Annotated in this window: 50 protein-coding genes and 3 tRNA genes (1 of these 53 running past the window's edge); 23 read left to right on the top strand and 30 right to left on the bottom strand. The window is 69.3% G+C overall.

What is annotated here, in order from left to right:
- The first annotated feature begins 30 nt into the window (after positions 1-30).
- Positions 31-447 (top strand): YciI family protein, encoded by a 417-nt coding sequence (locus ACLBXX_RS09375; RefSeq protein WP_387142479.1) that lies wholly within the window; start codon positions 31-33, stop codon positions 445-447.
- Positions 448-464: 17 nt separating this feature from the next.
- Here the strand turns inward: ACLBXX_RS09375 and ACLBXX_RS09370 are convergent, their stop codons facing one another.
- Positions 465-812 carry a tryptophan synthase subunit alpha gene (locus tag ACLBXX_RS09370; RefSeq protein WP_447657802.1) on the bottom strand — a complete coding sequence of 116 codons (348 nt, stop codon included), beginning with the start codon at positions 810-812 and terminating at the stop codon, positions 465-467.
- Between the two features lie 56 nt (positions 813-868).
- Between ACLBXX_RS09370 and ACLBXX_RS09365 the strand changes: the two genes are divergently transcribed.
- On the top strand, positions 869-2197 hold the full coding sequence (locus ACLBXX_RS09365) for an RNA polymerase sigma factor (protein WP_447657801.1): 1329 nt from the start codon (positions 869-871) through the stop codon (positions 2195-2197).
- On the opposite strand, the gene ACLBXX_RS09360 is transcribed toward ACLBXX_RS09365, so the two are convergent.
- The 8 genes from ACLBXX_RS09360 to rpmH all read right to left on the bottom strand — a co-directional run bounded on the left by ACLBXX_RS09360 (position 2192) and on the right by rpmH (position 13897).
- Positions 2192-3181: a ParB/RepB/Spo0J family partition protein gene (locus ACLBXX_RS09360; RefSeq protein ID WP_447657800.1), complete on the bottom strand. Its 990-nt coding sequence runs from the start codon at positions 3179-3181 to the stop codon at positions 2192-2194. The genes ACLBXX_RS09365 and ACLBXX_RS09360 overlap by 6 nt on opposite strands.
- Entirely contained in the window at positions 3181-4104 is a 924-nt protein-coding gene (locus ACLBXX_RS09355) for a ParA family protein (RefSeq protein ID WP_447657810.1), read from the bottom strand. The genes ACLBXX_RS09360 and ACLBXX_RS09355 overlap by 1 nt, the downstream gene beginning before the upstream one ends.
- Positions 4105-10676: 6572 nt before the next feature.
- The gene (gene rsmG / locus ACLBXX_RS09350) at positions 10677-11300 is read right to left on the bottom strand and encodes a 16S rRNA (guanine(527)-N(7))-methyltransferase RsmG (RefSeq protein WP_447657799.1); all 624 of its coding nucleotides are present in this window, start codon (positions 11298-11300) and stop codon (positions 10677-10679) included.
- A 48-nt stretch (positions 11301-11348) separates the two neighbouring features.
- Positions 11349-11867, bottom strand: a complete 519-nt coding sequence (locus tag ACLBXX_RS09345) for a Jag family protein (protein WP_447657798.1) — start codon at positions 11865-11867, stop codon at positions 11349-11351.
- 35 nt (positions 11868-11902) lie between these two features.
- Complete coding sequence (gene yidC / locus ACLBXX_RS09340) at positions 11903-13054, bottom strand: membrane protein insertase YidC (RefSeq protein ID WP_447657797.1); 1152 nt, start codon at positions 13052-13054, stop codon at positions 11903-11905.
- Between the two features lie 8 nt (positions 13055-13062).
- Positions 13063-13419 (bottom strand): membrane protein insertion efficiency factor YidD, encoded by a 357-nt coding sequence (gene yidD / locus ACLBXX_RS09335; protein ID WP_045301961.1) that lies wholly within the window; start codon positions 13417-13419, stop codon positions 13063-13065.
- The gene (rnpA, locus tag ACLBXX_RS09330) at positions 13416-13751 is read right to left on the bottom strand and encodes a ribonuclease P protein component (RefSeq protein ID WP_056365562.1); all 336 of its coding nucleotides are present in this window, start codon (positions 13749-13751) and stop codon (positions 13416-13418) included. The genes yidD and rnpA overlap by 4 nt, the downstream gene beginning before the upstream one ends.
- An 8-nt stretch (positions 13752-13759) precedes the next feature.
- A complete protein-coding gene (gene rpmH, locus ACLBXX_RS09325; protein WP_005054680.1) occupies positions 13760-13897 on the bottom strand; it encodes a 50S ribosomal protein L34 in 138 nt (45 codons plus the stop codon).
- Positions 13898-14206: 309 nt separating this feature from the next.
- Between rpmH and dnaA the strand changes: the two genes are divergently transcribed.
- From dnaA to ACLBXX_RS09290, 7 genes are all read left to right on the top strand, one after another.
- Positions 14207-15658 (top strand): chromosomal replication initiator protein DnaA, encoded by a 1452-nt coding sequence (dnaA, locus tag ACLBXX_RS09320; RefSeq protein WP_447657796.1) that lies wholly within the window; start codon positions 14207-14209, stop codon positions 15656-15658.
- A gap of 481 nt (positions 15659-16139) precedes the next feature.
- Positions 16140-17294: a DNA polymerase III subunit beta gene (gene dnaN / locus ACLBXX_RS09315; RefSeq protein ID WP_387142503.1), complete on the top strand. Its 1155-nt coding sequence runs from the start codon at positions 16140-16142 to the stop codon at positions 17292-17294.
- A 37-nt stretch (positions 17295-17331) separates the two neighbouring features.
- Positions 17332-18546, top strand: coding sequence for a DNA replication/repair protein RecF (recF, locus tag ACLBXX_RS09310; protein WP_447657795.1), 1215 nt, complete (start codon positions 17332-17334; stop codon positions 18544-18546).
- Entirely contained in the window at positions 18539-19099 is a 561-nt protein-coding gene (locus ACLBXX_RS09305; protein WP_447657794.1) for a DUF721 domain-containing protein, read from the top strand. The genes recF and ACLBXX_RS09305 overlap by 8 nt, the downstream gene beginning before the upstream one ends.
- 121 nt (positions 19100-19220) lie before the next feature.
- Positions 19221-21263, top strand: a complete 2043-nt coding sequence (gyrB, locus tag ACLBXX_RS09300; protein WP_387142512.1) for a DNA topoisomerase (ATP-hydrolyzing) subunit B — start codon at positions 19221-19223, stop codon at positions 21261-21263.
- Positions 21264-21315: 52 nt separating this feature from the next.
- Positions 21316-23961, top strand: coding sequence for a DNA gyrase subunit A (gene gyrA / locus ACLBXX_RS09295; protein WP_447657793.1), 2646 nt, complete (start codon positions 21316-21318; stop codon positions 23959-23961).
- Positions 23958-24362 (top strand): DUF3566 domain-containing protein, encoded by a 405-nt coding sequence (locus ACLBXX_RS09290; RefSeq protein ID WP_045301979.1) that lies wholly within the window; start codon positions 23958-23960, stop codon positions 24360-24362. The genes gyrA and ACLBXX_RS09290 overlap by 4 nt, the downstream gene beginning before the upstream one ends.
- 66 nt (positions 24363-24428) lie before the next feature.
- Here ACLBXX_RS09290 and ACLBXX_RS09285 read toward each other — a convergent pair whose 3' ends face one another.
- Positions 24429-25142 carry a VIT1/CCC1 transporter family protein gene (locus ACLBXX_RS09285; protein ID WP_447657792.1) on the bottom strand — a complete coding sequence of 238 codons (714 nt, stop codon included), beginning with the start codon at positions 25140-25142 and terminating at the stop codon, positions 24429-24431.
- A gap of 87 nt (positions 25143-25229) precedes the next feature.
- Between ACLBXX_RS09285 and ACLBXX_RS09280 the strand changes: the two genes are divergently transcribed.
- From ACLBXX_RS09280 to ACLBXX_RS09270, 3 genes are all read left to right on the top strand, one after another.
- Positions 25230-25303, top strand: a tRNA-Ile gene (locus ACLBXX_RS09280).
- A gap of 11 nt (positions 25304-25314) precedes the next feature.
- Positions 25315-25387 (top strand) — tRNA-Ala (locus ACLBXX_RS09275).
- A gap of 74 nt (positions 25388-25461) precedes the next feature.
- The gene (locus tag ACLBXX_RS09270) at positions 25462-25902 is read left to right on the top strand and encodes an NUDIX hydrolase (protein WP_447657791.1); all 441 of its coding nucleotides are present in this window, start codon (positions 25462-25464) and stop codon (positions 25900-25902) included.
- A gap of 16 nt (positions 25903-25918) precedes the next feature.
- Here ACLBXX_RS09270 and ACLBXX_RS09265 read toward each other — a convergent pair whose 3' ends face one another.
- Together ACLBXX_RS09265 and ACLBXX_RS09260 are read right to left on the bottom strand one after the other, a co-directional pair.
- The gene (locus ACLBXX_RS09265; protein ID WP_310286861.1) at positions 25919-26416 is read right to left on the bottom strand and encodes an aminoacyl-tRNA deacylase; all 498 of its coding nucleotides are present in this window, start codon (positions 26414-26416) and stop codon (positions 25919-25921) included.
- Positions 26409-26924 carry a DNA helicase gene (locus ACLBXX_RS09260; protein ID WP_447657790.1) on the bottom strand — a complete coding sequence of 172 codons (516 nt, stop codon included), beginning with the start codon at positions 26922-26924 and terminating at the stop codon, positions 26409-26411. The genes ACLBXX_RS09265 and ACLBXX_RS09260 overlap by 8 nt, the downstream gene beginning before the upstream one ends.
- A gap of 99 nt (positions 26925-27023) precedes the next feature.
- On the opposite strand from ACLBXX_RS09260, the gene ACLBXX_RS09255 reads away from it, so the two are divergent.
- Positions 27024-27596 carry a peptidylprolyl isomerase gene (locus tag ACLBXX_RS09255; RefSeq protein ID WP_447657789.1) on the top strand — a complete coding sequence of 191 codons (573 nt, stop codon included), beginning with the start codon at positions 27024-27026 and terminating at the stop codon, positions 27594-27596.
- A gap of 87 nt (positions 27597-27683) precedes the next feature.
- Positions 27684-28574 carry a rhomboid family intramembrane serine protease gene (locus ACLBXX_RS09250; protein ID WP_447657788.1) on the top strand — a complete coding sequence of 297 codons (891 nt, stop codon included), beginning with the start codon at positions 27684-27686 and terminating at the stop codon, positions 28572-28574.
- Positions 28575-28739: 165 nt separating this feature from the next.
- Here the strand turns inward: ACLBXX_RS09250 and ACLBXX_RS09245 are convergent, their stop codons facing one another.
- Positions 28740-28979, bottom strand: a complete 240-nt coding sequence (locus ACLBXX_RS09245; protein ID WP_045301992.1) for a cell division protein CrgA — start codon at positions 28977-28979, stop codon at positions 28740-28742.
- Between the two features lie 55 nt (positions 28980-29034).
- Here ACLBXX_RS09245 and ACLBXX_RS09240 point away from each other — a divergent pair, with 55 nt between their 5' ends.
- From ACLBXX_RS09240 to ACLBXX_RS09230, 3 genes are read left to right on the top strand one after another with little or no spacing between them, the layout of a single operon-like run.
- Complete coding sequence (locus ACLBXX_RS09240) at positions 29035-29844, top strand: class E sortase (RefSeq protein WP_447657787.1); 810 nt, start codon at positions 29035-29037, stop codon at positions 29842-29844.
- Positions 29844-30035, top strand: coding sequence for a hypothetical protein (locus ACLBXX_RS09235; protein ID WP_447657786.1), 192 nt, complete (start codon positions 29844-29846; stop codon positions 30033-30035). The genes ACLBXX_RS09240 and ACLBXX_RS09235 overlap by 1 nt, the downstream gene beginning before the upstream one ends.
- Positions 30032-30673 carry an anthranilate synthase component II gene (locus ACLBXX_RS09230; RefSeq protein ID WP_447657785.1) on the top strand — a complete coding sequence of 214 codons (642 nt, stop codon included), beginning with the start codon at positions 30032-30034 and terminating at the stop codon, positions 30671-30673. The genes ACLBXX_RS09235 and ACLBXX_RS09230 overlap by 4 nt, the downstream gene beginning before the upstream one ends.
- A gap of 38 nt (positions 30674-30711) precedes the next feature.
- Here ACLBXX_RS09230 and pknB read toward each other — a convergent pair whose 3' ends face one another.
- The 7 genes from pknB to ACLBXX_RS09195 all read right to left on the bottom strand — a co-directional run bounded on the left by pknB (position 30712) and on the right by ACLBXX_RS09195 (position 39657).
- A complete protein-coding gene (gene pknB, locus ACLBXX_RS09225) occupies positions 30712-32406 on the bottom strand; it encodes a Stk1 family PASTA domain-containing Ser/Thr kinase (RefSeq protein ID WP_447657784.1) in 1695 nt (564 codons plus the stop codon).
- Positions 32407-32500: 94 nt separating this feature from the next.
- Positions 32501-34210: a serine/threonine-protein kinase gene (locus ACLBXX_RS09220; RefSeq protein ID WP_447657783.1), complete on the bottom strand. Its 1710-nt coding sequence runs from the start codon at positions 34208-34210 to the stop codon at positions 32501-32503.
- Positions 34207-35667 carry a peptidoglycan D,D-transpeptidase FtsI family protein gene (locus ACLBXX_RS09215; RefSeq protein WP_310286875.1) on the bottom strand — a complete coding sequence of 487 codons (1461 nt, stop codon included), beginning with the start codon at positions 35665-35667 and terminating at the stop codon, positions 34207-34209. The genes ACLBXX_RS09220 and ACLBXX_RS09215 overlap by 4 nt, the downstream gene beginning before the upstream one ends.
- Before the next feature lie 65 nt (positions 35668-35732).
- Positions 35733-37127: an FtsW/RodA/SpoVE family cell cycle protein gene (locus ACLBXX_RS09210; RefSeq protein ID WP_310286877.1), complete on the bottom strand. Its 1395-nt coding sequence runs from the start codon at positions 37125-37127 to the stop codon at positions 35733-35735.
- Entirely contained in the window at positions 37124-38362 is a 1239-nt protein-coding gene (locus tag ACLBXX_RS09205; RefSeq protein WP_447657782.1) for a PP2C family protein-serine/threonine phosphatase, read from the bottom strand. Before ACLBXX_RS09205 ends, ACLBXX_RS09210 begins: the two co-directional genes overlap by 4 nt.
- A gap of 18 nt (positions 38363-38380) precedes the next feature.
- A complete protein-coding gene (locus tag ACLBXX_RS09200; RefSeq protein WP_447657781.1) occupies positions 38381-38917 on the bottom strand; it encodes an FHA domain-containing protein FhaB/FipA in 537 nt (178 codons plus the stop codon).
- Entirely contained in the window at positions 38914-39657 is a 744-nt protein-coding gene (locus ACLBXX_RS09195; protein ID WP_447657780.1) for an FhaA domain-containing protein, read from the bottom strand. The genes ACLBXX_RS09200 and ACLBXX_RS09195 overlap by 4 nt, the downstream gene beginning before the upstream one ends.
- A gap of 157 nt (positions 39658-39814) precedes the next feature.
- Between ACLBXX_RS09195 and ACLBXX_RS09190 the strand changes: the two genes are divergently transcribed.
- A tRNA-Leu gene (locus ACLBXX_RS09190) sits at positions 39815-39898 on the top strand.
- A 61-nt stretch (positions 39899-39959) separates the two neighbouring features.
- On the opposite strand, the gene ACLBXX_RS09185 is transcribed toward ACLBXX_RS09190, so the two are convergent.
- Entirely contained in the window at positions 39960-40451 is a 492-nt protein-coding gene (locus ACLBXX_RS09185) for a GNAT family N-acetyltransferase (protein WP_447657779.1), read from the bottom strand.
- Positions 40452-40497: 46 nt separating this feature from the next.
- Positions 40498-41130, bottom strand: coding sequence for a GntR family transcriptional regulator (locus ACLBXX_RS09180; protein WP_447657778.1), 633 nt, complete (start codon positions 41128-41130; stop codon positions 40498-40500).
- A gap of 375 nt (positions 41131-41505) precedes the next feature.
- Here ACLBXX_RS09180 and ACLBXX_RS09175 point away from each other — a divergent pair, with 375 nt between their 5' ends.
- Positions 41506-41712: a cold-shock protein gene (locus ACLBXX_RS09175; RefSeq protein ID WP_137845695.1), complete on the top strand. Its 207-nt coding sequence runs from the start codon at positions 41506-41508 to the stop codon at positions 41710-41712.
- A 91-nt stretch (positions 41713-41803) separates the two neighbouring features.
- On the opposite strand, the gene ACLBXX_RS09170 is transcribed toward ACLBXX_RS09175, so the two are convergent.
- The 6 genes from ACLBXX_RS09170 to nucS all read right to left on the bottom strand — a co-directional run bounded on the left by ACLBXX_RS09170 (position 41804) and on the right by nucS (position 50398).
- Positions 41804-43882: a bifunctional lysylphosphatidylglycerol flippase/synthetase MprF gene (locus ACLBXX_RS09170; RefSeq protein WP_447657777.1), complete on the bottom strand. Its 2079-nt coding sequence runs from the start codon at positions 43880-43882 to the stop codon at positions 41804-41806.
- A 35-nt stretch (positions 43883-43917) separates the two neighbouring features.
- Positions 43918-45189, bottom strand: coding sequence for a hypothetical protein (locus ACLBXX_RS09165; protein WP_447657776.1), 1272 nt, complete (start codon positions 45187-45189; stop codon positions 43918-43920).
- Entirely contained in the window at positions 45182-45901 is a 720-nt protein-coding gene (locus ACLBXX_RS09160) for an HAD hydrolase-like protein (RefSeq protein WP_387142574.1), read from the bottom strand. The genes ACLBXX_RS09165 and ACLBXX_RS09160 overlap by 8 nt, the downstream gene beginning before the upstream one ends.
- A gap of 10 nt (positions 45902-45911) precedes the next feature.
- Positions 45912-46430 (bottom strand): MarR family winged helix-turn-helix transcriptional regulator, encoded by a 519-nt coding sequence (locus ACLBXX_RS09155; protein WP_447657775.1) that lies wholly within the window; start codon positions 46428-46430, stop codon positions 45912-45914.
- A 33-nt stretch (positions 46431-46463) separates the two neighbouring features.
- A complete protein-coding gene (locus ACLBXX_RS09150) occupies positions 46464-49400 on the bottom strand; it encodes a glycosyl hydrolase (protein ID WP_447657774.1) in 2937 nt (978 codons plus the stop codon).
- A gap of 302 nt (positions 49401-49702) precedes the next feature.
- Positions 49703-50398, bottom strand: a complete 696-nt coding sequence (gene nucS / locus ACLBXX_RS09145; RefSeq protein ID WP_045302045.1) for an endonuclease NucS — start codon at positions 50396-50398, stop codon at positions 49703-49705.
- A 134-nt stretch (positions 50399-50532) separates the two neighbouring features.
- Between nucS and ACLBXX_RS09140 the strand changes: the two genes are divergently transcribed.
- Entirely contained in the window at positions 50533-51849 is a 1317-nt protein-coding gene (locus ACLBXX_RS09140; protein ID WP_447657773.1) for a MinD/ParA family ATP-binding protein, read from the top strand.
- Between the two features lie 30 nt (positions 51850-51879).
- On the opposite strand, the gene ACLBXX_RS09135 is transcribed toward ACLBXX_RS09140, so the two are convergent.
- Complete coding sequence (locus tag ACLBXX_RS09135) at positions 51880-52728, bottom strand: GAP family protein (RefSeq protein ID WP_447657772.1); 849 nt, start codon at positions 52726-52728, stop codon at positions 51880-51882.
- A gap of 117 nt (positions 52729-52845) precedes the next feature.
- Between ACLBXX_RS09135 and ACLBXX_RS09130 the strand changes: the two genes are divergently transcribed.
- Both ACLBXX_RS09130 and ACLBXX_RS09125 read left to right on the top strand, forming a co-directional pair.
- Positions 52846-54045, top strand: a complete 1200-nt coding sequence (locus ACLBXX_RS09130) for a sensor histidine kinase (protein WP_447657771.1) — start codon at positions 52846-52848, stop codon at positions 54043-54045.
- Positions 54046-54110: 65 nt separating this feature from the next.
- A complete protein-coding gene (locus tag ACLBXX_RS09125) occupies positions 54111-54683 on the top strand; it encodes a response regulator (protein ID WP_447657809.1) in 573 nt (190 codons plus the stop codon).
- 17 nt (positions 54684-54700) lie between these two features.
- On the opposite strand, the gene ACLBXX_RS09120 is transcribed toward ACLBXX_RS09125, so the two are convergent.
- Positions 54701-55930, bottom strand: a complete 1230-nt coding sequence (locus tag ACLBXX_RS09120; RefSeq protein WP_447657770.1) for an MFS transporter — start codon at positions 55928-55930, stop codon at positions 54701-54703.
- Between the two features lie 82 nt (positions 55931-56012).
- Here ACLBXX_RS09120 and ACLBXX_RS09115 point away from each other — a divergent pair, with 82 nt between their 5' ends.
- Positions 56013-56713, top strand: the 5' portion of a protein-coding gene (locus ACLBXX_RS09115; RefSeq protein ID WP_310286905.1) for a LacI family DNA-binding transcriptional regulator. Its footprint extends 367 nt past the window's final position; the window shows 701 of its 1068 coding nt (coding positions 1-701); the start codon lies at positions 56013-56015; its stop codon lies off the right edge, out of view.

Here is a 56713-nt window from a genome sequence, read left to right as displayed (position 1 = left end):
GCAATCATCGCCCCAACGAAAGGGATTCCCATGCGTTACATGCTCATCATGCAGGTCGGTGCCGAGGCTGCTGCGGCGTTCGACCCCGAGACCTTCGACATGGCGGAGGCGTACGCCGCCATGGGCGCGTACAACGAGGAGCTGCAGAAGGCCGGCGTGTTCCTGAGCGCCGAGGGGCTGTCCGATGCCTCCGAGGGCTTCCGCGTCGACTTCGACTCGGTTCCACCCGCGGTCACCGACGGACCGTTCGCCGAAGCGCGCGAGGTCTTCACCGGCTACTGGATCCTCGAGGTCGCCTCCCGCGAGGAGGCCGAGCACTGGGCGCGCAAGTGCCCGCTGGGCCCCGGCACCGCACTGGAAGTGCGTCGCGTCAACGAGCTCAGCGATTTCGACCAGAACGACGACTGGGTCGCCAAGGAGAAGGAGTGGCGTGCCGCCAACTCGTGACTCGTGAGCTGTCGGTTTCAGCTCGCTTCGGCACGCACCGTCGGGTCCCACCGGCGGTGCGTGTTCGCGTCACCCAGCAACGCCCACACGGCACGGGTGAGCGGGGGATAGTCGATGGCGATCTGCCTCAGCACCCGGTAGTGGCGGCTGGCGTTCGGTCGCGCCCCGCCGTCGGCGGCGATGTTCTCGGCGCGGAGCAGATAGACGACGAGCTCGTCGACGGACGGCAGATCGTCCATGAACTCCCACGGGTCCTCGCCGGCACGGAGGCGCTCATGCACCAGCACCGAGAGCTCGTCGGAGGCTTCGGCACGGAGCAGCTCGAGGCTCGCACGTCGCCGCGGGGTCTGCTCGTCGTTCGCCATCAATCCAGGGTACGTGTCGATCCCGACACCGTGGGCCACGCGCTTACGCTGACAGCATGACCTCCGACGACGATGCCCATGCGCGCCGCGCGGTCGAAGCCGTGTGGCGCGACGAGTCGGCTCGCATCGTCTCGGCGCTGACGAGGCACACCGGCGACTTCGCATGGGCCGAGGATCTCGCTCAGGAGGCACTCGTCGAAGCCCTCGCCGCGTGGCCGGGCAGCGGCATCCCTGACAATCCAGGAGCCTGGCTCATGTCGGTCGCCAAGCGGCGCGCGATCGACGGGTGGCGACGACGCGAGCGGATGTCGCAGCGCGAGCCCCTGTTCGTCTCAGAGGCTCTCGTGGCCGAGGCGATGGACTCGGTGCCCGACGACGCCGACCCCGACCGCATCGACGACGACGTGCTGCGTCTCGTCTTCGTCGCCTGTCACCCGGTGCTTCCGGCGCAGGCCCGTCTCGCCCTCACGCTGCGCACGGTGGCCGGTCTCACGACCGAGCAGATCGCGCGTGCGCTGCTGATGACCGTGCCGACCGTGCAGCAGCGCATCGTCCGCGCCAAGCGGACTCTCACCGCAGAGGGCGTGCCGTTCGAGGTGCCCGACCGTGCGGAGCGCCCGGCGCGGCTGGCGAGCGTGCTCCAGGTGATCTACCTCCTCTTCACCGAGGGGTACTCGGCGGCCGAGGGGGAGGGACTCATCCGTCCCGACGTCGCGCGTGAAGCGGTGCGGCTGGGTCGACAACTGGCTGCGCTGCAGCCGGGAGAGCCCGAGATCTGGTCGCTCATCGCGCTCATGGAGTTCCAGTCATCGCGCTTCGCCGCGCGCATCGACGCCGCCGGCCTTCCCGTGACCCTGGAAGACCAGGACCGCCGCCGATGGGATCGTTCGGCGATCGCCCGCGGCCTGGAAGCGATGGGACGAGCGGTCCCCACGGCCCCTCCACGCGCCGCTGGCGCGTCTCGCGGAGGCTCTGGCCGCGTGGGCCCAGCCTCGCCGTCCCGCGGTCTGGGCTACTACGGCCTGCAGGCCGCCATCGCGCAGTGCCACGCGGTCGCCCCGTCGTTCGGCGAGACGGACTGGGAGCAGATCCTCCGGCTCTACGACGCGCTGGAGTCGCTCGCGCCGTCGGCCGTCGTCCGACTCAACCGCGCCGTGGCGCTCTCGATGGCGAGGGGCCCCGAGCCCGCTCTCGCCGTGGTGGACGCGCTCGGGCCCGAGCTGTCGGGATTCCGCCCGCTCCCCGCCGTGCGCGCGGAGCTGCTGGAGCGACTCGGACGAACGGATGCCGCAGCCGCGGCGTTCCTCGCAGCGGCAGAGCTGCCGGGCAACACCGCTGAAGCTGAGGCGCTGCGCCGGCGTGCCCGGGCGCTCGGACGCTTATGAGGCCTCGAGGGCCCCGTACTCCGTCTCACCGAGCTGCGCGAGGATGCGGTTGAGGTCCTGAATCGTCGCGAAGTCGATGCTGATCTGGCCTTTTCGCGCCGTCAGGGCGATCTTCACGCGGGTGTTGAGCCGATCGCCCAGTCGTCCGGCGACCTCATCCAGGTGGGCGCGGCGAGAGCCGGCCTGCGGCTTGACGGAACGGGTGGGGGAGGCATCCGGAAGCTTCGCCGCAGCCTCCGCCGCACGGACCGAGAGATCCTCGTTGACGATCTTGTCGGCGAAACGCTGCATGGCCGTCGGGTCTTCGAGTGACAGGATCGCGCGTGCGTGACCGGCGGTGAGCACTCCTGCGGCGACCCGCTGCTGCACCGGCACGGGGAGCTTGAGAAGGCGGATCGTGTTGCTGATCTGCGGACGCGAGCGGCCGATGCGGGTGGCGAGCTCTTCCTGCGTGATGCCGAAGTCCTCGAGCAGCTGCTGGTATGCCGACGCCTCTTCGAGGGGATTCAGCTCCGAGCGGTGCAGGTTCTCGAGCAGGGCGTCGCGGAGCAGGTGCTCGTCGGCGGTGTCGCGCACGATCGCGGGGATCGAAGTGAGTCCGGCCTCACGGGCGGCGCGCGTACGACGCTCACCCATGATGAGCTCGTAGTCGCCCTTCTCGTTGAGCCGGACGACCACGGGCTGCAGCACCCCGAACTCGCGCACGCTGTGCACGAGCTCCGCGAAGTGCTCCGGGTCGAAGTTCGTCCGCGGCTGACGCGGGTTGGGCACGATGTCGTGCGGGTCGATATGCGCCAGGCGGGCGCCGGGCACCGCGACGAGATCCTCCTGCCCGTCGGACTCGACGATCTCCGCGGGCGGCTCCGCCTCGGCCACGGCCACGGCGCGGGGGAAGAAGACATCTGCGGGACGCTCGTCGGCCTGCTCGCTGGTCGGGATCAGTGCGCCGATTCCGCGGCCGAGTCCTGTGCGCTTCGCTGCCATCACGCGCCCCTTTCATTCGAGGCGCTGTCGCGCCGGATCATCTCGACAGCCGCCTCGCGATACGCGATGGCGCCGGCCGACTGTCCATCGTAAGCGAGAACCGACTGCCCGAAACTCGGCGCCTCTGAGACGCGCACCGAACGCGGGATGATCGTGTCGAGCACTTCGGTGGGGAAGTGGGCGCGCACCTCGTCGGCAACCTGCTGCGCGAGCCTCGTGCGCCCGTCGTACATCGTCAGCATGATGGTCGACAGCTCCAGGCGGGGGTTGAGGTGCTTTTGGATCATCCGCACCGTACCGAGCAGCTGGCTCAGGCCCTCGAGTGCGTAGTACTCGCACTGGATCGGAATGAGGAGCTCGCTCGCCGCGGTGAAGGCGTTGATCGTGAGGAGTCCGAGCGAGGGCGGGCAGTCGATGAGGATGAAGTCGAGCTCGCCCGGGTTGTTCGCGAGATAGTCGTCGACAGCGACGCGCAGTCGGTGCTCGCGTGCGACCTGCGACACGAGCTCGATCTCGGCGCCCGCAAGGTGGATGGTGCTCGGCGCGCAGAGCAGGTTGGGCGACTCCGGGCTCACCTGGATGATGTCGGCGAGCGGGAACTCGTCGATGAGCACGTCGTACACGCTCGGCGTATCGGCGGTGTGCGGCACGCCCAGCGCCGTCGAAGCGTTGCCCTGCGGGTCGAGGTCGACCACGAGCACCTTCGCCCCGCGCTCGGCCATGGCGGCGGCCAGGTTGACCGTGGTCGTCGTCTTGCCGACGCCGCCCTTCTGGTTCGAGACGGTGAGGACTCGCGTGCGGCCGGTGAGTTGGACGTCGGCTTCTTCGAGCGCCTTGCGACGTGCGGTGAGATCTGCGAGCTCCCGCGCGATGGGGGAGTCGTCTTCTTCCTGCGCGAGAGCGGCGCCGTCCTGCTGCACGATGGGGGATTCCTCTTCCTGCGTGACGGTGGAGCCCTCGGGGGATGCGATGACTTCGGGTGCGTAGTCAGCGTACTCAGCCGATGCGACATCGCCGTCGGAGTCTGCGCGCTCAACCTCGTCGTCGTGCGAGGTGATCTCATCAGGCACGTCGGCCTGGCGGGAGTTGGCGATCTCATCGGGAACGGCGTCTCCGACGGGAACGATGTCTTCTTCCGGGACGGCGGCTTCTTCCGGGACGGCGGCTTCCTCGGAGACGGCGGCTCCGTGGGACACGGCGCTCTCACTGTGCGAGTGGATCTCGCTGTCGGCGGCAACCGGCGTGGAGGCGTCCGGCGACTCCGCAGACTGCGGTGTCCAGACGGTCGGCGACTCATCGGACGAGAAGGATGCCTGAGCCTCGCTCTCGTCGGGTTGTTTCACGTGAAACTCTCCCCCGTGCCCGAGCCGCTCAACATCGTCTTCCACCCTATCCCGCCTTCCCCCCATCCCCAGCCGTCGGAGCCACTTATTCATTCGTCCCTTACCGTTCCGCGTGGATCATCCACCCTCCCTAGTCAACCCCGCGCGAGCCGTTCGGGCACGCCAACCCGCCGCTCGGATTCGACTGAGAAATCCCTCATCTGACCGAGTGCGGGTCAAGGAGCCGGCTGCGTCTTACCCCGCGCCCGAAGGGCGCCGCGGCCCGCTCATCAGTCAAGAATTCACGTGTGACGGGTGCGGCAACGGGCTGGTTCTCCCACGCCACCCCGCTCCGGATGCGCACTTGAGACGTCCGAGTTCGGGCGCCAAAGCCCAGTCTCCGGGCGCCGCATACGGCATTGAATGCGGGGCGCGAGCGCGGCGCGGCGGTGTGGTCCGTTTCACGTGAAACGCGGGCGCTATCCGCGAAAGCGGGCGCATGTTCGGCGGTTCGGTGCTCTCTACTTCGTGTGAAACGCGGGAGCTCGCGTGCGAGTGCGGGCACGCACGCGCGGCGCCTCGGTGCGCCGTTTCACGTGAAACACGGGATTACCCAAGAGAGCGGGCACGCACGCGTGGCGCGCCTCGCCGGGTTCGTGTCACGTCGAACGCGGGAGCTCACGTGAAAGAAGGGCGCGAATGTGAGAGTCGTCGCTCAATTCGGCATCAGGACGCATAGGCCGGCGGCAACCCCGATCGGCACAGATCGCGGGCCACCGTAAAGCCCTCTTGCTGTTCTTGTCGGAACCAACCCGCCCCGAGCGCTTCGCACGATCAACCCCGACGCCTGGATGGGATGGCGCGACGACACGGCGAACGCGGCGAACCGCCCTTGCGACGGCTTCGGCGACGTTCCCAGTCCTGATGGTCGGTTCGGCGGTGCACACGGCATTTCACGTGACACTCTCTGCGGCGTTGCCGCACAGCCCAGCCTTCGCTGCAAGGACCGACGCGGGGAACAGTCACGATCTTCAGACGCTGGCGACCGGGTCACGACCTGGTCGCGAGCCCAGCTTGCGCCAATCGCGACTTTCTCTCAGTCGACGGCGACGTCGCGAGCACCACTTCTTGGCGAGGAGACGCTCATCCAGACATGCAAGCCATCAGTCGCGCCGGCTCGTCGATGGCACCGATTCGATGAGCGAGCCGAGATGAGGCGCGGAGAGCGGCCCGACTCCAGACGCTCATCACCCGTCGTGGCTACCCTCCTTCCGGACGGTCACGCTTGAAGCCCCACCCGCAGTTTTGAGCCAGAGTCCCATGGCAGTGCGCCTCGATCGCAAAGCTGCATCGTTGAGCGCGCTGACTTCATCGGGCATCGACGGCTGACGTCGACGCCCTTCGCCACACCCGCTCGACTCCAAGGTCCCGGCCGAGCTTGGCATGCGTGGCTCAGGGAGTGGATTAGTTTGGCGCGGGGCCATTGAGCTGCGACGGGTCGACGCGCTGACGACACCATCCCTGCTCGCGATGATTGCGCCGGCGCGCGGGGCTGTGGCTGCGGGTCGCCCAAAGCGATCCGATCTCCTCCGCTCAGGGGAGCACTGCACTGATCTGGACGTGCCCTTCATTCACGGGCAACGCGGGACGGATAGAGCGAGCGGAACCGCCTGGTCTCGCCAGCCGGCACCGTGCGGTGCCCACTCTCTCAACGGGACCAGAGGCGCCTGGCTATCCAAGCAGCTCACCGGTCGCAGTCCTGGAGAGACTGAGTTCCAGCCGGAAGGCCGCGTATGTTTCACGTGAAACTATGCGTCGGAAGGCAAACGTCATTCTCATCGCGATCGACGGGCCACTCTGACAAGCGGCGCCCACGCGCAAGATGGCGATCACCTCTCCCTCCGTCCTTCGCGACGGAACGATTGCCACGGCGCCGCATCATGCAGGTTCCGGGTACGCTACCGTGCGACGATCTGCCTCCGCCTGCTACGCCTCGCATGATTGTCGCCTGGTCAACGGCGCTCACACGTCGGTGCGGTTTCACGTGAAACGGAGCGCGCGGTTCAGCCGCGAACTGCCGCACGTCGCTGGCGACAGTCGCGTCGGTCGTGAGGCATGAAGGTTCGCGCGAGCACAACGATGCTTCGACGCTCATGCGCAGCGCCCGAACCTCGCCGATGGCAGGGCGCCCCGTACATGCCTGTTGACAGTGCGGAACTTCGCCGGTCGCGCTCCGTCCAGCGGCTTGTGGACGCCGGGCATCGTCAACGCCGAATGATTCGGCGCGGCAGTTCGATCGACTCCGGAGGCGTGGCAGTTGGGAATCGGGCGCCCACGCGAGACGAACTGGTCAATGGGACCTGCCGCAGGCTGTGGTCACGCGGGGCCGCCCTGGAGACCCGCCCGGTCGACGTGGTCCTCGGCAGCGTGGAACGAAGAGGCTCCCGTTCGCTCTGCACGGAGGGTACCGCGAGCCATCTCCCGGTCGCAGCTGCGCAGCCAGGGCGTCCTGGCACTCATCACCGCTAGTGGGCTCCCCGCGAGTCGCCTCCTTCGACCGGGCCGCCCGGTACAACGGCGGCCACTGCTTCCGCTGGTTTAAGGAGAATCTCGCCCCGACTGGCTTCAGCTGCCCATTGATGACACGTCGCCGCGGCCAGGATGACCGCAAGCACGCCAGTTTCATAGTGCGGTGACTGGACGCCCGCGCCGCACGAACGCGACAAGTGGCGGAGCGCTCGAGCGGGACTTGCGTTGCAAAGTGGTGGGTGTCGTCACGTGAGACATGAGAGCCGCGCGCGAGGTACGCGGGCCTCTCTTCTTGCCCCCGGGAGGGGCGGAGAGTCGCGCGTATCAAGTGCTCGTCGGCCAGCGCACCGCTGTGTCCGATCAGGTCAAGTCTTCAGAAGTTCGCCGAAGGCAGTGAGCGCAATGCGCCTGCTCAACCGTCAACGCAGGTTCGCACGCGCTCCGCCACCGTTCTTGAAGGCGTCCGCAGCGGTTCGGCGCGGCCACCTCTGCATCCATGCCGCGGTGCGGCGACGGCGTGGGCGGGACGTCCCGCGAAGCGCGCCAATCCAAGGAACTCGGCGCGATCATTCGTCAGCGTCAGCGGGGATCGGTCCGTCTCGCCGCGCAGAATGTAGGCGGGTGCGTGTTCGGTCCACGCCGAGACCGTAGTGACAGAGCGACCGCGCCGAGTCGGGGGTCGCGACTCGCCGGCAGAGCAACCGTGGGTCGTCGGCTCTCTGGCCCACACGAGGGAACCCGACTGCTTGCCCGTTGAGCGACGGGTCTACCTGCGCGATCGCACCGGCTTTCGCATGGCTGACCTCCACGGCTGATGCTCCACTACGACTTCGGGTCGTGCAGCCCGAGACTGACGGTGTGACTCATTTGCTGCCTACGCATTCGCCGATTGCGGACCGGACAGGCATCGTCTCGTCGGTCCACGGCTTGCTACACGCGGGTTCACTGATCCAGTCGCCAATCTGTCAATGTTTCACGTGAAACGATCGCGGGGCCGCGGCAATCTGCCCCGGCGCGGGCCGCGCCGCCCTGAGCCGCAAGATGCGTCCACTGACCGCGAGGGGTGGGGAAGTGCACGCACTGCCACCGACCCATCGCGCCACCGATTGGTGCACTGAGGTGGATTGTCGCGTGGAGCTGCGGCAATCCGTGCGCCGCTGCGAAGGCGCTTCTCGTTTTGCTCCGAAGGCGCAAAGTCGCTGCCGCGGGGAAGCCACACGGATGCAACCCCGCGGCAGCGTCTTACTCAGGCCCCACGCACGCCGCGTAGAGCGGACATTCATAGACCCGGCGAGCCGCATGTTTCACGTGAAACGTGGTCGGCGACACAACGGCGCAGCACGGTAGACCCGATACCTCAAACTCAGTCGGAGGGTGGGCCCATGATGCCGGCAGTCGTCAGCGGAAGGAAGCCCGACGCGACGGGAGCCCCTGATGGCCGCGCACGCTCAGAGTCAGCATGCCACCCACTCTCTACATCGAGAACAGTCACCACGCGCATCGCGCGACGCTGCGTCGCCCTACCGCCACTCACTCCGCAGGACACAACCGGGTCGGCGGATGGGCGCGGGCGTTATGTCCGCGCCGGCGTCCTGGTCGATGCGGCCCCGCACCGCGGTGAGCCGTCGACCATCGATCTCTGTTCACCGCCGCTTGTTTCACGTGAAACGTAGTCCATGGCACGGCGTGCGACGGCTGGCCGAATGCCGGAGGCTCCTCGCAAGCCGAGCCGGGGATGCCGGATGCGTCCGCCGCGCGTGAACTCCCGCGACGGTCCGCCAGCCACTTCCGCACGGGGAATCACGGCGCGAACTGCGGCGGCGGCATTCCACCTCCTCGCGTCTGCTCGGCAAGCCAAGAACACCGTGGTGCCCTAACAGCCGACACGGACCCAACCCCCGTGCCGGCGCCTGACTCGCGCCGAACAGTTCCCATCGAGCGACCGGCGGTCTATCCGGATGCGCCACCCATGTTTCACGTGAAACGTCATCGACCACATCGCTCACGACACAGTTGACCGGATGCTGAACACTCGTCGAAGGAGAATCCCGGGATACCCGAAGCGTCCAAGCCGATTTCACTTCCGCGACCCCGGGCACCTGCCGTCGGCGCTGGGGCGCATGACGACATATGGGAATGCGCGACCGGGCAGTCTCAGCTCGCCTAACCCTCAAGACGCCACTGCGCAGCGGCACGCTGCTGCGAGCTTTGCGTCGGACAGCGACGGCCAGCTGATAGCAGATGCACCGAGTACTCAAATGTTTCACGTGAAACGTGATCGATGACACCGGCTCGGCGGTGCGGTCGACCAGATCCCGAGGCCTCCTCGCAATGAGAGCCCGCGACCGCAGGCGCGTCCAGTGGCCGTACACCCCAGCGACGGCGCCATCCTTTCCAGAACTGGGTGCCTCCCCGACCCAGGAGTCGCGCAAGCGAGCAACTTAGGTGCCGCCCACATGTGCCTGAGCCGGAGTCTGTGCGGCGGCGGGACGCGTGCCGTCTCGCGCCACCGTGTCAGGAGCGCTGATGCCGCGATCAAGCGCGGGGTGGCGAAGTGGCGAGAAGTGACGGGCGTACGACCACCAGCACACAGCACGCGCACTAAAACGACAACACACCCAAGCCAGATGGTTGCTGTCACGGCGCGGACCGACGCTTCGCCATACGACCGGGCACATTCCAGAGCACTGACCGCCAGTGTCTGTTGGCAACAGCCGAGACGGAAGACATCCCATCAGGCGCATCCGGGTGAACGTCCAGCCAGATGCTCGAGCGCGGCATCGCTCGGTTCCAACGCCAGCAGCCTCGCGCGTCGAACTCCGCTCTGGGCACCGCGGGACGGATGTCGGAGCACACGATGATCGAACGAAGGGACACTGCGCCCCTTGCCGGCAGCGGCACAAGACACAGCCGGTGGTGCGTCGTGGTCACCTTCACCACCCCAGGTGCATCCATCGTGAGCGTTCAGCCTGATGGTCGAGCGCGGCATCGCTCGGTTCCAACGCCAGCAGCCTCGCGCGTCGAACTCCGGTCCGGGCATCGCCGGGCGGATGTCGCAGCGCACGATGATCGAACGAAGGGACACTGCACCCGTCACAGGCAGTGACACACAACGCAGCCGATGGTGCGTCGTGGTCACCATCACAGCCCCAGTGCATCCATCGTGAGTGTTCAGCCTGATGCTCGACCGCGGCATCGCTCGGTTCCAGCGCCGACGCCGCGATGGGAGGGCTCGACGCGCGGTGCTGCCAGCCGTCGAGGCCGCCGGCGAATTGCGAGTAGCGGCATCCTACGGGGCAGCGAATGGCAGACTCCGAGCTCACGTGAAACATGCCCGGTGCGTCGGGCCCACGCCGACGCGTTCCACGGAACGCGAGCTCACGAGGATACCTCGCCGCCGGGCGATCTGCGGAGCGCCGGATCCACTGAGCAGCCGTCGGACCGACGAGCTCCGACAACGAATGCACTCAACCTCAGCCAGGACAAGCATCGAGTTGGAGGCACCCGCGACCTTGCGCCGAGCGCAGCGCACGCATCGCTCATCGCTCATCGACCGAAGAAACCCGCGTCCAGGCGCGAGGTCCCGGGCGCCTCGACGCGCTAGCCCCCGAACGCCGCGAAAGCGGAGCTGCTGGCGGCCGCCCTCAGCGGACCGTCGCTCGGATCACGCGCGAGGGCTCCGGAAGCAGGGCTTCGCCGACGATCTCGACGCGCGGGTTCGTCACCTTGAACTTGCGGAGCTGCTTCTCAGCCGCCTCGATCTCGTTCGTGGCGCTCGTCCCCTTGAGGAGGATGAGCTCGCCGCCGTCGCGGACCAGGGGAGCGGTGATCGGCACCAGGGTGCGCAGCGCGCTCACGGCACGGGCGGTGACGGCATCCAGCGAAGGACCGCGCTTCCAATCCTCGGCCCGTGCGCGCAGCACCTCGACGTTGTCGAGTTGGAGAGACTCTGCCTGCTCCGACAGCCACGCGACCCGGCGCTCCATCGGCTCGATCAGGACCCACTCGACGTCCGGACGCGCGATGGCGAGCACGAGCCCCGGAAGCCCGGCGCCCGACCCCACGTCACCGACTCGGCCGGAGAACAGGGGAGCGATGACCGCGCTGTTCAGGATGTGGCGCGACCAGAGGCGCGGCGGTTCGAGCGGCCCGATGAGCCCGCGCTCCTCACCGTGCTGTCCGAGCGCTTCGGCGAACTTCCGCGCGACGTCGATGCGGTCGCCGAAGATCTCGGCGGCGGCCGGGGGTTCCTGCTCGATCTCGATCATCGATTCTTCGACAAGCTCAGTACGCCTGTTTCACGTGAAACGCGCGGCTCAGCCGCGACGGATCACCGTGTGGCGGTCGGCACCCTCGCCGTAGGACTCGGACACGAAGCCGCGCTCGGCGACGATGTCGTGGACGACCTTGCGCTCATAGCTCGACATCGCCGGCAACGACGCCTGCGAGGCACCGTCATCCAGCCGGGCGATCGCGCGGTCGACGAGAGCGGTCAACTCGTTCTGGCGAGCGTCACGCGAGCCGCCGATGTCGAGGATCAGGCGCGAGAAGCGACCGGTGCGGTTCTGCACCGCGATGCGCGTCAGCTCCTGGAGCGCCTGAACGGTGTCGGGTGCCGCGATCAGGTCGACCGATCCGCCGGACGGCGCTTCGACCGATACGTACGCGCGGCCCGCGCGCACATCGAGATCGAGGTCGCCGTCGATGTCGGCGATGTCGAGAAGACCCTCGATGAAGTCGGCGGCGACGTCGCCTTCTTCCTCGAGCTGGGCGACGGTCGCGGGGACCCGCTCTTCGCGCGTTTCGGCAGGGGCGTACTCAGGGGACGTGGTCATGGCGTGATCCTCGTGTGTGACGTCGGTCGGGAGCTTCAGGAAGCGGAGCCGGAGCCGGGATTGCCCTGGTCGGTCCCACCGGAGACCTGGCCGCCCTGCTTCTGGCCGGATCCGGGCTGCTTCTGACCCTGCTTCTTCGCGCGCTGCTTGCTCACCGGCTGCTGACGCTTCGGCGCCGAGGCCTTCGCGCGCTCGGCCTCTTCGTACAGGCGCTGCTGCTCGGCGACGTACTTCTCCATCGGGACGACCTTGCCCGAGGCATCGATCGCCTTGCCCTTCTTCGCGAGACGCTCTTCGCGCGCCTTGGCCGCGTCGGAGCCGGGGGTCGGCATCTCGCGGATGACGAGGAACTGCTGGCCCATGGTCCACAGGTTCGACACGAACCAGTAGATGACGACACCGAGCGGGAAGAAGACACCCGAGAAGATGAAGCCCAGCGGCAGGATGTACAGCATGATGCGCTGCATCTGGTAGGCCTGGCCGGTCTTCGCCTCGGGGGAGAGGTTCTTCGAGATGATCTGCAGCTGCGTGAAGAACTGCGAAGCGATCATCAGAACGACGAGCGTGACCAGGATGATGATCGCCGGGGTGTTGCCCGCCTGCCATGCCTGGATGAGCGTCTCGTGCAGCGACGCGACGCCGAACAGCTTCGCGTTGTAGAACTCGGCCGTGAGCTCGGCGCTGAGGAGGCCCACACCACCGGTGCCGGCGGCGTAGTGCTTGGTGACGTCGTTGAGCACGCTGAACAGCGCGAAGAAGACGGGCATCTGCACGAGCAGCGGCAGGCAGCTCGAGACCGGGGTGGTGCCGTGCTTCTTGTACAGCGCCATAGTCTCGCGACTCATGGCCTCGCGCGAGAGCTGGTCCTTCTTGCCCTTGTACTTCTCCTGGACTTTCCGCAGTTCAGGAGCGATTTCCATCATCTTGCGCTGGCTCTTGATCTGCCGAACGAAGAGGGGGATCATCGCCGAACGCACGACGATCACGAGGCCGACGATCGCCAGCACCCACGTGATGCCGTCTGCCGGCGGAAGCCCGATCGCGGTGAAGAGCCAGTGCCAGAAGACGAGCACCGCCTCGACCGCCCACTTGAGCGGCCACAGGATGATCCCGAAGAGATCGAATCCGCCGTTCGTCGCCGGAGCGGACGGCGACGGCGTCGAGGCGAGGGCTGACAAGAGATCCATGTGGAGGATCAGTCCTTTCCGGTGGGGGCAGGCACGACGAACCCGTGGCGGGTCAGCGCGTGCCGGAAGTTCTTGCGGGGCGGCACGTCGTCGACGCCGCCGACGGCCCAGGGGTGGCAGCGTGCGATGCGCGCCGCGGTCAGCGCCGAACCGACGACGGCGCCGTGCTGCTGCACCGCGCCGACGGCGTAGGCCGAGCACGACGGGTAGTACTTGCAGACGTCGCCGTAGGTATGCGAGATCGTGGCGCGGTAGCCGTGCAGCAGCGCGAGCAGCGCGTTGCGGGGGAGCAGAGGGATGCTGCGCAGCGAATCGGATGCCGCGAACTCGGCGTCTCCGAACGCGTAGGCGGGAAGAACGCTCATGCGGCCCTCCGTGCGAGGCACTTCACGACGTCGCTGCGCAGATCATCGAAGGACGCGGATGCCGCACTGGGCAGTGCGCGGATCACGACCTCGCTGCCGGGTGCGACCGAGTCGATGGACTCGAAGCACAGCGCCTTCAGCCGGCGACGGACGGTGTTGCGCACGACGGCGCCACCGACCTGCTTGCTCACGATGAAGCCGAACCGCGCCGGACCATCGGTCACGACGCGGTTCACGTAGGTGATGGTGTGCGCTCCGGCACACCGACGACCCCGACGGACAACGGCCTTGTACTCCGATCCGCGGGTGAGTCGGTGCGGCCTCGCGAGCACCGCTCGGCTCAGGCCGAGAGCTCGGTGCGCCCCTTGGCGCGGCGAGCCGACAGGATCGAACGGCCGGCGCGCGTGCGCATGCGGGCGCGGAAGCCGTGCTTCTTGGCGCGACGACGGTTGTTGGGCTGGAAGGTGCGCTTGCTCATGGGGACTACTTCCGATCAGGTGTCACCGGGACGCTCAAGACCGGGGACGTGTGTACAGGGGCGACTGCCACGAGGGCATAAGTCAACCGATTAAGGCTACGTCGAGTTGCCCGAGAACTCAAACCGAGCGCAGAACGTGTCATTATGCACCGGGGAGGCGATCGACCCTGGCACCGACACGCAGGCCGGTTCTACAGTGGAGTTTGCTCACGCGACGCCTCCTGACTAGCGTGGCTCCGGCAGTTATCCACAGGCCTGGACCGACGTTTCCGCGGCCTCCGGTGGAATCATCAACAACCCGGGGGGGCCATGACACCGCACGAAGTTCCAGATGTACCGGTCTGGACGGCCGTTCTGGACGAACTCGTGCGAGACGATCGCATCACGCCGCAGCTGCACGGCTTCATCAGCCTGGCAGTTCCGCAGGGAGTGATGGGCGGGACGCTCTATCTCGACGTCCCCAACGATCTGACCGCGGCTCAGTTCACCAAGCGCATGCGCGCGCCGATCCTCGAGGCTCTGACGCGCGTCGGCCAGGACGTCCAGGACCCTGCGTCGAACTTCCGCGTCGTCGTGAACCCGGATCTCGCCGACGTGCACCTCACCGCACCGATTCCGGTCCAGTCCACGGCGGCGCCGATCGCGTCGCCGGTCGGACTGCAGTCCGGCCCGCCGGTCGGACGCCCGCCGCTCGACGAACCGGTGGACACAGCATCCGTCTCGCGCAGCGATACGCGACTGAACCCGAAGTACACGTTCGACAACTTCGTCATCGGGCAGTCCAACCGCTTCGCCCATGCCGCGGCGGTCGCGGTCGCCGAGGCGCCGGCCAAGGCGTACAACCCGCTCTTCATCTACGGCGACTCAGGTCTGGGCAAGACCCACCTCCTCCACGCGATCGGCGACTATGCGCTGAGCCTCTACGCCGGCATCCGCGTGAGGTACGTGTCGAGCGAGGAATTCACCAACGACTTCATCAACTCGATCGCCAACAACCGCGGCTCGGCGTTCCAGGCGCGCTACCGGGATGTCGACATCCTGCTGATCGACGACATCCAGTTCCTGCAGGGCCGCGCCGAGACGCAGGAAGCCTTCTTCCACACGTTCAATCAGCTCCACGACCACGACAAGCAGGTCGTGATCACGAGCGACGTGCCCCCGAAGCACCTCACCGGCTTCGAGGACCGCATGCGCAGCCGGTTCGAGTGGGGCCTCATCACCGACGTGCAGGCGCCCGACCTCGAGACGCGTATCGCGATCCTCCGCAAGAAGGCGCAGTCCGAGCGACTCCACATCCCCGACGAGGTCATGGAGTACATCGCGACCGTCGTGTCGTCGAACATCCGCGAGCTGGAGGGCGCACTCATCCGCGTCTCGGCCTTCGCGAGCCTCAACCGCTCGACGCTCGACATGTCGCTGGCCCAGACCGTGCTGCGCGACATCGTCGACCAGGACGACGCGAACGTCATCTCGCCGACCGACATCATCACGGCGACCGCGGCCTACTTCAAGCTCACGGTCGACGACTTGTACGGCTCGAGCCGGTCTCAGCAGGTCGCCCAAGCCCGCCAGATCGCCATGTACCTGTGTCGTGAGCGTACGAGCCTGTCGCTGCCCAAGATCGGGCAGCTGTTCGGCAACCGCGACCACACGACCGTGATGTACGCGTACAAGAAGATCAGCGAGCTCATGAAGGAGCGCCGGTCGATCTACAACCAGGTCACCGAGATCACCGCTCAGCTGGGCCGCAACGGTCGCTGACCGTCTCGTCTACACCCCTCCAGGGGCCGGTGCGTCACGACGCACCGGCCCTTCGTCGCATATGCCGGAAGAAGTTCTTGACACGCGCGGTGAGCAGGGCCATCATTTCGGTTCTTCACAGTGTGGAAAACCTGTGGATAACTCTCCCAAGCTGCGGAAACTGCTGTGAACGAGCGGGGGAGACCTGTGGATGGATTGCGGAATCCACAGGTTTTGTCATTCGTCTTTCCGAGCGCTCTCCGGAGCGTCTCCACAACTCACAAGAGTGTGGTTTCCGTCTCCCGACTGGCAACGCGGCAGTTGTCCACAGTTTCCACACCCGTTAACACCATGACAAGAAATCTTTGTGATGAAACCCGTCCGATCACCTTTGCGGTGGACAAGCCCCGAGACGAGAAGGCGGACTGGCAATCTCCGAGGCTGGCACTAGCATGAGAACCCCGAGCCCGCAGTCGAAGGGCCCGCTGCAGAGGGAGCGTTCGTGAAGTTCCACGTCAATCGCGATGTGTTCAGCGAAGCCGTATCGTTCGTCGTCAAACTCCTGCCGCAGCGCAACCCTCAGCCGATCCTCGCGGGCGTGCTGATCGAGGCATCCGCTGAAGGCCTCTCGCTGGCCGCGTTCGACTACGAAGCGTCCGCGCGTACCACGATCGAGGCGACCGTCGACGAACCGGGCACGATCCTCGTCCACGGCCGGCTGCTCTCCGACATCGCCAGCCGCCTGCCGAACGCGCCGATCCAGATCGAAGTCGACGAAGACGGCGGCATCCTGCTCACCTGCGGCTCCGCGCGCTTCACCCTCGCCTCGATGCCGGTGCAGGAGTACCCCGCGATCCCCGAGGTCACCGGCGACTCCGGCCTCGTCCCCTCCGAGGACTTCGCCACCGCCATCGCGCAGGTCGCATTCGCCGCGTCCCGCGACGACGTCACCCCCGTGCTCACCGGCGTGCAGCTCGAGGTCTCGGGAACGAGCCTCAGCCTGGTCGCCACCGACCGCTACCGCGTGGCGCTCCGCGAGATCCCGTGGGACGGCGGCACCGCCGCGAGCGACGAGTCGACGACAGCACTCGTGCCCGCGCGCACCCTGACCGAGGTCGGCAAGACGTTCGCACACGGCGGCGACATCTCGATCGCGTTCTCCGGGTCGGGCGACCGCGAGATCATCGCGTTCACCGCCGGCAACAAGACCGTGACGTCGCTGCTCATCAAGGGCAACTTCCCGCCGGTTCGGCGCCTGTTCCCCGAGCAGACCGAGCACCACGCGGTCGTCAACACCGCCGAGCTTGCCGAGGCCGTGCGCCGTGTGTCGCTCGTCCTCGACCGTTCGGCCCCGCTGCGGTTCACCTTCACGTCCGACAGCGTGTCGATGGATGCCTCGGGCACCGAGCAGGCTCGCGCCACCGAGTCCGTCGACGCGACGCTGCTCGGCGGCGACGAGGTCACCCTGGGTCTCAACCCCCAGTACCTGCTCGAGTCGCTCGGCGCCGTGAAGAGCGAGTTCGTGCGCATCACGTTCACCTCGAGCGACAACGCGAACAAGCTGAGCCCCGTGCTCATCACCCCGCAGACCTCGGTCGACCGCGCCGGCTCGGACTCGTTCCGCTACCTGCTGCAGCCCAACCTGCTCCTTCGCTGATCAGCCCGTCGTCGGAGCCGGTCATTAGGCTTGTCCGGTGATCGTGGAGCACCTGAGTCTCGTCGACTTCCGCAACTACGCGGCCGCCGACGTCGAGCTCGGGCCCGGTCCCAACGTGTTCGTGGGCCGCAACGGTCAGGGCAAGACGAATCTCGCCGAGGCCATCGGCTTCTTCGCGACTCTGGGCTCGCATCGGGTCTCGAACGACGCGCCCATGGTGCGTGACGGGGCGGATGCCGCGATCATCCGTGCGCGACTGGCCCACGGCGAGCGTCGCGTGCAGCTCGAGGCGCAGGTGAACCGCCAGGGTTCCAACAAGGCGCGGGTCAACGGCGCCCCGGTGAAGCCGGCGGAGCTTCCCCGCTACGCGCAGGTCGTGCTCTTCGCCCCCGAAGATCTGCAGATCGTGCGCGGCGATCCGTCCGCGCGCCGCCGCTTCGCCGATCAGCTCCTGGTGCAGCGCACTCCCCGCATGGCGGCAGTCTTGGCCGACTACGACCGCGTACTCAAGCAGCGCACGGCACTCCTCAAGTCGGCGAAGGCGCGCGGCATCCGCGGCGACGCCCTCTCGACCCTCGATGTCTGGGACGAGAAGCTCGTCTCGCTGGGCACCCAGCTCATCGCGGCACGTCTCTCCCTCGCGACCGACCTCGCGCCCCCGCTCGCCGCCGCCTACACGGCGATCGCCGGCGCCGACCACAACCCCGAGATCGAGTGGGCCCTCTCGGTCGCGGGCGCCGACACCGGCGAAGACGGCGACAGCGGCTCGGGTTCCCCCGCGTCGCCCGGCCAGACTTCCGATGACGGACGGACGGATGCCTCGACCACCCGCATCGCCGAGCTCTTCCGTCAGGCGCTCGCGGCGAAGCGCACGTCCGAGCTCGAGCGCGGCCTCACTCTGGTGGGACCGCACCGCGACGACCTGCTGCTGCGGATCCGCGGACTTCCGGTGAAGGGGTACGCGTCGCACGGCGAGTCGTGGTCGGTCGCACTCTCGCTCCGGCTCGCGTCGGCGGAGCTGCTGCGGGCGGATTCGCGCCTCGGCGACCCGGTGCTGATCCTCGACGACGTCTTCGCCGAGCTCGACACCGACCGTCGCGCACGCCTCGCGCACCTCGCGTCCGACTACGAGCAGGTCGTGGTCACGGCGGCGGTCGAGGGCGATGTCCCCGGCGAGCTTCGTGCGCGGATGGTGCGCGTCGAGGCCGGCCGCATCGTCGGACCCGTTGACGCGGAGGCCGGAGATGCCTGATCCGTCGACAGGCTCAGGGGCCGGACAGCCCGGGGACGCAGCATCCGTCCCGCAGAAAGCCAAGCCGCTCGACCGCACGGCCGTCCCGGAGACGATCGCGACGTACCTGCGCCTGCGCGGACTCGAGCCCTCCGCCCGGTCGTACCGCAAGCGCCGCCGGCGCACCGAGGACGACGACAACATCCCGTTCGCCCCGGGGCGGGACCCCCGGGGCGTCGGCGACGTGCTCGCCGACCTCACCCGCGAGGCCGGCTGGGACCCCCAGCTCGCGCGGGAGGACGTCGTCCGTGCGTGGGATCAGGTGGCCGGCGAGGACACCGCGAAGCACACCCGCCCGGTCGCGTTCTCGGACGCCACGCTCACCATCCAGGCCGACTCGACGGCGTGGGCGAAGCAGCTCCAGCTGATGCGCGCGCAGATCCTCTCGGAGATCGTCCGCCGGTACCCGGAAGCGGGTGTGAACGCAGTCCGCTTCATCGGGCCGGACGTCCCCTCCTGGAAATGGGGTCCCAGAACGATTCCAGGGCGCGGTCCGCGCGATACCTACGGATAAGCCACGTCGGGAGGCATCCGGGCGATTTTCATCCCCTCACAGGGGCGTAGAGCGCTGTGATCGGGCCGTTACCCGATAGACTGTCAGGGCCCGTGTCGAAGGATTTGGAGCCCTCGCGAAGATGACGTCTGACAACCCCGATAACGTTTCCGAGGAACCCGAAACGCCTGCTCCGGCTCCCAACGGAACTCCCAGCGACTACGGGGCAGACGCCATCCAGGTGCTCGAGGGTCTCGAGGCAGTCCGCAAGCGCCCGGGCATGTACATCGGCTCGACCGGTGAGCGCGGCCTCCACCACCTCGTCTACGAGATCGTCGACAACTCCGTCGATGAGGCCCTCGCCGGCTACTGCGACACGATCAACGTCACGATCCTGCCCGACGGCGGCATCCGCTGCGTCGACAACGGCCGCGGCATCCCGGTCGACATCCACCGCACCGAGGGCAAGTCGACCGTCGAGGTCGTGCTGACCGTGCTCCACGCCGGCGGAAAGTTCGGCGGAGGCGGGTACGCGGTGTCGGGCGGTCTCCACGGCGTCGGTTCGTCGGTCGTCAACGCGCTGTCGACGCGCCTCGAGGTGGAGGTGAAGCGCCAGGGGCACGTCTGGCGCCAGTCCTACCGCGACGGCGGGCAGCCGCAGGCCCCGCTGGCCAAGGGCGAGCCCACCGAAGAGACCGGAACGATCATCCAGTTCTGGCCTGACGACACGATCTTCGAGTCGGTCCACTTCGACTACGACACGCTGCGCACCCGGTTCCAGCAGACCGCGTTCCTCAACAAGGGCCTGCGCATCACCCTGTCCGACGAGCGCCCCGAGTCGACGTACGTGACGGATGCCGAGGGCGGAGGCTCCGAGGAGCGTCAGCCGTTCGACGACTTCCACTACGAGCGCGGTCTCGTCGACTACGTCGAATACCTCAACAAGGTGCGCCACGCCGACGTCGTGAACGAGGAGATCATCGAGATCGAGTCGGAGGACACCGTCCGCCACATCTCGCTCGAACTCGCCATGCAGTGGACGTCGAGCTACACCGAGAACGTCTTCACCTTCGCGAACACGATCAACACCCACGAGGGCGGCACCCACGAAGAGGGCTTCCGCGCTGCGCTGACGACGCGCATCAACGCGTACGCGCGCGACAAGAACCTCCTCAAGGAGAAGGACGACAACCTCACCGGCGACGACATCCGCGAGGGTCTCACCGCGGTGATCTCGGTCAAGCTCTCCGAGCCGCAGTTCGAGGGGCAGACCAAGACCAAGCTCGGCAACACCGAGGCGAAGGCGTTCGTGCAGAAGGTCGTCGGCGACCAGCTCGCCGATTGGCTCGACCGCAATCCGGTGCAGGCCAAGCGCGTCATCACGAAGGCCGTGGACGCCGCGACCGCGCGCATGGCGGCCCGCAAGGCGCGCGAGACCGCGCGCCGCAAGAGCGTCTTCGAGTCCGCTGCGATGCCCGACAAGCTCAAGGACTGCACCAGCAAGGACCCGTCGATCAGTGAGATCTTCCTCGTCGAGGGAGACTCGGCCGGCGGCTCCGCGGTGCAGGGCCGCGACCCGCACACCCAGGCGATCCTGGCGCTGCGCGGCAAGATCCTCAACGTCGAGCGCGCGCGCCTCGACAAGGCGCTCGGCAACCGCGAGGTCCAGGCGATGATCCAGGCCTTCGGCACGGGCATCGGCGAGGACTTCGACATCGACAAGGCGCGGTATCACAAGATCGTGCTGATGGCGGATGCCGACGTCGACGGCCAGCACATCACCACGCTGCTGCTCACCATGCTGTTCCGCTACATGCGTGGGCTCATCGAGGCGGGTTTCGTGTACCTCGCGATGCCGCCGCTCTACCGCCTGAAGTGGACCAACTCCCCGCACGAGTACGTCTACTCCGACAAGGAGCGCGACGCGCTGCTCGCCGACGGTCTCGCGAACGGCAAGCGGATCCCCAAGGAGGGCATCCAGCGGTACAAGGGTCTCGGCGAGATGAACGCCAAGGAGCTGTGGGAGACCACGATGGACCACTCCACGCGCACGCTCCGCCAGGTGACCATCGACGACGCGGCCGCGGCGGACGAGATCTTCTCGGTGCTGATGGGCGAGGACGTCGAGTCGCGCCGCACGTTCATCCAGCGCAACGCCAAGGACGTCCGCTTCCTCGACATCTGACCCTGCGTCGGGTCCAGACACCGCGGTTCACAAAGAAGACGAGATAGAAGACATGGCAGAAGACGAACGTCCCGACGTGAACGCCGAGCACGACCACGGCCGCATCGACCAGGTGGACCTGCAGCTCGAGATGCAGCGCAGCTACCTGGACTACGCGATGGCCGTCATCATCGGCCGCGCGCTCCCCGACGTGCGCGACGGCCTGAAGCCGGTGCACCGCCGCGTGATCTACGGCATGTACGACGGCGGGTTCCGTCCCGACAAGTCGTTCTCGAAGTGCGCGCGCGTCGTCGGCGAGGTCATGGGTCAGTACCACCCGCACGGTGACACCGCGATCTACGACGCCCTCGTCCGTCTCGTGCAGCCGTGGTCGCTGCGCTACCCGCTCGCGCAGGGTCAGGGCAACTTCGGCTCGCCCGGCAACATGGGCGCCGCCGCCCCGCGGTACACCGAGACCAAGATGGCTCAGCTCGCGCTCGAGATGGTGCGCGACATCGAAGAAGAGACCGTCGACTTCCACGACAACTACGACGGTCAGACCCAGGAGCCGTCGGTGCTCCCGGCGCGCTTCCCGAACCTGCTCGTCAACGGCTCCGTCGGCATCGCGGTCGGCATGGCGACCAACATCCCGCCGCACAACCTCCGCGAGGTGTCCGCCGGCGCACTGTGGGCGCTCGAGCACCCCGAGGCGTCGCGCGAAGAGCTCCTCGAGGCGCTCATGGAGCGCATCCCCGGCCCGGACTTCCCGACCGGCGCGCAGATCCTCGGCACGAAGGGCATCCGCGAGGCGTACCGCACCGGCCGCGGCTCGATCACGATGCGCGCCGTCGTGTCGATCGAAGAGATCCAGGGCCGCACCTGCCTCGTCATCACCGAGCTGCCGTACCAGGTCAACCCCGACAACCTCGCGGTCAAGATCGGCGACCTCGCGCGCGACGGCAAGATCACCGGCATCGCCGACATCCGCGACGAGACCTCGGACCGCACCGGTCAGCGCCTCGTGGTGGTGCTGAAGCGGGATGCCGTCGCCAAGGTCGTGCTGAACAACCTGTACAAGCACACCCAGCTGCAGGAGAACTTCGGCGCCAACATGCTGGCGATCGTCGACAACGTGCCGCGCACGCTGTCGCTCGACGGCTTCGTCACTCTGTGGCTCGAGCACCAGATCGACGTCATCGTCCGCCGGACGAGCTATCGCCTGCGCAAGGCCGAAGAGCGCATGCACATCCTGCGCGGGTATCTGAAGGCGCTCGATGCGCTGGACGAGGTCATCGCGCTCATCCGCCGGTCGCCCAACGCGCAGGAGGCGAACGAGGGCCTGCAGAAGCTCCTCGACGTCGACGAAGCGCAGGCCGACGCGATCCTCCAGCTGCAGCTGCGCCGCCTCGCGGCCCTCGAGCGGCAGAAGATCATCGACGAGGCCGCCGAGCTCGAGCTGCAGATCGCCGACTACCGCGAGATCCTCGCCACGCCACAGCGCCAGCGCGACATCATCCGCGAGGAGCTCACGGCGATCGTCGACAAGTTCGGCGACGAGCGCCGCACGCACATCCTCCACGGATTCGACGGCGACATGTCGATGGAAGACCTGATCCCCGAAGAGGAGATGGTCATCTCGGTCACGCGCGCCGGCTACATCAAGCGCACGCGCAGCGACAACTACCGCCAGCAGCACCGCGGCGGCAAGGGCGTCAAGGGCGCGCAGCTGCGCGCCGACGACGTCGTCGAGCACTTCTTCGTCACCACGACGCACCACTGGCTGCTGTTCTTCACGAACAAGGGCCGCGTGTACCGCTCGAAGGCGTACGAGGTGCCGGAGGCCGGGCGCGACGCGAAGGGCCAGCACGTCGCCAACCTTCTGGCACTGCAGCCCGATGAGGAGATCGCCCAGATCCTCGACATCCGCGACTACTCGGTGGCTACCTACCTCGTGCTCGCGACCCGCAGCGGCCTCGTCAAGAAGACGCGCCTGACCGAGTACGACACGAACCGCCAGGGCGGCATCATCGCGATCAAGCTCCGCGGGCAGGTGGCCGACGAGGGTGACGAGGCCGAGGCCGGACCCGACGACGAGGTCGTCAGCGCGCTGCTGGTCGATGAGGGCGACGACATCCTCCTCATCAGCCGCCACGGCATGTCGCTGCGCTTCTCGGCGACCGATTCGGCGCTGCGCCCCATGGGCCGCTCGACCTCGGGCGTGAAGGGAATGGACTTCCGCGCCGGGGACAGCCTGCTGTCGGCATCCGTCGCAGCCGACGACGGGTACGTCTTCGTCGTGACCGAAGGCGGGTACGCGAAGCGCACCGCGGTCGATCAGTACCGCATGCAGAACCGCGGCGGACTGGGCATCAAGGTGGCCAAGCTGAGCGAGGATCGTGGCGATCTCGCGGGCGGTCTCATCGTCTCCGAGGACGACGAGGTCTTGGTGGTTCTTGCCAGCGGCAAGGTGGTACGCTCTGCCGTGGCCGAGGTCCCCGCCAAAGGTAGAGACACGATGGGTGTCGTGTTCGCCCGCTCCAGCGACGACGATCGCATCATCGCGATCGCGCGCAACGGCGAACGGGGCCTCGCAGAAGAATCCGAGGATGCAGCCACCGACGGCGCCGACGCAGCACCGTCGTCCGAGACCCCCCAGTCGACGGACACCCTCGGATCGGATGCCTCGCCCCCGACCCCCGAAGAGAGCACTGACGCATGAGCACGGTAGCCGACAAGCTCGCCAAGAAATCGAGTCACAAGACCAGCGCCAAGCAGGTTCGCCTGCGTCTGGTGTACGTGGACTTCTGGTCCGCGGTCAAGCTGTCCTTCCTCGCCGCGATCGCCATCGCGGTGGTGACGGTGGTGGCATTCGTGATGGTCTTCCTGGTGGTGCAGACCACCGGCCTGATCGCGAAGGCCGACGAGTTCTTCTCGAGCTTCTCCGACGGCAGCATCCTGCTGTCGCAGTTCGTGAGCTTCCCACAGGTGCTGGCCTTCTCGGCCGTCGTCGCCATCCTGAACCTCGTGGTCGTGACGGTGCTCGGCGCCGTGATCGCGGGCATCTACAACCTCGCGGTCAAGGTGACGGGCGGCCTGCTGGTCGGCTTCACCTCGAACTGACGCACAACGCCGCAGCGCCGGCATCCGTGGATTCGATCCCGGATGCCGGCGCTCGGCGTTTGCGGGTCAGACCACCGTCGTCCCGAGCAGGGTGCCGATGAGCCACGTCGCGACGAGGGCCAGCGCGCCGCCGATGACGAGGCGGATCGCGGCGCGACCCTTCGGAGCGCCGCCGAGGTGCGCCGAGACCGTGCCGGTGACGGCCAGAGCGATGAGCACCGCCACGAAGGTGATCGGCACGCGCCACTCGGGCGGTGGGAGCAGGATCGCGAGGAACGGCAGGAGCGCGCCGAGCGTGAACGAGATGGCTGACGAGATCGCCGCGTGCCACGGGTTCACGAGGTCGTTCTGGTCGATGTGCAGCTCGACCTCGAGGTGGGCCGACAGCGCGTCGTGTGCGGTCAGCTCGAGGGCGACCTGACGTGCCGTCGCATCCGACAGGCCCCGGTCGCGGTAGAGCTGGGTGAGCTCGTCGAGCTCCGCCTCGGGCATGTCGCGCAGCTCGCCGCGCTCCTTGGCGATCAGCGCCCGCTCCGAGTCGCGCTGGCTGCTCACCGAGACGTACTCGCCAAGGGCCATCGAGATGGCACCGCCTACCAGGCCGGCGATGCCGGCGGTGAACAGTGCAGCGGTGTCGGTCGTCGCGCCTGCGACGCCGACGACCAGCGCCGCCACCGAGACGATGCCGTCGTTCGCGCCCAGAACACCGGCGCGGAGCCAGTTGAGGCGCTCCCCCAGCCGGACCCCGTGCGGTTCACCAGGATGGGAAATCTCTGTCACGGGCCCAGTCAACCAGCCCGATTCGGAGATTCGCGATTCGTCGGGTAAAGTCTTGGAGGTTGCGGAGCGCAGTTTCCGCAGTCACACGGGGCTATAGCTCAGGCGGTTAGAGCGCTTCACTGATAATGAAGAGGTCCCAGGTTCAAGTCCTGGTAGCCCCACCGTAAGCCCCGGGGCCTTAGCTCAGTTGGTAGAGCGCCTGCTTTGCAAGCAGGATGTCAGGAGTTCGAATCTCCTAGGCTCCACAGACACGAAGCCGGTTCCGAGAGGGACCGGCTTCTTGCGTTCTTCCACGAGCCCCGCGCAGTTAGGGTGAAGCATGGACCTGCGCGTCGCGGCCTACGCGGTGATCGTGGACGATCACGACCGCCTGCTGCTCGCGCACTGGAACGAGGGTCGTCGCGCTGCGTGGACGATGCCCGGCGGCGGCCTCGAGTCCGGCGAGGACCCCGAGAGCGCCGCGCGCCGCGAGGTCAAGGAAGAGACCGGCTACCGCGTCGAGCTCGACGGGCTCCTCGGCATCCATTCCCGCGTGATCCCGCCGGGGCGCCGCCTCAAGCCGGGCGCGGACCTGCCGCTGCACACGCTGCGCATCGTCTACCGCGCCCGCATCACCGGCGGGCGCCTGCGCAACGAGACCGACGGGTCGACCGATCGCGCCGAGTGGTTCACGCTCCCCGAGGTCCGCGCGCTGCAACGCGTCAAGCTCGTCGACATCGCCCTCGAGATGGCGGGGATCGAGCTGCCGTCTCCGGACTGAGGGATGCCGGATGCCGTCAGTCGATGGGCTGCGAGATGTCGGCGACCGTCGCGCCGTAGGCGGCGATGAGCGCGTCGGCGTCGACGAACATGCTGTAGCCGTGGGCGCCGGCCCCCATCGCGATGCGCTGCCCCGCGATCTCGGCGTCGGCGTAGATCGGCCAGTCGTGCGTGCTGCCGAGCGGCACGATGGTCCCCCGCTCGTAGCCCGTCGCCGCGAGAGCGCGGGCAGGATCCGGCAGCTGGAGCTTGTTCACGCCGACGATGGCGCGGAGCTTCGGCCATGAGATCGCCCGGTCGCCGGGGATCAGGGCGAACAGGTAGGTGTCGTCGCTGCGCTTGACGACGAGCGTCTTCACGATGCCCGACGGTGGGATGCCGAGGATCGCGGCAGCCTCCGGCAGGCTGTTCGCCGCCGGACGCTCCCGGATCTCGACCTCGAGGCCGCGCTCGGCCGCCGCCGCGCGAACGCGGTCGACGCCCGTCAGAGCCTCACCCGTGGTGGGCTCAGGCATCCGGTGCGCGCAGCGGGTCGTCTGCGACCCAGAGCTCGTCGTCGGCGCGCAGCGTCTGCCACGCGGCGTACAGCACGCCCACCGCGGCGGCGATGCCGAGGATGATGGCGATCACGCCGCCGGCGCCGATGCCCTTCTTCGCCGGAACCGGCGCGGCCTTCGCCCACGACGACGGCACGGTGAACCCGCGTCCGGCGGCGAGGTGCGAGCGCTGCTCGTTGGCGGCGTCCCACACCGACAGCGCGGAGCCGACGACGGCGCCCGCTGCGGGGATGACCGTGTTGTTCACGACCTTCTTGCCCTTGTCGACATAGGGGGCGGCGTACTTGTCGTACCCGGCCTGCATCTGCGGCTTGACCTGCTCGCGACCGTAGTGACCGAGCTGACGGCTCGCCTCTCGGGCGACGGTCGCGGCCTCCCCGACCAGAACCTGCTGGGCCTCCCAGAGGTTTCCGGCCTGCTTCTGCAGCTTCTCGAGTTCCTTCTTGCGCTTGCGGCTGACGCTCACGGTTGCCCTCCCTGTGGTGGGGATGTCGGTCTCTTCATCATCTTGCCAGACCACCGCTGAGACGGGAGGGGTTGCAGGGAACTCTGAGACAATGTAGAAATGCCGCTTCACACAGCTGTCGCAACGATCCACACCAACTACGGCGACATCGTCGTCAACCTGTTCGGCGACCAGGCTCCTCGCACCGTGCAGAACTTCATCGGCCTGTCCGACGGTTCGCAGGCGTGGACGCACCCGGCGACCGGCAAGCCGGGCGAAGGCCCGCTGTACAAGGACGTCATCTTCCACCGCATCATCTCGGGCTTCATGATCCAGGGCGGCGACCCGCTCGGTCAGGGCGTGGGCGGCCCGGGCTACAACTTCAACGACGAGATCAGCGGCGAGCTCACCTTCACCGCTCCCTACAAGCTCGCCATGGCGAACGCGGGTCTGCGCCGCAACGCGATCACCGGCCAGCCCGAGGGCACCAACGGCTCGCAGTTCTTCATCACCGTCCCCGGCCAGGGCGGCCGCGGCCCGGAGTGGCTGCAGGGCAAGCATACGATCTTCGGCGAGGTCGTCGACGACGCATCGAAGGCCGTCGTCGACACGATCGCCGAGGTGCCGACCGCCGCGGGCGACCGCCCGGTCGAGCCCGTCGTCATCGAGTCGATCGACGTCGTCGCCGTCTGAGCGCGAGCGTCATCCGGCCCGGGGCGGCGACCGCTGCCCCGGGCCATCCGCATCCCTGAGCCCAGGCGAGACAGAGACGGGTCCCCCGTGAGCACGCAGGACTTCCAGCGCAACCGCGACAACTTCTGCTACCGGCATCCCGACCGGCAGAGCTTCGTGCTGTGCCAGCGGTGCCTGCGCACGATCTGCCCGGAGTGCCAGACGCAGGGTGCCGTCGGGGTCATCTGCCCGGAGTGCCTGCGCGATCAGCAGAAGGCGCAGTCGCCGGCGCAGAAGAAGGCCGAACGGCGGTGGTCGCGCCCTCGTGCGATGTCGGCGTCGTCCGGCCGGCCCATCGTGACCTACTCGATCATCGCGATCACGGCCTTCGTCTATCTCCTCACGCTCATCCCGGGCGTCGGCGGCGCCATCCAGGACGCGCTGTACTACTGGGCGCCGCTGCTCTACCCCGAGTTCCGTGGCACTTCCCAGCCCTGGCGTCTGCTCACCGTCGCTCTGGTGCATTCGGGCATCTGGCATGTGGGACTCAACATGCTCGCCCTGTGGATGATCGGACGCAGTCTCGAGCCGCTCCTCGGCCGCTGGCGCTTCCTCACGCTCTACCTGCTGAGCGCGCTCGGCGGCTCGGTCGCCGTCACACTCCTGTCGTTCACGACGCCCGTGGTCGGGGCATCCGGAGCCATCTTCGGCCTCTTCGGCGCGCTCCTCGTCATCGGCCGCCACATCGGCGCGAACATCGCCGGCATCGCGCTCGTGCTCGGAATCAACCTCGTGATCGGGTTCATTCCCGGATTCAACGTGTCGTGGCAGGCGCACGTCGGCGGGCTCGTCGTCGGTCTGCTCGTGGCATTCATCTACACGCGCACGCGCGCCGTACGCCAGCGCGGGCTGCAGATCGGGCTGCTCGTCGCGGTCGGCGCAGGACTCGTGGCGCTCCTGTTCGTACCGGTCTTCTTCCCGGCGTTCGTGATCCTCTGAACAGAGTTATCCACAGGTCCATCCACACCCTGGGGAGAATCACACCGGTGTAATTCACAGGTGTTAACAGAGTTGTTAACAACTCCGGATCGGCCGGATCCGCAGCATCCGGACATGGAAAAACCCCGGTCGTCGTAGACCGGGGTTTCTCTTTCGAAGTGTCGCTTATCGCCAGCGCGTCGTCATCAGGAAGCCGATGAAGGCGATGCCGAAGCCGATGACGAGGTTCCACGCCCCGATGTCGGGGATCGGGAACGCCATGCCGCTCAAGTAGAAGACGAGGATCCACACCAGACCGATGAGCATCAGTCCGATCATGATCGGCTTGAACCACACCGGGTTGGGTGCGGCTTCGCCTTCTGCGCGCTCGACGAGCGAGTCGTCGTCTTTGCCGGGTCGTGCCATGCACAAGAGTCTAACTGCCAGCCACGCCACAGCCCGCCCTGATTAGAATCCACCTGTGGATGACGTGCTGCCCGGCCCGAGGCGAGCTGCCCGCGGGGTCCGAACCCCGCGCCGGCGCACGTCGGTCGTCGGCGTCATCGGCGAGGTCCTCATCACCGCCGGCGTCATCGTGCTGCTCTATGTCGTGTGGCAGCTCTGGGTGGGCGATCTCATCTACGGCGCCGAGCGCAACGCCGAGGGCACCGAGCTGTCGCAGGAGTGGCAGGCGCAGTTCGACGAGCAGAACTCGGCGGCCGCGCCCGCGCCGACCGACGCGGGCACCGACGCCGGCACCGACCCCGTGCCCGTCACCGCCCCTCCGCCCGTACTGGCTGAGCCCGCAGACGGCCAGACTTTCGCGATCATGCGGATCCCGCGCTTCGGTGCGGACTACGCCGTGCCGATGGCCGGCGGCGTCACGCGGGCTCGCACCCTCGACCCCATCGGGATCGGCCACTACCCCGGCACCAAGATGCCCGGCGAGGCGGGCAACTTCGCCCTTGCCGCGCACCGCACCACGTGGGGCAAGCCCTTCAACCGCATCGCCGACCTCCACGTCGGTGACGCGATCGTCGTCGAGACGCAGGAGGGCTGGTACACGTACCGCTTCCGCACGCTCCAGTACGTCAAGCCGAACGAGGTCGAGGTGCTCCTGCCGGTGCCGCAGCAGATGGACGTCCCCGCAGGCACCGCCTACATCACGCTGACCAGCTGCAGCCCGATGTACGCGATGACCGAGCGCATCGTGGCGTACGGCGTGTTCGAGTCGTTCACCCCCCGCACGGCGTCGGGCGAGGAGCCCGCCTCCCTCCAGGCGGTGGCCTGATGTACGCGGGTCTGTGGCGGATCCTCCCCGGCCCGTGGTGGGTGCGGGTCCTCATCCTGCTCGTGCTGATCGCCGCGGTGCTGTACGGCCTCCTCTTCTACGCCTTCCCCTGGGTCAGTCAGTTCGTGAACCCGCAGGAGGTCACGGTCACCCTGCCCGCGGCGTCGACTCTCACGTCGCTGTCGTCGTGACCGACCTCTCCTCGTCGGCGGCGATCCTCGTCGTCGACAACCACGACAGCTTCGTGCACACCCTGATCGGGTACCTTCACGAGCTCGGCGCCGACACCGACCTCGTCGAGGCGGACGCCCTCACCGATCCGTCACGCGACGTCGCGGGCCGGCCGGCTGTCCTCGTCTCCCCCGGCCCCGGCACGCCCGCCGACGCCGGCGCGTCGATCGAGGTGGTCCGCGCGGCGGCGGCGGGCGGCATCCCTCTCCTCGGTGTCTGCCTCGGTCATCAGGCGATCGGCGAGGCGTACGGAGCCACGGTCGATCACGCGCCCGAGCTCATGCACGGCATGACCTCGCTCGTGCACCACGACGGCTCGCTCCTGTACACCGGGCTGCCCGACCCGTTCACAGCCACGCGCTACCACTCCCTCGCGATCGTGCCCGAGACCCTCCCCGACGAGCTCGTCGTCACGAGTCGCACGGCGAGCGGGGTGATCATGGGCGTCGCCCACCGGACCGCGCCCATCCTCGGGGTGCAGTTCCACCCCGAGAGCGTGCTCACCGAGGGCGGCTACCGCCTGCTCGGCAACTGGCTCGCCTCGATCGGATACACGGATGCCGCGGCTCGCGGCGCGGCGCTGAACCCGAGGCGCTGAGACCCCGGGTCGTCGCCCGCGGGTCGCCTCCCCGCGGGTCAGGCGCCCGTGCAGTAGGTCAGGGTGATCTCGGAGTGGACCGGGACATCCCCGGGCGTGAGGGACTGCGACGACACCGTCGGCGGGGTGGAGCCCGCGCAGCTCGCGTCCTCCGCCGGGATCACCGTGAGGCCGAGGTTCTCGAGCTCACGAGTCGCCGCATCGACGGTGTACCCGCGCACGTCGTTGATGGCCACGCGGCCCGAGGCGACGACGAGGTTCACCATCGTGCCGGTGGGCACGCTGGCTCCGTCGACGGGGTTGCTCGAGATCACAGTGCCGGCGGCGAGATCCTTGTCGTTCTGCTGCGTGACGGTGCCCAGCTGCAGCCCGGCGCCGGTGATGGCGGAGGTCGCCGCATCCTGTCCGAGGCCGGTGAGCGTCGGAACTGTCGACATCTGCTGCCCGGTCGACACGTAGACCTTCACCTGCTGATCGGGCGCGACGGACGTCCCCGCCTCGGGATCGGTGCGGATGACGTTGCCCGCCGCGACCTCGGTGCTCTCCTCGTCCACGCGGATCGCGCGGAGGTCCGACTCGGCGAGGGTGTCGTTCGCGCGCTCGTAGGTCATGCCCGACACGTCCGGCACCTCGCGCACGTTGCCCGGGAGGTCGTCGCGCGGCTGGATCGTGAGCACCCAGAACAGCAGGGAGATGAGCAGCACGGCGAGCAGCGCCACGCCTGCCCAGATCCACGCGACCGGCGGACCGGCCTGCGTGCGCTTCATCGTGGTGTCGGTGCTGAGCTGGCGGAGCGACCGCGCGGTCTCGGCGGCCTGCCGCGGGTTGGGCCCGTACAGCTCGCTCGTGAGGGCGCCCACCTGGCGCTTGGAGGGCTGCCGGCCGTCGACGGTCGCGTCGAGTGCCTCGCGGAAGCCCGCGGCGTCCTGGTAGCGCTGGAACGGGTCCTTCGCGAGGGCGCGCAGGGCGACGGTGTCCAGTGCCCGGGGCACCGTGTCGTTGACCTCGGACGGCGGCACCGGCGCCTCGCTCACGTGCTGGTATGCCACCGCGACGGGCGACTCGCCGCGGAACGGCTGGCGCCCGGTGAGGAGCTCGTACAGCACCACACCCGTCGAGTACACGTCGGCGCGGGCGTCGACCGGCTCGCCCTTGGCCTGCTCGGGCGAGAAGTAGGCGGCGGTGCCGAGGATCTGCGTCGTCTCGGCGACCGTCGACGACGAGTCCGACACCGCGCGCGCGATGCCGAAGTCCATCACCTTCACCTGGCCGGCGTCGGTGACCATGACGTTGCCGGGCTTGATGTCGCGGTGCACGACACCGGCGCGGTGCGAGTACTCGAGGGCCTCGAGGATCCCGTCGACGTAGCGCACGGCATCCGTCACCGGAACCGGGCCCGCGGCGATGATCTCCTTGAGGAGCCGGCCCTTGACGAGTTCCATGACGATGAAGGGCACCGGACGCACCGTGCCGTCGGGAGCCGTCAGAGAGTCTTCGCCGGCGTCGTAGACGCGCACGATCGTGGGGTGGGCCATGCGCGAGGCCGCCTGCGCCTCGAGGCGGAACCGCGTGCGGAACGCGTTGTCGTCGGCGAGCTCGCGGTCGAGGATCTTGATCGCGACCTCGCGGCCGAGCGTGAGGTCGTAGCCGCGATAGACGCTCGCCATGCCACCCCGGCCGATCGGCTCATCGATGCGATAGCGCCCCGAAAGCACGCGCGGCTCAGCTGTCACGGTCACTCCCTGCCTGGAACATCAGCCACACTAGCCGAGCCCGAGCGGGTCGCACGTGCCGTACGACCCGCTCGGAGGACTCACTCAGCCAAGCTCACGGCGTGGGCGTCGGGATCGGAGCCGCGGCCTCGATCAGGACGGTCGCCTCGCCGGAAGCGCCCGACGTGCGGTTGCCGGCCGTGCCGCCGCTGCAGGTCACGGTGTACGTGACGATCACGGTCTGACCGGCCGCGTCTCCCGCCGTCACCGTCGCGTTGCGCGCGTTCTGCGGGAAGTTCGGGCCATTGGCGATGGTACCGTTCTGCACCGTGAAGGTGTACGAGCTCACCGAGCCGGTGCCGGACGGGCAGGTGTAGCCGTCCCACATCACGGTCAGGGTGCCGCCGGGCTCGACCGTCGCCGGCGATCCCTGGAAGGTCGGGGTGGAGGGCGCCGGCATCGGGGTCTGCCCGGCGTATGCCGTCAGCTCGATGATCGTGCCCTTCGGCACGTTGCCCGTCGGCGAGACGCTGTAGATCTTGCCCACGCTGCCCTCGTCGGGCGCGGCGTTGCCCTCTTGGCAGCTCGCGCCGAGTCCGATCGCGTCGAGCGCGGCAGATGCGGTGGCGCAGTCCTGCCCGACGTAGTCGTCAGCGACGACGTTCGCCGTGGTCGGCGTGGGTGTCGGCGTGTCGGTCGGCGTCGCAGAGGGCGACGCGGACGTCTTCGTCGGGTCGGGCTCGGGCTCGTTGCCCGAATTCGCGACGACGGCCCAGATCGTCCCGATCAAGACGAGCAGCAGCAGCGCGATGAGCGCGATCAGCGGCCACGTCCACGGGCTGCGCTTCTTCTTCTCGGTGGTCTCCTCGACCGGCTCCTCGCCCGGCGCGGGCATGAGGCGCGTGGCCGCGGAGGTGTCGGAGCCGGAGGCGAGCAGCTGTGTGGCGGCGTCGCCCGCGGCCGCGGCGCCCGCGATCGCCGGGACGGCCGCTGCGGCGGCCGCGACATCGCCGCGGCGCAGAGCCGTGGCGGCGCGCGCGACGGCGGCAGCCGAAGCAGGGCGCTCTTCGGGCTTCTTGGCGATCATCGCCATGACGAGGTTCTGCACCGGGACGGCGACCGTCGCGGGCAGCGCGGGCGGCTGCTCGTTGATCTGCGCCATCGCGATCGCGACCTGCGACTCGCCCGTGAACGGGCGCTTGCCTGCGAGGCACTCGTACGCGACGATGCCGAGCGAGTAGATGTCGGTGGCCGGGGAAGCCGGGTGCCCCGACGCCTGCTCGGGCGACAGGTACTGGACCGTGCCCATGACCTGGCCCGTGGCGGTCAGCGGCACCTGGTCGGCGATGCGCGCGATGCCGAAGTCGGTGATCTTCACACGCCCGTCGGGCGTGATGAGGAGGTTCCCGGGCTTGATGTCGCGGTGCACGAGGCCCGCAGCGTGCGCGGCCTGCAGTGCGGCCGACGTCTGGGCCACGATGTCGAGCGTCTTGTCGGTCGACAGGGAGCCGTCGCGCTCGAGGATCGTCGACAGCGCCTCGCCGGGGACGAGCTCCATCACGAGGAACGCGCTGCCGTTCTCCTCGCCGTAGTCGAACACGCTGGCGATGCCCTCGTGGTTGACGAGCGCCGCGTGGCGGGCCTCGGCGCGGAAGCGCTCCAGGAAGCCCGGATCCCCCATGTACTCGTCTTTGAGGATCTTGATGGCGACAGTTCGTCCGATGACGTGGTCTGTCGCCTCCCACACCTCGCCCATGCCGCCGATCGCTATGCGCGAATCGAGTTCGTATCGGCCGCCGAAGGTCACGCCCTGCGTCGGTCTCATCGTCCCAGCACCGCCTCCATGACCTTCTTCGCGATAGGAGCGGCGATGGTGTTGCCGCTGCCCGATTGTCCTTGCCTGCCGCCGTCTTCGACGACCACGGCGACGGCGACCTCGGGGTTGTCGGCGGGTGCGAACCCGGTGAACCAGAGCGTGTACGGCTCATCGCCCGTGTTCTCCGCGGTACCCGTCTTTCCGGCCACGTCGACCCCGTCTATTCTTGCACCCGACGCAGCACCGTCACTGACATTGGCGACCATCATCGCCACCAGCTCGTCCGCCAGTCCCGTGTCGAGGGCACGCCCGAATTCACTGTCGTCGAAGGTCTTCTGAACGGACAGATCCGGGCCGATCACACGATCCACCATGCGCGGGTTCATCACGATCCCGCCGTTCGCGATGCCGGCCGACACCATCGCCATCTGCAGCGGCGTCGCCGTGACCTGACCCTGGCCGAAGCCGCTCAGCGCGGTCTGCGCGTCGTCCTGGATCGTGCGCGGGTAGCCCGAGGGCGTGGAGATGAGCGGCAGCTCGAACGACAGGTTGAAGCCGTACTTCTCGGCCTCTTCGCGGATCGCGGTGTCGCCGAGCTCGACGGCGAGCTCCGCGAACGGGATGTTGCAGCTCAGCCGCAGCGCGTCGGCGAGAGTGACGGTGTCGCCGCCGCCGCACGTGCCGCCGCTCGCGTTGTGCACCACGCTCGACGACTGCGGCAGCTGGTAGGTCGCGGGGTTCGGGAGCGTCGATGCGGGCGTGTAGTCGCCCGAGGCGAGGGCCGCGGAGGCGACGACGAGCTTGAAGGTCGAGCCCGGCGGGTTGAGGTCGCCCGCGATCGCGCGGTTCGACAGCGGCTTGCCGGGGTCGGCGACCAGGGCGTCGTACGCGGCGTTCACCTCGCCGGTGGCGTGCGAGGCCAGCACGTTCGTGTCGTAGCTGGGGCTGGTCACCATCGCCAGGATGCGGCCCGTCGACGGCTCGATCGCGATGACGCCGCCCTGCAGGTCGCCGAGCGCCTCGTAGGCCGCGCGCTGCACGTCGGCGTCGAGCGACAGCACGACGTTCGAGCCGCGCGGCGGCTGCCCGGTGAAGATGCGCTCCACGCGCGACAGGAACTGCGATCCCGCCGTGCCGCTGAGCTCCTGGTTCATCGCCTGCTCGATGCCGGTCGCCGAGTTCAGGGCGGGATTGATGTAGCCGGTGACGGGCGCCCACATGTCGGCATCCGTGTACACGCGCTGCCAGCTGTAGAGGTCGCCGGACGGCACGGAAGACGCGATGGCCGAACCGCTCGCGATGATGGATCCGCGCTGGACCTCGTACGAGTCGTAGAGCGCCCGGCGGTTCGCGGGGTTGGCGGCGAGCTCGTCGGTCTGGATCACCTGGATCCAGCTCGTCGACCCGAACAGCGCGAGGAACATGATCAGCATCAGGATGCTGAGCCTTCTCAACTCTTTTGTCATGATCGCCCCCTTCGGGCGATTCGCGCTCGCAAGCTCCCGCTCTTCGACGTGTGCTGATTGGTCATCTAGCCGATCACCACCCTCGGCCGGCTGCGGACGGCATCCGAGATGCGCAGCAGCAGGGCGACGATGATCCAGTTCGCCACGAGCGACGAACCACCGGCCGCGAGGAACGGTGTCGTGAGGCCGGTGAGCGGGATGAGTCGTGTGACGCCGCCGACCATGATGAAGACCTGCAGCGCGATCGTGAACGAGAGGCCGGTCGCGAGGAGCTTGCCGAAGTCGTCCTGCCCGGCGAGGCCGATGCGGATGCCGCGGCTCGTGAACACCATGTACAGGCAGAGGATCGCGAAGACGCCGATGAGCCCGAGCTCCTCGCCCAGCGCCGGGAGGATGTAGTCGCTCTCCGCGACGGGCGTGAGGTACGGCCGTCCCTGGCCGAGGCCGGTGCCGAGCAGCCCGCCGTTCGCCATGCCGAAGATGCCGTTGACGAGCTGGTAGCTCGAATTGTCCATCAGCTCCGGGTTGAAGGCGTCGAGCCAGTTGTTGAAACGCGCGCCGACATACGGCAGGATCCGCGACGCGAGGAACGCGCCCGACACCGCGAGCACGACGCCGATGAGCACCCAGCTGGTCTTGCCTGTGGCGACGTAGAGCATCGCGACGAACATGCCGAAGATGAGCACGCCGGTTCCGAGGTCGCGCTGCAGCACGATGATGCCGAGCGACACGAGCCAGATCACGAGCAGCGGGCCGAGCTCGCGGGCGCGCGGCCAGGTCATGCCGAGGAAGCGCGTGCCCGTCGAGGTCAGGCTCTCGCGCGTGCGGACGAGATAGCCCGCGAAGAAGATGCCGAGCGCGATCTTCGCGAGCTCGCCGGGCTGGAACGTGAAGAAGCCGAAGTCGACCCACACGTCGGCGTTGCCGCCGCCGCTGAGGCCCGGGATCACGGGCAGGATCAGCAGCACGATGCCGACGAACCCGAAGATGTACGTGTACCGGAACAGCACGCGGTAGTTCTTCAGGAACAGCACCACGAGGATCGCCGCGACCAGCGCGATCGCCGCCCACGCGAGCTGCCGCGTCGAGAACGCGTCCCACCCGTGGCGGTCCCAGTACAGGTCGAGCCGGTAGATCATCGCGAGCCCGAGACCGGTGAGAAGCGTCGCGATCGGGACCACGAACGGATCGGCGGCGCGGGCGCGCAGGCGCAGCAGGATGTGCAGCGCGATGACCAGGGCGGTGAGCCCGCCGCAGTAGACGAGGAACGTCCAGTCGATCACGCCCTCGGAGCCGAGCTGCACGAGCGCGATCGCCGAGCCGTTGATCGCGAACGCGAAGATCAGCAGCGCCAGCTCGCGGTTGCGCTGCGTCTGCGGGACCCGGATGCGGCGCAGCGCCCGCACCACGGCGGTGTCGGTCGAGACCGCGTCGGTCGGCGTGCCTGTGGAGGCGCTCATCCGCCGCCTCCCGCCAGGTCGCTGATTCCCGACACGATCTGCCGCGCGTGCGACAGGGAGTTCGCCGAGATGGTCTGCTCCACCGTCGCACGGGCGAAGTCCGAGAGCGAATCGAGCGGGATCCCGGTGTCTTCGTACGGGGTCGACAGTGAGATCGGCCCGATGCTCTGCTGCACGCCCTGGTAGATGACGACGGTGTCCTCGTCGGCGCCGACGTAGTACCGGGTCTGGGTCCACTGGTAGCCGATCCAGGCGGCTCCGGCGATGATCACGAGCACGAGCGCGACGCCGGCGATCCAGCCGATGCGGCGCCGACGTGCCCGTCGCCGGTCCTCCTCGATGAGCTCTTCGAGGAACTCCGGTGCCGGCTCGAAGTGGGTCGGCTCGTTCGCCGCCTGGCGGTTCGGGTGCAGCCAGCTCGAACGCCGCGGCGCGGCCGCGGGCACCTCGACGCCGACCGGGTTGGACGCGGAGCCCACGATGGTGGGCGTTCCCGAGAAGAGCGGATGCTGCCCGCCGACGTCGACGATGACGATCGTGACGTTGTCGGGGGCGCCGCCGTCCAGCGCCTGCTTCAGCAGGTTGTCGGCCGTGCGGCCCGGGGCGAGACCCAGCCCGAGCGCCTTGGACGTGTGAGGGTCGTCGACCACGCCCGACAGGCCGTCCGAGCACAGCAGCCAGCGGTCGCCCGGCTGCGTCGGCATGATGAACGTGTCGAGCTCGGGATCGGTGTCCATGTCGCCGAGCACGCGCATGAGAACTGAGCGGCGCGGGTGGTAGCGCGCCTCTTCGGGCGTGATGCGGCCCGAGTCGACGAGGCGCTGCACGAAGGTGTGGTCCGTGGTGATCTGCGTGAGGGCGCCGTCGCGGTACAGGTAGATGCGCGAGTCGCCGATGTGGGCGATCACGGCGTAGTCGTCCACCATGATCAGCGCGCTGACCGTGGTGCCCATGCCGGCCAGCTCCGGCCGGACCCCGACCGTGTCGACGAGGTCGACCGCGGCATCCGAGATCGCGTCGCGCAGCGCCCGCTCCGCCTCGGCGGTCGAGTCGAACGGGCGGTCGAGACCCTCCAGACGCGAGATCGCGAGGCTCGACGCGACGTCGCCGCCGGCGTGTCCGCCCATGCCGTCGGCCACGACGAACAGGTTGGAGCCGGCGTACCCGGAGTCCTGGTTGTTGGAGCGCACCTTGCCGGTGTGCGAGATCGCGGCGCTCGAGCCCTGGAAGACCATGTGCGAGGGGTCCGCCCGCTACTTCCGCAGCTCGAACGTCGTCGCGCCGACCTTGATCGGGGCGCCGAGGTTCACGGGGACCGGGGCGGTCACACGGGCACCGTCGTGCCACGTGCCGTTCGTCGAGTCGAGATCCTGGATCATCCACTGGTCGCCCCACAGCACCAGGCGTGCGTGGTGGCTCGATGTGTAGTCGTCGCGCACGACGAGTCCCGACTCGCTCGAGCGGCCGATCGTGAGCGGCTCGTTCCCCAGCGGGAGCTCGAGCCCGGTCTTCGGTCCGCTCGTGATGACGATGCGCGACGCGGTGGCGGTCGTGGCGGGTCCGCCGGGCTTGGCCACCGGAGCGGGCGCCGCCGGCGCGACGGGCGCGGTGACGGACGACGCGGCGGCAGCCGACGCCACGGGCGCGGCGGCGGCGGCCGCAGCATCCGGCATCCGCCTGACCTTCACACCGAACAGGTCGGCGCGCAGCGAGTAGACCACGGCGAAGACGAACGCCCACAGCAGCACCAGGAACCCGATGCGCAACAGCAGCAGGGTGAGCTCGCTCATGTCAGCGGGCCCCTCTCCTGCGCGTCGAACGCCCGCGTGGCATCGTCGACGGATGCTGCGGGCCGCGGCGTGCTCGCCTGTGCGACGACGCGGAACACGATGTCGGTGCGGCCGATGCGCACGGTCGCGTCGGGCGGGAGCGCCGCCTCGGTCACCTTGCGGCCGTCGAGCATCGTGCCGTTGGTCGAGCCCAGGTCGCGCACCATGGCGCGCTCGCCGTCCCACAGGATCTCGACGTGCTTGCGGCTGGTGCCCGAGTCGGCGACCGTGATGTCGGCGTCGCTGCCGCGGCCGATGACCGTGCGCGACTTCGTCAGCGGGATGCGACGGCCTTCGACGTCGACGACGCCGCGCCACGAGACGCGGCCGCCCTGCGCCGTCGAGGACTCGACGCGGAGGGTGCCGGTCGACATCTCCTCGTCGCGGCGGATCGCGATCGTCACCGGACCGGCGAACGAGTACCCCTGCGCCTTGGCGTGCGCGTGGACGAGCGTGTCGAGCTCGTGCAGGAGCGCATCGCCGAGCGCCGAGATGCGGTCGTCGTCGGCGGGCGACAGGCGCACCGTGAACGTGTTCGGCGCGAGGATGCGGTCGCGGCTGACGACCGCCGCCTTCTTGTCGAGTTCGCTGCGCAGGGCCGATGCGATCTCGACAGGCTGAATGCCGCTGCGGAAGGTCTTGGCGAACGCGCTGTTGACTGCGCGCTCCAGACCTTTCTCGAAGCTGTCAAGTAGTCCCACGGAGCTCCTCTTGAGGGGGGTGCCGGTTGCTACATGCTAATTGCACAGGCTGTACCCGTGATGGATCGCGCTCCCGACCAGGTGAGTTCGGAAGGGGCCGCGACGCATGATATCCTCGGGAAGTTGAGTTTCGCGGGATCTCCGGATCCCACGGCTCGCGCGAGTGGCGGAATAGGCAGACGCGCTGGCTTCAGGTGCCAGTGCCCGAAAGGGCGTGGGGGTTCAACTCCCCCCTCGCGCACAGCGCAGAAGAGGACTCCCGAGAGGGGGTCCTCTTCTTTTTCGCCCACACCTCCCTGGCGCTACGCGCCGTCGAGGGCCGGGGGCAGCGCGAAGACGATCTCCTCGATCTCGCGGCCGACGCCCGGGGCGAAGTCGACGTTGCGCGACACCTCGGTGAAGCCGACCTTCGTGAGCACGGCGATGGAGGCGGCATTGTGGGCGGCCACGCGGGCGAACAGCGGCCGAATGGGCTCGCGCGAGATCAGGTGGCGCAGCGCCGCGGTCGCGACGCCCCGGCCCCACGCGTGACGGGCGATCCAATAGGTGACCTCGCGGTCGCCGTCGATGGTGAAGGATGCCGCGGTTCCGGCGAATCCGCCGTTCTCGGTGACCACGAAGGAGAGGACGTCGGCCATCGCACGCTGCCGTTCGATCCATGCGTCGAAGCCCGCGCGGTCGTCCGGATCCTCCGCGGTGAACGCGGCCATCGCGATCGCCTCGCGGTCGCGCATCATCTCGAAGACGGCGTCGAGGTCGTCGTCGTCCAGGGGTCGCAGATCGATGTGGTTCACGCGCTTCACGGTAGCCGCGGCATCCGTCACCGAGGAAGGGCGGGTGTCAGTTCAGGCCGTGGATGCTGCGGAGCAGGGATTCGGCGCGATCGGCCTCGCGACAAGCGAACGCCTCGCGGAACTCCTCGTAGGCGGCGGTGCGGCCGATCGGGCACTCGATGAACGGCCGCCAGCCCACCATGTCGCGCCGGATGGCGAACTCGTACTCGCGGACGAACTGCAGGAGCGCGAAGTTCCCGCTCGCACGTGTGACGACGGAGAAGAACGCGTGACTGGCCAGCCCGAGGGCCTCCGGGTCGTTGGCGCGCGACGCGGCGATGACGTCGTCCAGGCGCTCCAGCGCGAGCCCGAGGGCGTCGGCGTCGGCGCGCACCGACGCCATGCGCACGGCCAGGCCCATGTTGAAGGCGACGAGCTCGACGGTGTCGTTCTGCTGGTTGGGGTGCGACACCCGCGTGTAGCGGTGGGGCGATACCTCGACCAGGCCGGCCCGCTCCAGTCGCTGCAGTGCTTCGCGCACCGGAGTGCGCGAGACGCCGAGCCATTCCGCCAGCTCCTGGTCGCGCAGACGCTCGCCGGGGGCGAGCCGCCCGTCGAGGATCGCCTCCCCCAGGCGCGCGTAAACCTCGTCTCCGAGGACGGCGCGGCTCGGCTCGAGCGGGACGAAGGGGGCACTCATGAGTGGCACCAGTGTACGCCGGAGGATTCACGTGCATAGACCCGCTTGAGCGCGCCTTGAGGAGGCCGCCGAGGGGGCCGTGGGACCCCATCGGAACATGCGGAAACGCTGAGGAAACCGGCCTCGCTCTTGCACTGATATATCGGTACGATGTTCCATGTCCACGTTACGACGTGGCCTATCCGGGGGGATCCGTCGACGCCCGGGCTTTCGAGCCAAGCTCAGCCCGGGCGGACGATGGTCCCTGCCTCGTCAACAGACGCTCTGCAACATTTGTGTCACCTTCGCAACTGGGTCTCGCCGCGCGCCCGCCTCTTCACTACGTTGGATTGCAATCGCCGCAATCGCGACGAGATCAACGAAGAACGGCAAGTAATGAGCACGCAGGGCACCGTCAAGTGGTTCAACTCGGAAAAGGGATTCGGCTTCATCGCTCCCGATGAGGGTGGCGCAGACGTCTTCGCGCACTACAGCGCAATCGAGTCGAGCGGCTACCGCTCCCTCGAGGAGAACCAGCGCGTCGAGTTCGAGATCGCGCAGGGACCCAAGGGCCTCCAGGCCGAGAACATCCGCCCGATCTGATCGGCGGACCGATCGCTTCACGCGGTCGAAGCCGCGGTATCCCATCGGTGGGTGCCGCGGCTTCGTCGCGCGCCTGTGCGCCGGTTGTGCATCACTCCCGGTCGCCGCGCACGAGCTCGAGTCCGGCTCCGGCGAACTGACGCAGCGTCGCGTCGGGCAGGAACGCCCGGGTGAGCGCGCCGCCGATGCGCGTGAGGTCGCTCTCGTCGCGGAACAGCAGGTACATGGTCTCGTACCGCGGGTGGAACTTCTCCTTGAAGCGGTGCAGCGACCGGAACCCGTACACCGGCTCGAGGGCGTCGGCGAGCCTGTCGCTGAGCGCCGCGATCATGCCGGCGTCCGGCGGATAGTCGTGGGCGAGCGGCGCGCCCGAGAGTGACATGATCTCGGCGCCCTCATCGGAGAACAGCCTCGCCGACGAGCCGATCAGGTACTCCATCACCGGGCCGAAGCCGCCGTCGCGCCGCCGCATCAGGTCCAGGGTCCATCCCCGCACCACACCGTCTGGGCCGTGGACCGGCAGCCACGACAGGAACCCGTCGACGTCGCCGTTCGGCGCGAGCGCCAGGGCGAGGCGCACCTCCGGGTCCTCCGCCTCGACGAGCGTGCCGAGCGTGAACCCCATCTCGGGGAGGCCCTTGTCGCCCACCCACATCTCCGAGATCGCCCGCAGCTGCTGCTGCACGCCCCACGACTCCTCCTTGAGGTGGGTCATGCGGAACGTCATCTCCTCGCGCCCCGCCCGGTTGAGCGACGAGCGCACCGAGTTCCACCGTTTGCCGGTGAACTCGAGGCCGGGAAGGTCCACGATCGTGTCGTCGGCCACGACCAGGCTGCGCCACGAGGCCGGCACGGCGGCCCGCGTGGCCTCGTCGGCGCTGAAGAAGCACGGGACCAGCCCGGCCCGCTCGGCATCGTGGATGAACTCCTCGACGGCCGCCGCGCGTGACGCGTCCGGACCGATCGGGTCCGCGAGGGCCAGCGCGACGCCCGCGCGCCGCTGGTACGCGACGATGCTGTCGGCGGTGCGGGCGTAGGTGTTCCCCTCCCATGTCGTCATCCACGAGAGCGTGCCGCCGCCGTGGGCATGCAGCATCCGTTTCACGTCCTCGACAGCCGGAGAAGGCTGCAGGCCGATGCGCGACCGGCGCCGGGCCCGGAACGCCCGCCGCACCCGGATCAGGTAGATGAGCATGAGCAGCCACATCGCGCCGCTGGCCAGCGACAGCTCGGTCTCACCGTCGATCGTCGCCTCGACCTGGGCCTCGGAGGCGATGATGATGGCCACCCCGACGAGGACTGCGGTCAGGATGTTGAAGCCGGCGAGGATGACGGCGAGGACCCACGACCACCGTCGCCCGCGTCGCAGGCCGTTGGCGATGATCAGGATGATCACGACGTCGATCGCGAAGTCCCAGAAGCCGCCCGAGGCGGGTTCCGTGGAGCCGAGGGGGCCGTCGGTCGGCACCAGGATCGTGATGACCTCGACGGCGCCGAGCACCAGCACCGCGATGAAGGCGATGAGGCGCTGCTCGCGCATCGTGGTGCGCTGGACGCGGAGCGACCGGTCGACGAACAGCACGAGCAGCACGGCGAGCAGGTGTTCGAGGTCGGCGAGGGTGCCCCAGAAGAGCATCGCGACGAACACATACCCGAGCAGCACCAGCCATGCGCGCACGCGCCAGGGGCTCCGCAGCAGCCCGACGGCCGCGGCGATGCAGGCGAACGTGCCGCCGGACGGGCCGACGTCCAGCGCCGCGGCCTGGGTCTGCGCCCAGTCCCACGACGCGACCACTGAGCATGCCCACAGCACGAGGGCGGTCGCGAAGATCGCGAACAGCTGGCCGACCCAGTAGTAGGCGAGGGCCACGCGCCAGCCGCGCCGGAACTCGAGGTACGCCATGCCGACGAAGCTCGCGATCGTGAACGGGTAGACCCACGGCGCATTGACGAAGAGGGTGCCGGTGAAGGGCGTCCACCATCGGCCGGCCTCGAGTGCGGGCAGTCCGTAGGCGACGGCGTCGAAGACATCGGAGTCCTCGAACGGCTGCCACAGTCCCTGCCACACGACACCGGTCACCAGGACCAGCGCGATCATCGTGAGTGTCGCCGGAATCCGCCCCACCCCGGCGAGCACGCGGTTCGGTCTCTGAGTCGCCCCGTCGCTCATGCGTTCAGGGTAGCGGGGGGTCTTCCCGCTGTCGCTTATCCGAGCGCGCCGGTCTGGCGGGCGAAGTCGGCCAGGGCCTTCGCGTCCTCGGCGTCGCGCATCGCGCGGCGGGCGGCGTCGAGTGCGGCCACGGGGTCCTGCGCCTGACGGGCCTGGGCGAGTTCGCGCTGGGCCGACAGCAGTCGCGAGCGAGCGTCGGCACCCGCACGCGAACGGGACACGGATGCCTCGGCCTGCGCGAGGGCGCCGCGCGCGGCGGCGAGGGTGCCCGGGAGGGCGGTGCGCGCGCCGCGCAGGCGCTGCTGCGAGGTGCGGGCGTCGCCGAGGGCGAGGTCGACCCGGCTGCGCAGGCGCGCGATGGCGTCGACCGTGCGGGTGGGGTGGCGGGCAGCATCCGTCTCGATGCGGTTGAGCTCGGCGTCGATGGCGTGGAGTTCCGCGCCCAGCCGCGCGGCGTCGGGCGCATCGAGGTGCTCGCGCGTGACGGAGGCCTGGCGCAGCGCGGTGCGCGCCGACGCGATCTCGTCGGGCACGGCCAGCGCCGCCTGCAGCACGAGGCGGTGGGTCTCCTCGAGATTGCGGGCGTCCGCCTCCGCCTGGCGGAGGGCCCGTTCGGCGGCGGCGAGATCGGGGAGGGCGCTCAGCGACGGGTCGGCGGCGCGGGTGGCGGCGGCGTCGAGGTGGCGCTCGGCGGCGGTCACCTCCGAGAGCGCGGCGTGCGCCGAGCGCGAGGCATCCCGCCACTCGTCCTCGGCGAAGCGGGATGACAGCTCGGCGACGAGCGCGGCCGGATCGCCCATCGACGCGTGGAGTTCGGCGAGGCGGCGGCGGGCGGCGGCGATCTGCCCGGCCGCGGACACGTTCGCCGTGACCCACGCGCCGTGCTCCTTGCGGGCTGCGGCGACGGTCGCCAGCGCCTCGCCCGTGCGGCGCTCGATGCGCGCGGAGACCCGCTGCACCTCGTGGGGGGCGACGGCGGGATCGCTGATCCCGCGGTACTCCTCGAACGAGTCGTCCCGGACGTGCTGCGCCGTGAGGCGTGCCCGCCGCAGCGAGGCGGGGGCGTCTCCGCCGTAGAGGGCGCCGGAGAGGCCGACCTCGAGGTCGAGCTCGCCGACCTCGTCGTCGAGCTTCACGAGCGTCGCGCCCGCCTTGGCTCGCTCCCGCTCGGCGGCGGCGCGGGCTCGCGGGGAGCGACGCGCGCGGCGCACGGCCCACACGATGACGGCGACGGCGATCGCCGTCACGCCGAACACGACCAGGGCGGGCACGAGCCACCCCAGGATCGCGGCGGCGAGCTCAGGCATCGGCGACGCCGGCGGTCGCGGCCGCACCCTCGTCGGCGTGCTCGCCGAACAGCAGGAGCGCACGGAGCTGGTCGACGTCGTCGACGACCGCCTGCGCGCCCTCGGACTCGTGCGGCCAGCTGAAGCCCCACCGCACGAAGATCACCGGCACGCCCTGGGCCGCGCCGCCGTCGACGTCGTGGTGCCGATCGCCGACGAGCACGGGACGACTCGTGTCGACGCCCGCGGCGGCGAGGCGTCGCAGCGCTTCGGCGACGATGTCGGACTTCGCGCTGAGCGTCTTCTCGTCCGGCGTCGCGCCGACGATCGCGGTGAGCGAGGTCGACAGGTCGAAGTGGTCCATGAGGGCGACGACCTGCACCTCGGGCTTCGAACTGGCGGTCGCCTGCGGGATGCCGGCGGCCGCGACATCCGTGATCAGCTCACCCACTCCGGGGAAGAGCTTGGCGCCCGTCGTGTACCCGTCCGCCTTGCCGAGCGTGCGGTAGAAGGCGACGGCCTCGGCCGACTGCTCGGGCGTCATGCCGACGTTCACCTGGAACGACTCGTACATCGGCGGGCCGATCCAGTGCACGAGCTCGGCGCGGGTCGGCGGACGCTTGCCGAAGTGCTCGAGGGCGATCGTGAGGCGACGGAGGATGCCGTCGGACGCGTCGACGATCGTTCCGTCGACGTCCCACAGCACACAGGTCCACGGCGATCGGGTCGGCATAGGGACCAGCCTATGCGGAGGCGGCCCTCCGCTCCGAGACGGAGCGGTGCACGCGGGCGAGGCGCGCCATCATGCGCCGCAGATCCTCGATCTCGGCGGGGGACCAGTCGGCGAGGAGAGTCCTCATGTTGGACTCGGCCGTCGACATGATGCGCTCGCCGATGCGCCGGCCTTCGTCGGTGAGCGCGACGAGCACTCCGCGGTCGTCATCGGGCGCCGCAACGCGCACCACCAGGCCCGCGCCCACGAGGCGGCCGACGATCTTGCTCATGTTCGTCGGGGTCATGCCGAGCGCCAGCGACAGGTCGACGGGTCGCATCGCGCCGTTGTACGAGAGCTGGTTGACGACGAGGAACATGCCCATGTCGTCCACCGGGAACGCGACCCGCGACATGACGTCGCGGCGCACCCCGGTGCTGTCGGCCCAGTGCACGATCGAGGCGAGCGACAGCCGGAGGTCGAGCGGGTCGGGCGCGATGACCGGGGTCAGGTCCGCCGAGGCGCCCGTGTCGACGTCACCTCTGGCCATCGCCTCCTCGTTCCTCTCGCTCGGTTCCGCTCGTCACTCCTCGCGCAGCAGCCGCACCGGGCCGAGAAGTCCGTACTCGCGCACGACCGCGTGCTGCATGCGCTCTTCGCCGGTCAGCTGCGCCCCGATGTCGGGGATGCGCTCATAGTATCCACGGGCCCGGAGCCGGTTGTTCAGCGAACTCGAGACGCGGACGGTGACCGCGTTGTCACCGGGACGGATGCTGCCGCTGACGTCGACGACCGGATGCGCGGTGTCGAACCCGCGCTCGGGGCCGTCGCCGACCCGCACGGACCCGAGCCCGCCGCCGGTCGAGCCGAGATCGAGGAGGTATCGCACGCCGTCCGCGACTTCGGGGACGGCGAGGACGGCGGTGTACTCGCCGACGCCGGAGACATCGGGACCGACGGCCGCGATCTCCGACCACGGCGCGAGCTCGATGCCGCCGGCGTCGAGCCGCGTCACGGCGGTCGTCGGGCGCACCTCGCGCGAGACGTAGCCGAGGCCGCGGTCCTCCTCGAGCACCTCGGGCTCGCCGGCGTCCCAGCTCTCGACGACCAGGCGCCACGCGTCGGCCTGGGCGACCTCGGTGACGACCGGCGCGGGCGAGTCCGCAGCATCCGTCGTCGTGTCCAACACCACGATCGCGACCTCGCCGGGGGCGAGCGTGAGCTCGACCACGGTGCGGTCGTCATCGCGCTGCGCGCCGCGGTGCGGACGCAGCTCGCCGGTCCAGGCGTCGAGGCGGTGCACCGCACCGGTGCCCTCGAGCGCGATGCGCACCGTGGTGGGCGCGGTCGTCTCGTAGAGGAAGTGGTACGCGTACAGGACCACGAGGCCGTCGTCCTCCCGCAGGTGGGTGAGCACGTGCGGATCGTCGGTCTCGAAGCGCGCGCGGCCGCCCGCGCCGAGCTCGTCCAGGGCGGTCACGACGCCGGACGGGGCGGTGACGCGGACCCCCGGCATCCGTCGCAGCTCCGCCATGATCGCGGCGAGCTCGTCGTCGCGTCCGTCGAGACCGGGGGTGCGCGCCGCCGCGGTCTCGTGGGTGGTGTGACGCCCCTCCATCAGCGACTGCACCTCGCGGGCCCCGTCGACCACCACGACCCGCAGGCCGCGGCGCGCCCACCCGAGCAGGTGGGCGGCGACGTCGGGGTCGAGGGTCTCCTGGTGCACGACGAGGGCGCGATAGCCGGGTCCGGACGGCTGCACCTCGTCGCCGTCGAACGAGACGTCGTCGCGGAGGAGCAGGGACCCGTCGAAGAACTCGTACGTGATGCCGGCGTCCTGCATGCCGAGGTCCTGCCACCAGAAGTTGTCGCGGTCGCGCATCCACATGGTGCCGTACGCGACCTCGTCGGGGATGCGCTCGCCGCCGTCGCCGGTGAGCGAGAGCCCGACGAGGTTGTCCGTGAAATGGTCGGTGCGGAGGATGCCGACGTCGATGCGCGGACGACCCTGCCGAAGCGCGTACTGCAGCCGGCCGATGGCGGCGGTCCAGAGGGGGTAGAACTCGGAGCCCGGCTGGCGCGTGTCGAAGCGCTCGGAGAACATCGGCCACATGCCCTCGTGCCCCGGCCACTCGGTCACACCCTCGGCGCCGGCAGGGCTGGCCCACCCGTGCAGCACAGTTTTGGTGATGCCGGCGGCCAGCTGCGTCGCGATGATCTGGTCGTAGAACCGGTGGTCGAGCATGTGGTTGCGGGTCGTGGCACCCGTCTCGGACGAGTACTGCTTGCCGAACAGGTGCGCGGGGCCGGCGAGCAGCCGGTACGCGTCGATCTGCGCGCCGAACTCCAGCGACTCCGTCTCGATGCCGTCGACCTCCGGGCCGGGGCGGGTCAGCTCGAACGGCAGCCCGTAGCTGATCTCGGCGCGCAGGGTCATGCCGACGCCGTGCAGGAACTCCGCGAACGGCCGCAGCATGTTCTCGATGTACAGGTCGGTGAAGGTGACGACGAGGTCGTGGCGCACCTTGTCGACCGTGATGCGGTCGGCATCGCCGGCGGGCTGGTGGTGGTAGACCGTCGAGACCGCCATGAACGGCACATCGCGCGTGAGGAACGGCAGCCACGGCACCACGTCGTAGCCGCGGCGGGCGCGGAACTCGTCGACGACCGTGTGGCCCCAGAAGAGTCCGCCGGCGCCGAACGTCGACAGCTCGAGCGAGTCCATGTACATCTGCGCACGCGGGTTCTGTGCGATCTGCGCCCGCAGTTCGGGGGTCAGCACGACGTCGTCCCAGTACGCGATCACGGCGTCGACGCCGTCGCGGTCGATGTAGTTGACCGTGTAGTTGACGGATGCCGAGGGCTCCGCGGTCTGACCGGTCCCGTGCAGCCAGTAGAAGAAGAGGCGCCAGTCGCCGTCGCCGTCCGGTGCCGTCCACTCCAGCGTGTCGTCGGTGACGGATGCCGTCAGCTCGGTGAGCGACGAGGCATCCAGCACCCCCGCATCGGCGTCGACCACGCGGGCTGCGACGACGGCGACGAGGTGCTGGTCGCGGATGGTGCCGCGCTCACCGGGAAGGTGGCGGGCGGCGGCGGGTGCCGCGAGGTCGATCCGGGGGAGCGGGCCGGAGCGGCGCTCGCCGGGGGCGAGCGTCTCGGACGCCACGTCGAGCTCCTGCGCGGCGGCGCGGTCGTCGGGCGTGATCGTCGGGAGGTTGGCGTTGGACCAGTTGGTGCCCGACGTGAAGCTCACCGACATGCCGCGGCGGGTGGTCTCCTCGACCACGACCTGCGAATCGTGCACCCACTCCTCGGAGCCCCAGCCGTACCGTGCGTGGTCGATCGCGCCCTCGTCCATGGCGAGGAACTCCATGCCGCCGAAGCCGAGGCGGTGCGCGTCGTCGATCTCGCGGCGCAGCGTCGCGTCGCTGTGCAGGCCCTCAGCGAGCCACCAGCGCAGCTCGGGGCGGAATTCGATGGCAGGTTCGGCGATCTCACGCCGGAAGTCGTCGAGCGTCATTGCTGCAGCATCCGTTCGGGTAAAGAACTGTCTCCGCGACAGTATGTACTGTCCCCAAGACATGACACAAGTCCCCCGCCCGCACCTGCCGTCGCGAGCGACCAGCCTTTTGGCGACTCGCCGAAAGCAGACGTTCGGCGCGGCCCTTTGTGGCGAGTCGCCGAATCCGCGCGAGAGGGACAGTTTCGACGACTCGCCGAGATCGTGTTCGCGAGCCGCCCCTTTGTGGCGAGTCGCCAAAATCGCGCGAGGGGAGGAGGCGGCGTCGCCCCAACGCGGACGAGGAGGGGGGCAGGGGAGAGCTAGAACAGGCGGGGGGCGCCGGACTCGATGCCCTTCATGCCCTCGTAGTCGAGGGTGACGCAACGGATGCCGCGGTCCGCGGCCAGCACCTTGGCCTGCGGTTTGATCTCCTGGGCGGCGAAGACGCCGGTGACCGGGGCGAGGTGCGGGTCGCGGCCCAGCAGCTCGAGGTAGCGCGTGAGCTGCTCGACGCCGTCGATGTCCCCGCGGCGCTTGACCTCGACGGCGATCGTGCCGCCTTCGGGGTCGCGCAGCAGGAGGTCCACCGGGCCGATCGCGGTCGGGAACTCGCGACGCACGAGCGTCAGGTTCTCGCCGATGACGTCGACCTGCTCGGCCAGGAGGCGCTGCAGGTCGGCCTCGACGCCGTCCTTCTGAAGGCCCGGGTCGATGCCGAGCTCGTGCGACGAGTCGTGGATGACCTCGTAGATGCGCACGAGCAGCGCGTCACCGGTCTTCGCGTGCGTCACGCGCCAGTGCTCGAGCACGCCGGCGGACGCTGACTCCTCGTCGGGCACCTCGACGTCCAGCCGGCACGGCGGGCTCATCCAGTTGAGCGGCTTGTACGAGCCGCCGTCGGAGTGCACCAGCAGCGAGCCGTCGCCCTTGTGCACCAGCAGGCGCGTGGCGAGGGGGAGGTGGGCGTTGAGCCGCCCGGTGTAGTCGACGGAGCAGCGGGCGATGACAAGACGCACCCGAAGAGCCTAGCCGCCCGCGTCAGCTTGCCCGCAGGCTCGTCGGATAGCCTTTGCCCTCGTTGCCTGCGCCTCGCCGCGCGGCCCTGAGACCCCGGCCACCCACGCCACCCCTTTCGTCCGGAGAAGAACCGATGAACTCACGTCTGCCCGACGCGACCGTCCACATCCTGTCCAGTACCGTCGCCGAGCTCCACGTCGGCAGCGACGTGGCCGAAGTCGTCGCCCCCGACAGCCTCGCGCTGCGCGACCGTGTGGTCGAGGAGATCCGTCAGCTCGCGGCATCCGCCGGCGAACCGGCGCACGCGACCCTCGTCGAGGGCTCGTCGCGCTGGCCGCTCGTGGTCCACCCGGACGGCTCGTACGACGAGGCGCTGGAGGAAGCGGCCGTCGAGGCCGCGCCCGCGCCCGCGCCCGCCCCGGTGCCCGCTGCCGCCCCGGTGGCGGCGCTTCCGGTCACGGCGCCGACGCCGGTGCCTGCCGTGCCGTCGCTCGCGCCGGTCGCGGAGGAGATCGCGCGGCCGACCGTGCAGGATCTGCTCGACTCGCGCGGCGGCGGAGGCCGCCCCCGGGCGACCACGGGCTGGCAGGGTGCCGTGCGGCGCGCGACCGGCGGCCTGATCTCGCCGGCGCCGGGCCGTGTCGAGAGCTCGCGCCTCGACCGCGAGAAGCGCGTGCAGCGCCGACTCGACGCCCCCCGCACGATCGTCGTGCTCAACCCCAAGGGCGGGGCGCACAAGACGACGAGCACCCTGCTGCTGGCGGCGACCTTCGGCACGCTGCGCGGCGGAGCGACGCTCGCATGGGACAACAACGAGACCCGCGGCACGCTCGGCTGGCGCGCGCAGCACGCGCCGCACCACCGCACCGCCGTCGACCTCCTCGAGGACCTCGACGAGGCCTCGAACTTCCGCGGGTCCAGCCTCGCGGCGCTCGACCACTACGTCCGCACGCAGGTCGACGCCCGCTTCGACGTGCTCGCCTCGGACGAGGATGCCGCGGCCTCGTCGACGATCGACGCGGCGGCGTTCGACCGGCTGCATGCCCTGCTGCGCCGCTACTACCGCCTGATGATCGTCGACACCGGCAACAACATGCGCGCCTCGAACTGGGTCGCGGCCGTCGCCGCCGCGGACCAGCTCGTGATCGTCTCGACCGTGCGCGAGGACACCGCGGCCAGCGCCGCGTGGCTGCTGGACGGCCTGCGCGAGAAGGGCTTCGGCAGGAAGATCGACGAGGCGGTCACCGTGCTCACGGCCCCGTCCTCGCGCCCGGACCGCAAGCTCGAGTCCCGCCTGTCGCAGCACTTCGAGCAGGTGACGTCGGCGGTCGTGAACGCGCCGTTCGATCCGTCGCTCGTCGACGGCGGCCCGATCGACTTCGACGCGCTGTCGCCCGAGACCCGCGACGCGTGGCTCACGGTGGCGGCGACGGTGGCCGACCGGCTCTGACGGACGGGCACGCGGCGGCCGACTCGGAGATCAGCCGAGCAGCGCACCCAGCCTGTCGAAGAGACCCAGCTCGGTGGCGGCTCCTCGGGCCACGAGGAAACCGACGATGCCGAGGATCCACGCGGTGTTCTCGCGCCCCGTGCGCTCCATCCATGCCGCGAGGCGACCGAGCGGCCGCTCGACGACCGGCGCCGCCACGACGCGCAGCACCAGGAGCACGACGGCGGGAAGGATCATGACGGCGCAGTACCCCGCCAGCGCGGCGATCCGCACGGGCATCCCGAGTGGCGCCTCGGCCAGCATGCCCATCGCCACCAGGTAGGGCAGCATCGTGGCCACCTCGACCACTCCCGCGCCGACCGCGACGGCCATCACCGCGCCCCGGGAGGCCTCGGGCGCGAGCAGGCGATCGCGCCAGCGCACCAGACGCGCGGACGGCTCCGACCGAGCGGTCTCCGACGGCGCCGCGGCCACGGTGGCGGGCGCGGTCACGCCGACCGGCAGTCCGGTCACCGGTGAGACCCGCACCGGTTCGCCTGTAGCCCCTGACCCGGGCGCGCGCGCCGAGCCTCTCCCGACCAGGAATGCGACGAGCAGCAGGGCCGCACCGGCCACGAGGCGGACGATCTGACCCGCCGGCGACGACAGGAAGCCCTGCGCCACGTCGACCAGATTCACCAGACCGAGCATGAAGAGGATGCCGACGGCGAGGTAGAAGGTCGCGATGGTGCCGAGATAGAGCAGCACACGTCCGACCGGGGTCCGTCCGGGGGCGAGCAGCAGGAAGATCGGCACGAGCAGTGTTCCGACGCTCAGTCCGTCCAGGAGGGCGAGGACGCCGAGCGTGAGGGCGAGCGGGGCGTCGGCGAGCAGTTCCATGACGCCAGCCTCGCGCCGTGCCGGCGTGCGCGGATCGGGCGGAGGGACGAGTCGTTCTCCGTCGGCCTCCTCCTTTGGACGGATGCCTCGCCCCGGCGCCCGTGATTGCATGAAGGCGTGAACGGATCGGAGCGGCGGGTCGCAGCATCCGTCGTCGAATGGGTGCGCGAGCATCGATCGATCGCCGATGCGGCCGGGATGGCTGTTCTCGCGATCGTGCTGGCGGCGCTCGGGATCGTCGGGCTGTGGACGGTCTTCTCGGTGCTGCCCGCCGAGGTGTCGCCGTGGTGGTCGCTGGCCACCGCGTTGCCCGCGTGCGCCCTGGTGCCGTTCCGTGCGCGCGCTCCGCTGGCCCTGCTCGGTGTCGCCCTGGTGCTGTTCGCGATCGATCTGATGACCGTCGGCGGCGTGGTCACGCTCGTCGTGGTGCTCGACCTGCTGTACGCCGCGACGCGCGCCGCCTCGGCCTCCGGCCGGCGCCGCATCCTCCTCGGCATCGTGATCGCCGTCGCCGGGATCGGCGTCGTCGCCCTCGCCGCCGCCGACGACGTGCGCGTCGCGGTCGTCGTCGCCCTGCAGCTGGGCGCCCTCGCGGGCATGGACTACTGGTACGCGACATCGGTGGCGCAGGCGCACGAGCTGGTGGCGCTGCATCAAGGGCGAGCCGAGGATGCCGAACGACTGGCGGCACGGGATCGCGATGCGGCGATGCGCCGCGAGCGGGAGCAGATGGCGCGCGAGCTGCACGACCTCGTGGCGGGCCATGTCGCGGCGATCGCGATCCGGGCCGAGGCCGCGCTGTCGACGGATCCCGCAACCGGCGCCGACCGCGCGGCGCTCGTCGCGGTGCGCGATTCCAGCCTCGAGGCCCACCAGGCGCTGCGCGCCATGATCGCGGTGCTGCGTACCGGCGACGCGGCGGTGGTGTCGCCGCACCGCGGCGCCATCCCGGAGCTCGTGGACGACGCCCGACGGCAGGGGCTGACGGTGACGCTCGACGACACGCTTCCCGGCGACATCCCCTCGTCCGTAGAGCTCGCAGTCGCGCGGATCGTGCAGGAGTCCCTCGCCAACTGCCTGCGCCACGCCGCGGGGGCGGCGGTCGACGTGGTCCTGGAATCGCAACACGGTGAGGTGCGCGTTCGCATCGAATCGCGCGGCGGACGCCCCGCGACCGGCGTGCCGATGCCGGGCACCGGCTGGGGGCTCGAGTTGCTGCAGGAGCGTGCGCGGGCGCTCGGCGGCGCGATGGAGGCCGGTCCGTCGGATGCCGGGTGGTCGGTACGAGCCACGATCCCGGCGGGAGTTCACGCGTGAGCGGGGCTGCGCCGCGGGTACTGCTCGCCGACGACCACGGCGCGATCCGTGAGGCGTTGCGGCTGATGCTGGAGAGCCACGGGCTCGAGGTGATCGGCGAGGCCGCCGACGGCGCGGTCGCCGTGCGCAACGCCGCCGCGCTTCGCCCGGACGTCGTCCTCATGGACCTGCGGATGCCGGGCACCGACGGGGTGACCGCGACGCGCGAGATCGTCGCGGCCGGATCGGCTCAGGTCCTCGTGCTGACCAGCTTCGATGAGGACGAGCTGGTCGAGGGCGCCCTGCGCGCCGGGGCGGCCGGCTTCCTTCTGAAGACGACGGATGCCGCGACCCTCGTCGAAGCCGTCCGTCGGGTGGCGGCCGGGGAGGGGATGCTCGATCCTCGTGTCACCCGCCGCGCTCTGGCGCTGATCCCGCGCTCGCCGCATGTGACGCGGGAGGCCGGCGAGCTCGACCTGCTCACGGAGCGCGAGCGCGAGGTGCTCGAGGGGATGCGCACCGGCCGGTCCAACCGGCAGATCTCGGACGAGCTCGGGATCTCGCTGGCGACGGTCAAGACCCACGTCTCCAGCGTGCTGGCCAAGCTCGGGGCCCGCAGTCGATCGCACGCTGTCGCGATCGCCGCCGGCGAGGCGTGACCTCCGACTTCGGCGTGTCAGTGGTGGGCGTGGCCCGCGCCGACCTTCGAGCCGGCGATCGGCTTCGCGGCGCCGGAGGCGAGCCCCGACATCGCGATGAGGGCGACGATGATCCACAGGGTCGGCAGGATGCCGATCTCGTGGCTGATCCAGCCGAGGATCGGCGGGCCGCACAGGAACGCCAGGTAGCCGATGGTCGCAGCGGCCGAGACCGACGCGGCAGCCTTCTTCGGGTCGTCCGCCGCCGCGGACATGCCGAGCGGGAAGCCGAGTGATGCGCCCGCACCCCACAGCGCGATGCCGATGAAGGCGATCGGCAGGTTGGGCGCGAGGATGAACATGACCAGGCCCACGTCCGCCGCGATCGACAGGATGCGCAGCGACCAGACGCGGCCGATCCGGTCTACGAGCGGGCCGCCGAGGATGCGGAACGTCGTCATCGCGACCGAGAACACCGTCAGTGCGATGGCACCGACCGCCTCGGTCTGGTCGTGGCCGTCGACCATCGCGATCGAGAGCCAGTCGTTGGCGCTGCCCTCGGCGAACGCCATGCCGAGCATGATCGCGCCGATCGCGTAGGTGCGAGGGTCGCGCCAGACCGCCGCGATCTCGGCGAAGCGCTCGCGGCGCGTGACGCTCGTCGCGGGATCGTCGTGCACGCTCTCGCGCACGGGGACGGCGCGCAGCGACAGCAGACCCGCCACAGCGACGAGCACGCCGGCGGCGCCGAGGTGCCAGCCGACGCCGATGCCCAGGGCTGCCATCGCCACGCCCAGTCCGGCGCCCGCGACGGTGCCGAGGCTGAAGAAGGCGTGGAACAGCGGCATGAGCGTGCGCTCGAATGCCTGCTCCACCGCAGCCGCCTCGACGTTCATCATGACGTCGGTCGCACTCATCCCGAGGCCCATGAGCCCGAGACCGATGGCGGCGACGACGTAGGACTGCACGAACTCCACGCCCACGCCCGCCACCACGACGCCGAGCGCGAAGGTGATGATCGTCGCGAACATTCCGCGCCGCGCCCCCCACCGTGCCACGATCACGTTGGCCAGGGAGAGGCCCAAGATCGACGTGACACCCGAGACGAACAGCAGGACGCCCACCTGGAGGTCGTTGATGCCCAGGTCGTTCTTGACCGCCGGCAGCCGCGACGCCCACGACGCGAAGCCGACTCCCATGATGAGGAAGATCGTGAAGATCGCGGTGCGCCAGGCGACCAGCTGCCGACGGGTGAGCGCGGTGTCCATCCGTACATGCTACCGAATCGATTCGAGACAAGCCGAATCGATTCGACATCACGGGTCCCCGACGGGCTACGATCGTGACAGCATGAGCCGTCAGGACACCGGCATCCGCCGCGCCACGATCTCGGACGTCGCCCGCGAGGCAGGCGTCTCGCCGTCGACCGCCTCGGTGGTGTTCAGCGGCAAGACCCCGGTGTCGGACGCGACCCGCCGCCGCGTGCTCGACGCGGCCTCCGCCCTCGGCTACACCGGCCCCGACCCGCGCGCCGCCTCGCTGCGCCGCGGGCGCTCGGGGATCGTCGGCGTGGTGTTCGAGGAGCACCTGGGCACCGCGTTCCTCGACCCCGTGAAGACGCTCATGATGGACGGCCTCGCCGACGCCGTCACCCCGCTCGGCGCGGGGCTGCTGCTCCTGCGCGACCACGAGCCCACCGGGAGCGGCCCGTCGCTCACGACCGCGCCGCTCGACGCCGCCGTGCTCATCGGCTGCAGCGGCCTGCTGCGCGAGTCGCTCGAGACCGTCAAGGCACGCGGCATCCCGGTTGTCGTCATCGAGGGGGATGCTGGCGACGACGTGCCGCGCATCGGCCTCGACAATCGTGAGGCCCAGCGCCAGGCCGCGAGCCACCTGCGCGCGCTCGGGCACCGCGAGATCGCCATCGTGACCCTGCCGGCCCGCGTGGACTGGCAGCGCGGCTGGCTGCACGACGACACCGCGGTGACCGTCGACGTCACCCGCGAGCGGCTCGCCGGCGCCCTCGACGTGTTCCCCGACGCGACCGCCTA

Source organism: Microbacterium sp. C23T, assembly GCF_053345975.1.
Note: the sequence above shows the minus strand (reverse complement) of the source record. Positions and strands in the feature narration are given on the sequence as shown.

Excerpts from the sequence above, each read along its gene's own strand:
- gyrB (WP_387142512.1), top strand. The coding sequence starts at position 19,221 with ATGACGTCTGACAACCCCGATAACGTTTCCGAGGAACCCGAAACGCCT.
- rpmH (WP_005054680.1), bottom strand. The coding sequence starts at position 13,897 with ATGAGCAAGCGCACCTTCCAGCCCAACAACCGTCGTCGCGCCAAGAAG.
- ACLBXX_RS09140 (WP_447657773.1), top strand. The coding sequence starts at position 50,533 with ATGAACTCACGTCTGCCCGACGCGACCGTCCACATCCTGTCCAGTACC.
- ACLBXX_RS09365 (WP_447657801.1), top strand. The coding sequence starts at position 869 with ATGACCTCCGACGACGATGCCCATGCGCGCCGCGCGGTCGAAGCCGTG.
- ACLBXX_RS09305 (WP_447657794.1), top strand. The coding sequence starts at position 18,539 with ATGCCTGATCCGTCGACAGGCTCAGGGGCCGGACAGCCCGGGGACGCA.
- ACLBXX_RS09245 (WP_045301992.1), bottom strand. The coding sequence starts at position 28,979 with ATGGCACGACCCGGCAAAGACGACGACTCGCTCGTCGAGCGCGCAGAA.
- gyrA (WP_447657793.1), top strand. The coding sequence starts at position 21,316 with ATGGCAGAAGACGAACGTCCCGACGTGAACGCCGAGCACGACCACGGC.
- ACLBXX_RS09235 (WP_447657786.1), top strand. The coding sequence starts at position 29,844 with ATGTACGCGGGTCTGTGGCGGATCCTCCCCGGCCCGTGGTGGGTGCGG.
- ACLBXX_RS09255 (WP_447657789.1), top strand. The coding sequence starts at position 27,024 with ATGCCGCTTCACACAGCTGTCGCAACGATCCACACCAACTACGGCGAC.
- ACLBXX_RS09215 (WP_310286875.1), bottom strand. The coding sequence starts at position 35,667 with ATGACAAAAGAGTTGAGAAGGCTCAGCATCCTGATGCTGATCATGTTC.
- ACLBXX_RS09370 (WP_447657802.1), bottom strand. The coding sequence starts at position 812 with ATGGCGAACGACGAGCAGACCCCGCGGCGACGTGCGAGCCTCGAGCTG.
- ACLBXX_RS09270 (WP_447657791.1), top strand. The coding sequence starts at position 25,462 with ATGGACCTGCGCGTCGCGGCCTACGCGGTGATCGTGGACGATCACGAC.
- rsmG (WP_447657799.1), bottom strand. The coding sequence starts at position 11,300 with ATGATCGAGATCGAGCAGGAACCCCCGGCCGCCGCCGAGATCTTCGGC.
- ACLBXX_RS09150 (WP_447657774.1), bottom strand. The coding sequence starts at position 49,400 with ATGACGCTCGACGACTTCCGGCGTGAGATCGCCGAACCTGCCATCGAA.
- ACLBXX_RS09160 (WP_387142574.1), bottom strand. The coding sequence starts at position 45,901 with ATGCCGACCCGATCGCCGTGGACCTGTGTGCTGTGGGACGTCGACGGA.
- yidC (WP_447657797.1), bottom strand. The coding sequence starts at position 13,054 with ATGGATCTCTTGTCAGCCCTCGCCTCGACGCCGTCGCCGTCCGCTCCG.
- ACLBXX_RS09205 (WP_447657782.1), bottom strand. The coding sequence starts at position 38,362 with ATGGTCTTCCAGGGCTCGAGCGCCGCGATCTCGCACACCGGCAAGGTG.
- ACLBXX_RS09120 (WP_447657770.1), bottom strand. The coding sequence starts at position 55,930 with ATGGACACCGCGCTCACCCGTCGGCAGCTGGTCGCCTGGCGCACCGCG.
- ACLBXX_RS09135 (WP_447657772.1), bottom strand. The coding sequence starts at position 52,728 with ATGGAACTGCTCGCCGACGCCCCGCTCGCCCTCACGCTCGGCGTCCTC.
- yidD (WP_045301961.1), bottom strand. The coding sequence starts at position 13,419 with ATGAGCGTTCTTCCCGCCTACGCGTTCGGAGACGCCGAGTTCGCGGCA.
- ACLBXX_RS09220 (WP_447657783.1), bottom strand. The coding sequence starts at position 34,210 with ATGAGACCGACGCAGGGCGTGACCTTCGGCGGCCGATACGAACTCGAT.
- ACLBXX_RS09265 (WP_310286861.1), bottom strand. The coding sequence starts at position 26,416 with ATGCCTGAGCCCACCACGGGTGAGGCTCTGACGGGCGTCGACCGCGTT.
- ACLBXX_RS09375 (WP_387142479.1), top strand. The coding sequence starts at position 31 with ATGCGTTACATGCTCATCATGCAGGTCGGTGCCGAGGCTGCTGCGGCG.
- ACLBXX_RS09175 (WP_137845695.1), top strand. The coding sequence starts at position 41,506 with ATGAGCACGCAGGGCACCGTCAAGTGGTTCAACTCGGAAAAGGGATTC.
- ACLBXX_RS09180 (WP_447657778.1), bottom strand. The coding sequence starts at position 41,130 with ATGAGTGCCCCCTTCGTCCCGCTCGAGCCGAGCCGCGCCGTCCTCGGA.
- ACLBXX_RS09155 (WP_447657775.1), bottom strand. The coding sequence starts at position 46,430 with ATGGCCAGAGGTGACGTCGACACGGGCGCCTCGGCGGACCTGACCCCG.
- ACLBXX_RS09200 (WP_447657781.1), bottom strand. The coding sequence starts at position 38,917 with ATGAGCGAGCTCACCCTGCTGCTGTTGCGCATCGGGTTCCTGGTGCTG.
- ACLBXX_RS09170 (WP_447657777.1), bottom strand. The coding sequence starts at position 43,882 with ATGAGCGACGGGGCGACTCAGAGACCGAACCGCGTGCTCGCCGGGGTG.
- ACLBXX_RS09165 (WP_447657776.1), bottom strand. The coding sequence starts at position 45,189 with ATGCCTGAGCTCGCCGCCGCGATCCTGGGGTGGCTCGTGCCCGCCCTG.
- dnaA (WP_447657796.1), top strand. The coding sequence starts at position 14,207 with ATGACACCGCACGAAGTTCCAGATGTACCGGTCTGGACGGCCGTTCTG.
- ACLBXX_RS09345 (WP_447657798.1), bottom strand. The coding sequence starts at position 11,867 with ATGACCACGTCCCCTGAGTACGCCCCTGCCGAAACGCGCGAAGAGCGG.
- ACLBXX_RS09210 (WP_310286877.1), bottom strand. The coding sequence starts at position 37,127 with ATGAGCGCCTCCACAGGCACGCCGACCGACGCGGTCTCGACCGACACC.
- ACLBXX_RS09360 (WP_447657800.1), bottom strand. The coding sequence starts at position 3,181 with ATGGCAGCGAAGCGCACAGGACTCGGCCGCGGAATCGGCGCACTGATC.
- ACLBXX_RS09290 (WP_045301979.1), top strand. The coding sequence starts at position 23,958 with ATGAGCACGGTAGCCGACAAGCTCGCCAAGAAATCGAGTCACAAGACC.
- ACLBXX_RS09125 (WP_447657809.1), top strand. The coding sequence starts at position 54,111 with ATGCTGGAGAGCCACGGGCTCGAGGTGATCGGCGAGGCCGCCGACGGC.